The following is a 57,671-nucleotide window of genomic DNA, read 5'->3' as shown; positions in this document are numbered from 1 at the left end:
GAGTTTTTATCATGTATGAGTTCAAACTGGTTTTACTGTTGCTCCAGCAGATGTGCGTCTACCTGGTGATCGCCTATCTGCTCAGTAAAACGCCGCTGTTTATCCCGTTGATGCAGGTGACGGTTCGGTTGCCGCATAAGCTGTTGTGCTACGCCATGTTTTCCATGTTCTGCATCATGGGCACCTATTTCGGGCTGCATGTGCAGGACTCCATCGCCAATACGCGCGCGATCGGCGCGGTGCTGGGCGGCCTGCTCGGCGGGCCGGGCGTGGGCATGCTGGTGGGGATGACCGGCGGGCTACACCGTTATTCGCTCGGCGGCATGACCGCGTTCAGCTGTATGGTGTCGACCATCGTCGAAGGGTTGCTGGGCGGCATGGCGCACCGTTTGCTGATGCGTCGCGGGCGGGTCGACCGGCTGTTCAATCCCTTTACCGTGGCGGGGGTGACGTTTATCGCCGAATTGTTGCAAATGGCGATTATTCTGTCGCTGGCGCGGCCGTTTGATGATGCGCTGAAACTGGTCAAGGACATTGCCGCGCCGATGATTGTCACCAACAGCATTGGCGCGGCGATGTTCATGCGCATCCTGCTGGACCGGCGCGCCATGTTCGAAAAGTACACCTCGGCGTTTTCGGCCCGGGCGTTGAAAATCGCCGCCTGTACCGAAGGTATCCTGCACCAAGGGTTTAACGAAGAAAACAGTATGCGGGTGGCGCAGGTGATCTATCAGGAGATGGATATCGGCGCGGTGGCGATCACCGATCGTGACAAGCTGCTGGCCTTTATTGGCATCGGCGACGATCACCATCTGCCGGGAACGCCTATCGCCTCGGGTCATACCCGGCGCGCCATCGAGCACAACGAAGTGGTGTACGCCGACGGCAACGAAACGCCTTACCAGTGTTCGTTGCAGTCCACCTGCCGGTTGGGGTCGACGCTGGTGATCCCGCTGTGCGGCGAGAATCAGCAGGTGATCGGCACCATCAAACTGTATGAAGCCAAAAACCGGTTGTTCAGTTCGATCAACCGCACCTTCGGCGAAGGCATCGCCAGCCTGCTGGCCGCACAGATCCTGGCTGGTCAGTATGAGCGCAGCAAGCAGTTGCTGACGCAATCGGAAATCAAGCTGCTGCATGCCCAGGTCAACCCGCATTTCCTGTTTAACGCGCTCAACACGCTGCTGGCGGTGATCCGCCGCGACAGCGAACAGGCCGGTCAACTGGTGCAATCATTGTCGACGTTCTTTCGCAAAAACCTCAAACGCTCTGAAGAGATCGTCACGCTGGCCGATGAAATTGAGCATGTGAACGCCTATCTGCAAATCGAGAAAGCGCGTTTTCAGGAGCGGTTGCAGATCCGCTTCAATCTGCCGCAGGCGCTGATGTCGATGCGATTGCCGGCGTTCTCGTTACAGCCGCTGGTGGAAAACGCTATTAAGCACGGTACCGCGCATCTGCTGGGTACCGGCGTGATCACCATCAGCGCCAGCCAGCAGGGCGATCGTCTGTTGTTGAGCATTGAGGATAACGCCGGTCTGTACCAGCCGCGTACCAACTGCACCGGGCTGGGGATGAATCTGGTTGATAAGCGCATCCGCAGCCGTTACGGCAACGACTATGGCCTGAGCGTGGAATGCGAGCCCGATCGCTACACCCATATCCATCTAACCCTGCCTTGTGAGGAAAGCCACTCATGCTGAGCGTGCTGATTGTTGACGATGAACCGCTGGCGCGGGACAACCTGCGTTGCCTGCTGGAGCAGGATGACGGCCTTGAACTGGTGGGAGAGTGCGCGAATGCGGTGGAAGCGATCAGCGCCATCCACCGGTGGCATCCCGACGTGGTGTTTCTGGATATTCAGATGCCGCGTATCAGCGGGCTGGAGATGATCGGCATGATCGACCCAGACAACATGCCCTACATCGTGTTCATTACTGCTTATGATGAATATGCCATCAAGGCGTTTGAGGAACAGGCGTTCGACTACCTGCTCAAGCCCATTGATCCGCCGCGGCTGGCGAAAACCCTGCGCAATCTGCACCGGGAGCGCCCCGTGCAGAATATCGATAAACTGTCCGACCATCAGGCCGGTCTCGACTACATCCCTTGTACCGGGCACAGCCGTATTTATCTGATGAAAAGCAGCGAAGTGCAGTTTGCCAGTTCGCGGCAGAGCGGGGTGTATGTGACCGGCCCGCAAGGGGAGGAGTGCTTTACCGAACTGACCCTGAAAACGCTGGAAAGCCGCACCCCGTTGGTACGCTGTCATCGGCAGTATCTGGTCAATATGGACCATCTGCGCGAAATCCGGCTGGAGGAGAGCGGTCAGGCGGAAATTGTGCTGAAAAGCGGCCAGCTGTTGCCGGTCAGTCGCCGCTACCTGAAAACCCTCAAGCAACTGCTCGGCCTTAAAGGCTGAAAGCCGGGTCCGAATTGGTACGGGCCGGCTGACCTGCTGTTTTTCCGCTTTTCTGTCACCGTATTTTCGACCGACGCGTTGGCTGGCGTCGGCGTATCTCCTGTCCGGTTTTTCCTGCCCGTCGAAGCGTGAATTTTCGTCAGTTTAGGTAAAAATCCGTCACCGCTTATTCCGGTATGCGACCGGTCGTCGGCTTATCCGACCGCTAACCTAAATTCCGCTTTTACCCGACTTGTTGGCTGAATAAAGTCACGAAACGTTACTACTACATAAGAAGAGTAAAGAGATGAAAGATAAACTTCTCAAGCATCTTCCCTGGGTATTGCTGGGGTTCATCGGGGCCTGTTGTCTCGGCGTGGTCGCGCTGCGTCGCGGCGAGCACGTCAGCGCCATGTGGATCGTGGTGGCCTCGGTAGCGGTCTATCTGGTCGCTTACCGTTACTACAGCCTGTACATCGCCCGCAAGGTGATGGAGCTTGACGCCAACCGCGCCACACCGGCGGTGGTCAACAACGACGGGCTCAACTATGTGCCGACCAACCGCAATGTGTTGTTCGGCCACCACTTCGCGGCCATCGCCGGCGCCGGTCCGCTGGTAGGTCCGGTACTGGCGGCCCAGATGGGCTACCTGCCCGGCACGCTGTGGCTGCTGGCCGGGGTGGTGCTGGCTGGCGCGGTGCAGGACTTCATGGTGCTGTTCATGTCGACCCGCCGCAATGGCGTATCGTTGGGTGAAATGATCAAAGAGGAAATGGGGCCGGTGCCCGGCACCATCGCGCTGTTCGGCTGCTTCCTGATTATGATCATCATTCTGGCGGTATTGGCGCTGATCGTGGTGAAAGCGCTGGCGGAAAGCCCGTGGGGCGTATTCACCGTCTGCTCTACCGTGCCGATCGCGCTGTTTATGGGCATCTACATGCGCTTCCTGCGCCCCGGTCGGGTAGGGGAAGTGTCGGTGATCGGCATCGTGTTGCTGCTGCTGGCGATCTGGTTCGGCGGCGTTATCGCTCACGACCCGTACTGGGGCCCGGCGCTGACCTTCAAAGACACCACCATCACCTTCGCGCTGATCGGCTATGCCTTTATCTCCGCGCTGTTGCCGGTGTGGCTGATTCTGGCGCCGCGCGACTATCTGGCGACTTTCCTGAAAATCGGGGTGATTGTCGGTCTGGCTATCGGCATCGTGATCATCAACCCTGAGCTGAAAATGCCGTCCATGACGCAGTTTGTCGATGGCACCGGGCCGGTGTGGAAAGGCGCGCTGTTCCCATTCCTGTTTATTACCATCGCCTGCGGCGCGGTATCGGGTTTCCATGCGTTGATCGCTTCCGGCACTACGCCGAAGCTGCTGGCTAACGAAACCGACGCCCGCTTTATCGGCTACGGCGCGATGCTGATGGAGTCCTTTGTCGCCATCATGGCGCTGGTCGCCGCGTCGATCATCGAACCGGGTCTGTATTTCGCCATGAACACCCCGCCGGTGGGGCTGGGCATCACCATGCCTAACCTGCATGAGCTGGGCGGCGCCAACGCACCGGCCATCATGGCGCAACTGCAAGACGTCACCGTGCAGGCGGCGGCCACCGTCAGTTCCTGGGGCTTTGTGATTTCGCCGGAGCAGATTCTGCAGACCGCGAAAGACATCGGCGAACCGTCCGTGCTCAACCGCGCCGGCGGCGCACCGACGCTGGCGGTAGGTATCGCGCATGTGTTCCATCAGATTATCCCGAGCGCCAACATGGGCTTCTGGTACCACTTCGGTATCCTGTTCGAAGCGCTGTTCATCCTGACCGCGCTGGATGCGGGCACCCGTTCCGGCCGCTTTATGCTGCAGGACCTGCTGGGCAACTTCGCGCCGTTCCTGAAAAAGACCGATTCGCTGGTGGCGGGTATCGTCGGTACCGCCGGTTGCGTCGGCCTGTGGGGTTACCTGTTGTATCAGGGCGTGGTGGATCCGCTGGGCGGCGTCAAGAGCCTGTGGCCGCTGTTCGGCATCTCCAACCAGATGCTGGCTGCCGTGGCGCTGGTGCTGGGCACCGTAGTGCTGATCAAGATGAAACGCACCCGTTATATCTGGGTAACGCTGTTGCCGGCGGTCTGGCTGCTGATTTGCACCACCTGGGCGCTGGGTCTGAAGCTGTTCAGCAATGATCCGCAACTGGAAGGCTTCCTGTATCTGGCTCGCGCTTACAAACAGCGTATTGCCGAAGGCACCGACCTGAGCGCACAGCAGATCAGCAACATGCATCACATTGTCGTCAACAACTATACTAATGCTGCTCTGAGCGTTTTGTTCCTGGTGGTGGTGTATAGCATAATTTTCTATGGCATCCGCACCGCGATGAATGTGCGCAACTCGTCGGAACGTTCCGACCGGGAAACACCGTATGTGCCGGTGCCGGAAGGCGGCGTGAAGATCTCATCCCATCACTGATAGACTACGGGGATGACGTCGCCGGCAGGCGCCTGTACGGGCCTGCCGGCGTTCATGTCCTGCCGGCGCGCAGACCAGCGGATACAAAGAGAGGGCGATATGTTCGGAAACCTTGGGCAAGCGGGAAAATATCTGGGGCAGGCCGCCAGAATGCTGGTGGGCATCCCGGATTACGATAACTATGTGCAGCACATGCAGACCAACCACCCGGGCAAGGACATCATGAGCTATGAGGAGTTCTTCCGCGAACGCCAGCAGGCACGCTACGGCGGCAGCGGCAAAGGCGGTTTCCGGTGCTGTTAAGCGCACAGGCGCGACAAGGAGCTTTTTCCTATTATGACCAACGTATTACCCGCGACTATTCTCACCGGTTTTCTCGGCGCCGGTAAAACCACGCTGTTGCGGCATCTGCTGTATGCCGACCACGGTGAGAAAATCGCCGTCATTGAAAATGAATTCGGCGCGGTCGCCATTGACGACGCCTTGCTGGGCGACCGGGCGACCCGCATTACCACGCTGAGCAACGGCTGTATCTGCTGCAGCAGCGCCAACGAGCTGTCCGATGCGCTGCATGACCTGCTGGACGGTATTGACCGCGGCGAACTGCTCTTCGACCGGCTGGTGATCGAATGCACCGGTATGGCCGACCCGGGGCCGGTGATTCAGACCTTTTTTTCCGATGAACGCCTGAGCCAGCGTTTCCTGCTGGACGGCGTGATTGCGCTGGTGGACGCGGTGCACGCCGACGAGCAGTTGAGCCGGCATACCGTGGCGCAGGCTCAAGTGGGCTATGCCGACCGTTTGTTGCTGACCAAGACCGACCTGGCGGGCGATACGTCGGAACTGGAGGCGAGACTGACGCGCATCAATGCGCGCGCCGGCCTGCATCGGGTGGTCAACGGTCAGATCGACCACCGCCAGATCTTCGGCGTCGACGGTTTCATGCTCAACGATCGCCTGTCGGTGTCTCTGCCGCGTTTTCGGCCGTTGATCGAACAGGATAACGCTATCACCTCGCTGGTGGTGCGGCTGACGCGCCCGGTAGACATGGCGGCGGTATCGGCGGTGATGGAGCAGTTGTTGCTGAACTGCGCCGACAACCTGCTGCGTTATAAAGGCGTGCTGGCGATCGACGGCGATGACCGTCGCCTGCTGTTTCAGGGGGTGCAGCGGCTCTACAGCGCCGACTGGGACCGGGAATGGCGCGCCGATGAACCGCGCGAAAGCGTGATGGTGTTTATCGGCATCCGGCTGCCGGAAGACGACATTCGCCGCGCGTTTGATGCGCTGAGTGCGTGACCACGCTTGCCGGATGAAACGCGGCGGGAATATTTCAATCCGGCAAGGCTCTGCTTTCTGTTCAAAAAATAGTCGGATATTCTATTTTTGTGTTGACTTCCGATGTTGAATAAACGACTAACGGACTTCGTTGGTCGGTCCGAATAGTTGACCTTTTTATTCATATCCTCTGATTGGTCCTCGTCAGAATAACTGACCATGAATAACGTTCAGTGTTTTTGTCGTTGTTTTTATTATCGCGCATGGCGTGGTTGTCGTTTATCCGATAGGAGGTTTTATGCAGCTATTCAGTTATAAAATGACCCACGATACTGGATTCGCGCCAAATCCATTTGGCGAGACGTTAACACTGGCAACCTGTAAGCCTCATTTTCGGTTGAGAAAGCGGGTGGGGCAGTGGATTGCGGGGTTTACATCCGCTGCCTTGACTGGGGAGCCTGTGGGTGAAGAGCGTCTGGTTTATCTGATGCGGATTGGCGAAAAAATACCTATTCGTGATTACTATTACGATCCACGCTTTTTAAACAAACGCCCTGGTGAAACAACAGAAGGGCGATGCGGAGACAATATTTATTGCCCGGTGATACCAACGGCTACCGATGATGAGCATTTTGAGCTGATAGCCAATCCTCACCACGATGAAAGTGATAAAAAGATTGATATATCAGGAAGGTATGTTTTAATCGCCGATGAATTTTATTACTTCGGTAAAAACGCGTTGGTGATTCCTGCAGAACTGCGCCCTGCTATTCCCAGAGGCCAGTCGGCGCATGGTCGACTGACGACAGGCGAGCAGGTTGTCAAGTTTATCGACTATATCCGACACCATTACTTGCCAGGAAGGCAAAGCTGGCCGACGTGGTGGAAAGATGATGAGACATCATCACCGTGTGGAAAAGCATGTGCGATAAAAACACCGTCTTCATGGGATAAATACACCGGCGGAGCCGGAAAAAAGAAACGTTGTTGAATATATTACAGCATCGCTTTTCTCTGTTTACTCGTCGGTCGTCATGTAACGCAGAGCATCAACAATCAACATGTGTCATCAACAAGAATCTTATTTTGCCTTTTACCGAGATATGACAGGTGATTTTTATTACGCTATTAATCTATTTTGAAAATTAGTGTTATATTTATTACCTTTGGTGAAAACAATTTATAGATAACTATATTACGGCTGTTTACTTTATTCAGAAGGATATTGAATCATGAAAAAGGTTACCAAAATTTTAGTGGCTACGGCTTCGCTGCTGGCGTCTTACTCGGCGATGGCCGGCTGGCAGCCGTATAAAACCGTGACGTTGGATGGGTATAACAATACCGTTCCGGGAGGAAGCGCCTACAATGAAACCACGATTGCATCGGGGGTTTATCGTTTTCGCATCGACCCGACGTCGGCTGGGATTGACTATGCCACAGGGCAGGCCGGTAATACGCGTTCAAAATCGGCGGCGCTGATGGTGTATGACCGCACCAGCACCACTGACAAGACCGCCGCTGTCAGCTATTACGGCCTGAATGACGACGGGATGCATGCCGCCGCCATCATTCATGCGTTCCCGCAAACCGGGGGCTTCGACTTGTACCTCCAGGACTGGCAGCGCGTGGACAATTCGGGCACGGTGAAAGTCATCATTGAAAAATGGCAGGATTGATCGCCTGATAATCGCCTGAGATGACGAGCCGATTTCGGCCGGCTCGTTGTCATACACCGCCCGATACCTATGTCCTCCAGACCACCGCTTTCCCTTCTTTCTATCCTATCCGGCTAATCGTGCTTTTAGCGTTACCGATGGTTTTTCATCAAACAGCCGCTGGTAATCGCAGGCGAACTGGCTCAGATGCCAAAACCCCCACTGCATGGCGGCATCCTGCACGGTGCGGTGGTGGGAATAAGGGCTGACCAGCTCGCGGCGTACCGCGTTGAGGCGAATCATCTTCAGCCAGGCGTTAGGGCCGCACCCCATCACATCGCAGAACGCGTTTTGCAGCGTGCGGCGGCTGACGTGCAGGCGGCGGCACAGGTCGAGCACGGTGACCGGTTCCGACTGCTGGCTGAGGACGTATTCTCTGGCGCGGCCGATCAGGCTGCGGTAACCGATGCGTTTGTCGGTGTGCGCGCTGCTGGCGACGGCAGGCTGGGCGCTTTCCAGAAACGAGATCACCGTGGTCAGCAGGTTGTGCTTCAATACCTTGACCGCATTGCTATGGCGCAGGCGTTGCGGTTCATGACCGCCATACCAGAGCGCTTCGCGCACAAACGACCAGAAGATCTCGCGCCGGCGCGGCTCCACCAGCAGCGTGGCGCTTTGCGACAGCAGGCGGGTCAGGTGTTCCGGCTCTTCCAGTACGTCGGTGTATTGCAGCAGTTCGTCGCGGGAGACTACCACCCCCAGAATGGCGTAGTCATCCGGCGTGTTCAGTTCGAACTCTTTACCGCCGGGGCTGACGGCAATCGCGCTGTTGCTGATGGGATGGGAGCCGATGAACCCCGTCCCGACATGACGGGCCGGGATGCCGAACCAGAAGGAATCCGGCCACACCATGCAGGACTGGCGCAGCGCCAGACTGGTGTATTCGTGACAAAGCTGGATGCCGTCGAGCAGGATTTCTTGCAGTTCGCCGTTGAAATGCCCCGGCGAAACCTGATCGTAAATCTGCTGCCAGGCGGTAATGGTGCGGGACTGGGCGTAGACGTCCTGCGTCTGGCGTTGATGCACGTTATCGCCCGGCGACACCACTGCTGTTGCCGGAAGACGGCGCAACGCATCCAGATGATGCAGGTTGACCGGATTGTGTTTCATCGTCAGCTCCCCTCCGTGACAATATCGGGCGAGGTCCGCAAGGCATGATGGCCGGGCTTTGCCGGCGACAGGGCTTATGCAGACCTGCGCATTACCCGTTATACGGCATTCGGTTGGGGAGGAACAGGCGCTGCGGCACACTTTATTCCATCCCCTGTTTCCCCCTTGCTCCCTGTTGCTGTGTCGTGTCGCCGCCGGCTGTTGTCGGCGGCGAACGTGCGGTCAGGCGATACGGAACATGTCCACCAGTACGCAACGGCGCAGACGGACAAAGGTGCGCGCCGAGGTGACGCCTTCGCCGGTCGGGGTCGAGATGGTCATCGAAGTCCAGCCTTCGCCGCCCAGTCCCAGCCCGGCGATACAGGGGCCGTTTTTCACAAAGATGCTGGTATTGATGGCGTTAGCCATTCGGTTCAGGTTCCTGATGTTGGTGGAGTGCATCGCCGCGGTGTGGCGACAGCCGTTTTCCAGCGTAACCGCCAGCGCGATCGCGTCGTCCACGTTCTTCACCCGCACCACCGGCAGTACCGGCATCATCAGTTCGGTGACGGCGAACGGGTGGCTGGCATCGGTTTCCGCCAGCAACAGACGGGTATACTCGTTGACCTCCAGCCCGATGGCGGCGGCGAGTTTAGTGGCGTCGCGGCCGACATAGTCGCGGTTGACGCGGCCTTTACCCTGCGCGTCGATATCGCTTAGCAGCACCGGCAGCAAGCGTTCAGTCTGTTCGGGCGTGAGCAACACCGCATGGTTGCGCTGCATTTCCGCCAGCAGCGCATCGGCCACGCTGTCCACCACGATCAGCACCTTCTCGTCGGCACAGATGATGTTGTTGTCGAACGAGGCACCCTTGACGATAGCGCGGGCGGCTTTCGGGATATCGGCGGTTTCATCCACCACCACCGGCGGATTGCCCGCCCCGGCGGCGATCAGCCGTTTGTCGGTGTGCTTGCGCGCCGCTTCTACCACCGCTTCGCCGCCGGTAACCACCAGCAGGCCGATGCCGGGATAGCGGAACAGGCGTTGCGCGGTTTCGATATTCGGGTCGGCGACGCTGACCAGCAGGTTCTCCGGGCCGCCCGTCGCGACAATCGCTTTATTGAGCAGGCTGATGGTGCGCAGCGACACCTTTTTCGCCGACGGATGGGGCGCGAACACCACGCTGTTGCCCGCCGCGATCATACTGATGGCGTTATTGATCACCGTAGCCGCCGGGTTGGTGGACGGGGTAACCGAGGCGACGACGCCCCAGGGCGCGTTTTCGATTAGCGTCAGGCCGTTATCGCCGGTCAGCACTTCCGCCGACAGGCATTCGATTCCCGGTGTATGGCGCGCCTGAGACACGTTTTTGATGTATTTATCGACCACGCGGCCCATGCCGGTTTCGGCCACCGCCATTTCCGCAAGCACCTGCGCGTAGCGCTCGCCGGCGACGCGAATCGCCTTGATCACCTGCTGGCGCAGTTCAACGCTGGTCAACTGTTGCTGGGCCTGCGCCGCGGCCTGAACCGCATCGTCAAGCGAGTCGAAAATACCGCTCGGCGCGTCAAACATCACCGGGGTGGGCATCGGTACCATCGGTTCAATCACGGGGTATTCCATAGGGTCTATCCTCTTGTTATGTCACCTGTTTAAACCACGTCAGTCAAAAGTACGGATGAGGTAAAAGTGCTGATGCGGCAAAAGTACGGATGCGAATTCGGTGTCTGGTTCAGGTCGGACAGCGTCCGGTTCGGCAGCTGCAGACCACGCTTTACCGGCATGGAAAACGGGTGCCGATGGGCGGCCTGCGTCATTTCGCCGCGCTCGGGGGGAATCTCATCCCTGAGAGAACCCTTCCATTATTCAGGCCTGGCCCCTCTGACGGGCCGGTCTGATGTCTCCTGTGTTGACTTGTGGTCATTGTGGCAACGGCGCGCCAAAGCGAATAACAAAAATCGGCATCCGGCGGCAAAAGGTGAAAGGGATCACGAAAAAAGAAACGCCGGATGAGCAGATAAAGGAAGCGCTGGTGATGAGGTGGGGGCCCGGCCCGGGCAGCAGGTGACGGGAACGGCGCTGCTCCGGATAAACGGGCCCGGCCGCAGCCGGAGCCCGATGCGGGCGCTTATTGGCCTTGGTGATCCAACGCGGTGGCGATCACGCTGCCCAGCGGGGTGGGATTTTTATCGTTGCGGTGACGGGCGGCGTCGATGGCCCATTTTTCCAGCGCCACCCGATCTTTCTGGAAGATCATCATGTGGGTCGAACCGCCGAACTCGAAGTGACCGATTTCGACGCCGCGGGTGATGCTGACCGGCTCGGCGCTCTCTTCAACGATAAAGGTGCTGGGTTCGATTACGCAACTGGATACCTCCACCATGCCGATGCAGATCAGCGCCACGTAACCGCAGGTCTTGTGCCGGAAGATAAACACCGCGCGCGCGGCCACATGGCCGATATAAGGTTGCGACTCGGTGCCTTCCCAGGTGCCCTGATCTTCGCCCTGCCCCGGACGCTGGGCGAAGTAAGTGCCTGGTTCGACCCAGGAGCGCACCAGAAAACCGTCCAGCGGCGCGTTCCAGCGATGGTAGTGGGTGGCGGAGAGGAACCCCTGATAGAGCTGTCCTCCCTCGAACAGTTTGGCCCATTGCCGCTGCCCGCCGAACAGATCGAGCAGCGAATAGGGTATGTCTTTGACCCAGAATCGGCTCTCCAACTGTAGCTTGTCGGCATGGCGCCACGGCGTGGTTTCACAGCCGATGTCGATCTGCGTTTTCGGATCGCCCTGGAATGGGCGAGCGCCGGGCACGAACTGACGGATAAAGAAATCGTTCCAACTGGCGAAACCGTAGCCCGGCAGTTTGGGATCGTGCTGCATCTGGTGCCAGACGCCGGCCTGGTGCGCGGCTTTGGAGATCCAGGAACCCGCTTTTTCCGGCTGTGCGATATCGAGTTTGTCGAGCGAGGCGCTGCTTTTCAGGAAGCTGTTCCAGGCGTCCAGCACCTGGCGGAACTGCTGATTGAAGGTGGCGTCGTGGAACAGCGCCACGCCCGCTTCCGTTCCCATCGCCACCGCCAGAAACGCATTCATCGGCGTCCCGACCTGCGCGGTGGTGTTGAATGACGGCGAGGTGGTGATGATTTCGTTGAGGATCTCGAAGAAGCTGTCATAGCTGTCGATCCAGGTGGCGTCGCCGTCGTCGCTGATTTCCTTACGGGTGGATTCGGGCAGGGAGGCGACATAGGCGTTGGACTGTTCGATCATGCTATTGAGCCACATGCGGTAGACGCTGTGGTTAGTCACCCAGTTTTTAAAGTTCTGGAGCACCGGCTGCATCGGCGTCAGGGTATTGTCCTGTTTTCTTTTGGCGATATGTTCGCGCAGCGGCGTCAAAAATCTGGCTGTGGCCCATACCCGATTGGGTACCCAAAATCCCATCTGGATCGGCCCGGCGTTATCAAGGGTCAGCAGGTTGTGTCCGCTGCTTTCGTAATGCGGCTGCTGTTCTGCTGCAGATGTACTTGCTGTGTGGCTTTTGGCGCGAGTCATGGCATTTCCTCTCGATAGAACGTGTCAGTGTCGAAAATGAACGTGCGTCGAAAAATGAACGTACAGCCACCCGAAAAAATCGTTACGCAGGCCAACCGCCGGGCTGACGGCAGCCTATCGTTATGTTTTAACCGCGTACGACCTGGTGGGGTGAAGAAAGGAAAGTGAAGGGTGGCAAGGGCGAAAAGCGCTATGGCTATATATGCCGGGTCGTTGCCCGGTGGCCACATGCGCTATCTCTGTATTCAAGCATAGGCGGACTCCGGGCGATGGCAAGTTTGCCGCCGGCGTGGACATTGGCTGAAAACATGGGCGACCTGCTGTGGGGGATTAATGCAGAGCGCGCAAACGTAGGGTGAGGTCTGGGAAGATGAATCTCACACCTACGTTTGGGGCGGGATTACCGGGTCTGCCGTCATCAGTGCGGGGCTATACGGCGCACCGGTGCGTTTTGGCGGTTTTCCCACAGCGCGGTCAGCCCGCGTTGCAGGGCGATGAACACAAACAGCAGCACGCCGATGGCGATCTTGGTCCACCAGGAGCTCAGGGTGCCGTCGAAATTGATATAGGTTTGAATCAACCCCTGAATCGCCACGCCGAACAGCGTGCCGAGCACGGTGCCGACGCCGCCGCTCAGCAGGGTGCCGCCGATCACCACCGAGGCGATGGCGTCCAGTTCGACGCCGACCCCGGCCAGCGCATAACCCGCCGAAGTGTAAATGGAAAACACGATGCCGGCGAGGGTCGCCAGCCCGGTGGACAGCATGTAAATGCGGATGGTGGTGCTGCGGGTGGAGATGCCCATCAGGTTAGCGGAGGTGCTGTTGCCGCCGATAGCGTAGACCTCGTTACCAAAGCGAGTATGGCGGGCCAGCACGATGCCGACGGCGACCACCAGCAGCATCAACAACCCCATCGCGCTGAGTCGTCCGCCGCCGGGAATGACCCACGCCAGACTGGAGAGCGTCTCATAGATCGGGTGGTTGATCGGCAGGGATTCTTTCGACACCAGATAGCTGGCGCCGCGCAGAAAGAACATCCCGGCGAGGGTGATAATGAACGCCGGGATTTTCAGCGCGTCGATAAGCAGGCCCATGAACGCGCCGAAGGCGCAGCCCATCAGTAGAATCAGCGGGAACGCCGCCAGCGGCGACAGCCCCCAGACGCCGATGGCTTTGGCGAGAAACACGCCGGTAAAAGCGATCACCGACCCGACGGACAAGTCGATACCGCCGGAGAGAATCACAAAGGTCATGCCGACGGCGATGATGCCGAGAAAGGCGTTGTCGGTAAGAATGTTGCAGATCACCCGGGTGGAGGCGAAGCCGGGAAACTGGGTCAGGCAGTACAGGTAACCCAGCACGAATACCGCCAGGGTGATCATCAACGGCAGATTACGCTTTATCATGATGGCCAGCTCCTTTCAGCAAGGTCATGAAACGGGGCGACTGGACGATCAACACGCACAGCACCACGATGGCTTTCACCACCTGATTCAGTTCCGGCGGAAAGCCGGACAGCAGAATGCCGGTGTTCATGCCCTGAATGATCAGCGCGCCCACCACCGAGAGCGCCAGATTGAAGCGCCCGCCCATCAGCGAGCCGCCGCCGATGACGACCGCGAGAATGGCGTCCAGCTCCAGCCACAGGCCGGCGTTGTTGGCGTCGGCGCCGCGGATGTCGGCGGTGACGATCACCCCGGCGATGGCGGCGCACAGCCCGCTCAGCATGTACGTCATCGTGACCATCGCGCGGGTGCTGACCCCGGCGTTTTTCGCCGCCCGGATGTTGATCCCCACCGATTCAATGAACAGCCCCAGCGCGGTTCGCCGCACCAGCAGCCAGAACAGCATCAATGTGACCAGCGCGATGATCACCGGCGTCGGGAACCAGAACAGCGCGCCGCTGCCGAGCCACGCCAGCGGCGGCGAGTTGAAGGTGACGATCTGCCCGGCGGTGATCAACTGGGCGATGCCGCGCCCGGCCACCATCAGGATCAGGGTGGCGACGAACGGCTGGATCTTCAGCACCGCGACCAGAATCCCGTTCCACAGCCCGGCCAGCATGCCGACGCCGAGCGCCGCCAGCAGCACCACCGGCAGGCTGTAGCCCTGCACGGTAAGCGACGCGGCCACCGCGCCGGCGATCGCCATGATGGCGCCGACCGACAGGTCGATGCCGCCGGTGGCGATCACCAGCGTCATGCCGATAGCCAGCAGCGCCACCGGCGCCGCCCGGTTGAGAATATCGATCGGGCTGCCGAACAGGCGGCCATCCTGTACTACGATCTGGAAAAAGTGGCTGGCGACCAGGCTGTCCACCAGCAGCACCAGCGCCAGCGCGACGATCTGCGGCATACCTTGCGGCAACCGTAACGGCGGCCAGCGAAACGGGCGTTTGTCGGAGCCCGGTGTGAGCAGTGATCGAGGCATCACCATGCCCTCCTTATGCCGCGATGGCATTCATGATGGCGGAAACGGACAGCTGGTCGAGCGGGATTTCCGCCACCTGCCGCCGGTCGCGCATAATCAGTACCCGATCGGCGTATCCCACCAGTTCCTCCAGCTCGGATGAGATCACCAGCAGCGCCAGCCCGTTGGCGCACAGACTTTCGATCAGACGGATGATCTCGGCGTGGGCGCCGACGTCGATACCGCGCGTCGGTTCATCGAGGATCAGGAATTGCGGCTTGGTCAACAGCCAGCGGGACAGCAACACTTTCTGTTGATTGCCGCCGGACAGCAATTCGATGGGCTGTTCGGCGCTCGGCGTGCGAATGCCAAGCTGGCGGATGAAGCGCTCGGCGATGGCCTGCTGCTCCTTGCGGGGGATCGGGCGTAGCCAGCCACGCTGGGCTTGCAGCGCCAGAATGATATTTTCCCGCACCGAGGCGGCGGCGATGATGCCGTCGGTTTTGCGATCTTCCGGGCAAAAGCCGATGCCAAGGCAGGAGGCCTGATGCGGCGAGCGCAGCGTCTGCGGCTTGCCTTTGATCACCGCGTCGCCGCGATCGGCCGGTTTGATGCCGAAAATCACTTCGGCGGTTTCCGTACGACCGGAGCCCAGCAGCCCGGCAAGGCCGACGATTTCGCCGGGGCGCACCGCCAGTTCGAACGGCTCAATAACGCCTTTTTTGCCGTAGCCTTTGAATTCCACCACCGGCTTGTCGCTCAGCAGCGTGCGGCCGGCGCGTTGCAGCGCGTTCTGCTCCAGCTCGCGTCCCAGCATCATCTTCACCAGTTCTATCTGCGGCAGCGAGGCGGTGTCGCGGGTGCCGACGAACGCGCCGTTGCGCAGCACCGTGATGCGGTCGGTTACCTGATACACTTGGTCGAGAAAATGCGTGACGAAAATCAGGCTGACGCCCTGATCGCGTAGCTGGCGCATCAGGGTGAACAGCATCTCCACTTCCTGAGTGTCGAGGCTGGCGGTGGGTTCGTCGAGGATCAATACCTTGGCGGAAAGGTCGATCGCGCGGCAGATGGCGACGATTTGCTGCATCGCCACTGAAAAGCGGTTCAGCGGTTCGCGGACATCCAGTTCGAAACCGTAGGAGGACATCAGCGCGGCGGCGCGTGTTTCCATCTCTTTGCGCTGCAGTAATCCAAAGCGCCTGGGTTCGCGGCCGATAAACAGGTTATCCGCCACCGACAGGTTGGGCAGCAGGTTCACCTCCTGATACACCGTGCCGATTCCCAACTGCTGGGCGTGAGCGGTGTTTTTGGGCGAGATGGGCTGGCCTTCGAGGTAGATGGCGCCCGCATCGCGCTGGTACACCCCGGTGAGGGTTTTAATCAGCGTGGATTTCCCGGCGCCGTTTTCCCCCAGCAACGCCATGATTTCCCCGCGCCGCAGGCTGAAGTCCACCTTATCCAGCGCTTTTACCCCGGGAAAGTGTTTGCTCAGCCCTTCCGTACGCAGGATGTCCTGATTGTCGAAACCGTTCATGCGATTCTCCCTCACAAAACAGGCGATGTCCTGCCACGGCGGCGGCAGGACGGGGATGACGATAAACGATCAATATCCCATGTTCTTTTTCTTATCGAGCTCGGCCTGAGCGCTGTCGGGTTTGAACAACGTGGACGGCGTCAGAATCAATTTGGGCGGCAGCGTGCCATCCTTTTTATATTTTTCCAGCGCGTCAAACGCCGGTCCGGCCATATTCGGCGTCAGTTCGACCGAGACATTGGCTTCGCCTGCCAGCATGGCGCGGAAAATATCCGGTACGCCGTCAATCGAGCCGGTCAGAATATCTTTGCCCGGCTTTAATCCGGCTTCCTTAATAGCCTGAATGGCGCCAATGACCATATCGTCGTTATGGGCGAAGACCATGCAGATATTTTTGCCGTTGTTTTCCGACTTGATAAAACTTTCCATCACCTGCTTGCCGCCGCTACGAGTGAAATCGCCGGACTGAGAACGGATGATTTTAATCGTCGGCGTTTTGGCGATGGCCTCTTCAAATCCTTTTTTACGGTCAATGGCGACGCTGGCGCCGACGGTGCCTTCCAGTTGAACCACATTACAGGTTTTGCCGTTTTCGTTTTTAATCAACCAGTCGCCAATCAATGCCCCTTCTTTGATATTGTCGGCGCGTACGGTGGTGAGATAGAGCGACTCGTCTTTGACGTCAATGCCGCGGTCCAGCAGGATCACCGGAATCTTGGCTTCTTTGGCTTCTTTCAGCACCGGTTCCCAGCCGGTCGCCACCACTGGCGCGATGAAAATGGCGTCCACCCCTTGCGCGATGAAGGAACGTACCGCCTTGATCTGGTTTTCCTGTTTTTGCTGGGCATCGGCAATTTTCAGGTTAATGCCGCGTGTTTTCGCCTGTTCTTTTGCGACGGTGGTTTCAGCCGCGCGCCAGCCTGATTCCGAGCCGACTTGAGAAAACCCCACCGTTAATGGCGCTGCCAGCGCGACGGATGACAGGGACGCACACACAGCTGAAGCTAAAATGACGCGTTTCCACATAAAAGTGTCCTCTCTGGTAATCATTGGCTATCGGTCTTCGTTCTTGGGGACAGCGGTATTATTCGGTATTCAGAATTGTCGCCCGTATTCGGGATGCGTCAGGCGGCGTTATTTTTCCTCCGTCAAACCGTCATGACAAAACAGTAGTTTTTGCCACGAGGAGAGGGTCAGGGCGTATTCGCTGATCTTATGGATAAAATAGCCATCAGCGGGGAATCTGTGACTCCACGCAAATATTGTTTTAGGTCATTTTTTCGGTATTGAACGGATGAGCGCCATATTCTGCTAGCGACGTCATGTTTTTTTTAAATAGCGGTATTTATCACGCCGGGTGATGTGTTGTGGACAGCCGGCGTATTTCCCGTCGACCTGATTTTTTTAACATGTCTGGGGCCGGCATATGGATATTTGGGGCATTCTGCCTTTTGGCTTGTTGCCGGCGCATGGCACAACATGAACCATGCGAACATCGGGTGATTTTTCTTTATTATAACCATCGAAACGACGCGGTGTTTCATTCATGGCTCAACTTTTTTAACGGCTGCTTGCCGATAAAAAAGTTTTGCGATAGGCGTATCTTAAAATAAGGCTGACAGAAATGACTGAAGAAGATATTTACCCGCTGCTGGGGAAACTGGCTGATGGTCGAGTTTATTCCTATGCCGTACCTTGTTGTTCATACCATTCGCCTCATCAGCAATGTGCATTCATTCTTTTTTCCCTGAGTCAGGAAAATAATTATGACAGCGTGCAGCAACTGGCGAACCAGCAAATTACCGTCAGTGTTGATTGCTATGCCCACACCGTGGCGGCGGCCCGCGCTTTGCGTGAGCAGGTACGCACGGCGCTGGCTGTATTGAAACCGCATAAAACGGTTGAATATAACGACTTTGACGTGGAGTACGAGCAGTTTCGTATGACGCTGGAGGTTAATATTTCCCGTTAGGTTTAATTCTCCTTTTACTTGATTTTTTATTGCTGAATATTCTGTGAAATAAAATTCATGGTGAAAGTTGTTTTATTTTTTTCTGAAAATAAAGGAAATCTTTATGTGGTATAAAACGGGAACCTTGTCTCTTTTTTCCGGCAGTAAAGTGGTACTGGGAAATAACACCGCCTGGGCGGATAAAAATAACGGCGTGGCCGCGGGCGGCATGCTGCTGATCTTTGCCGACTGCAAAATCCGGATTTATGAAATCGAGTCGGTGGTTTCGGATACCGAACTGGTGCTGGCCAGCGAATATATCGGTTGTACCGAAAATCACGTGGGTTATGCCATCCCGGTATTCGGCAGCGGCGATACCTTTGATCACGCCGCTTATGTGGCCCAGATTGCGGCGATGCTGGCCGGTTATCAGGCGCAACTGGCGCAATGGAAAACGGTGCTGACCGAGCGTGGTCAGGTGACCCTGACGGACAGCAACGGCCAGAGCGTGGTGGTGAAAACCCTGCCGGATCTGACCGATGCGATCGGCCGGATGATGGACAAAACGCTGAACGGCGCGGATATTCCGGATAAGGCGAAGTTTGTGGCGAACCTGGGGCTGAGCGATGTGGTGCGTCAGTCGGACCTGGTCAATCACACCCATACCGCCACCCAAATTACCGATTTTACCGATGCGGTGCGCAAAGTGTTGGTGAGTACGCTGGCGGCTGGTCAGGGCGTTTCTCTGGCGTATGACAACAGCAGCAACCACCTGACTATCAGCGCTACAGGGGCAGGCGGTTCCGGCTCTGGCAGCCATTACACGGTCGTTACCCGTATTGGTGCGACAGCAAACCAGATTCATTCGTTTCCTTTTACGGCTACTGGTCAGATGGACTATGGCTTTGATGCCTATGCGCTGAAGGAAGAAACCGGGCTGACCAGCCAGTCCGTCACGCTGGACTCTTTCGATGCTGTCAGCAAATCCAAATATGCTCAAACGGCATCTTTGGTTTGGGACGGGACGGTAAAACCTTATACTGGCGGCCAGTTTTCACTGGCTCAGGACGGGACGCTGTATTCCAGTGTGGTGGCGACGGAAGCTGGCGCGTTGTCAGTCAATTTACTGCCGACTTTACTGGTGCCCAAGCTGACATCCAATACATCGGCGTCGGGTGTGACGGTATCTCAAAGCAGTGTGTTCAATAATGATCCCAACTGGTTCGGTTGGAAGGCGTTTGACCGTAATGTGACGGGTGATAACACTCGATGGTCATCGCAAGGTGCTGCTCCGCAGTGGTTGTCGGTAGCGTTCGGCGACGCTAAAACCATCGATTCGTATTTTATTATTACGCATCAGAATATTGCTGCGGGTGGTGTGCCGAAAGACTGGGTCTTGCAGGGCAGCGATGATGGCGCCACTTGGGTAACTCTGGACTCCCGTAGCGGCATGACGTTTACCGCTAATGAAAAGAAAATTTTCAGCATTGCGCCGGCGACCTATAAAACGTTTCGGGTCAATGTAACTGCGGTGAACAGTTCCAACTTTGTGTCAATTACCGAGCTGGGATTGATGATTCGTACTCAGAAGGTGTTGCTACGTGCAGGCAATGATTACTACACCAGCGTCAATGGCGTGCTGAGTGCGGTAAATGCGCCGGTTCAGGCTGGAGATATTACTGCTCAGGGCTTTATCGACTCAGGAAAAATCAGTGCGACCGCTCTGGTTGGTAAACTTCCGCTCAGTGTAGTGGCTGAACAAGGCGGGGACGTGGACGTACTGTTTTCACCGGCGCCGCAGATTATTTTGCCGCAATCGCTGATTAACGGTACATCCTGGCAAAGCATCAATTCGGCACAGCTGTCGACGGTTTTATCAGGCAAAGGAGCGGTGTCCGTTGCGGTTTCACGTGATTTGAATGATTGGGTGATCTGGAACGGTAGCGCCTGGGTATCGATTGGTGCGTTGTCTTCAGATGCGGTTGGCGCAAGTAAGTTGGCTGCAAATGGGATGTCTTCGTCGGTGCTGAATCAGATTACGGCCGCACAATGGGCTCTGCTGTATCCCGCCACCAACGGCGCGCCGGATAATCTGGCGTTTGCACTGGCGCTGAATGTGCCTGATCCATCAGTGGACAGCGTGGCGATTGATTCGCTGGTCTTGAATGTAAACAACATTTCAGCCTGGAAGAAGCAGACCGAGGCTGAAGTGGAAATCCGCTGGTATCCCGACAAAGTGACGTTCAAAACCGTCGCTGCGGGTAACTACAAGCTGGCCTATCAGCAACCGTAACGGCGTATCGTTTTCGTCGACGCCGGTTGTCGCATGCGGGCTGCCAGAGCAGCCCGCGTTTTCAATGCCCGCATTCTCATGGCGGCAGGGCGGTTTCGCCGCACATCACCACAGGGCGTAGCTGTTGTATCCGGCAATCCTTATTTTCACCGGTCTTCTCCCTGCAATTGCGGTGCGGCAGGTTATATATCCTTCATACTTCAAGTGACAGGTGCTGTCGTATGTCAGCCTGACTTATAACTGTTTTTTTAAGGTTGGTATTTTTATTCGATTTTTTGTAATGACAGGCTGTCGGTCAGCGTTTTCAAAAAGCATTACATTTTTTCTGTGTTTTATTGTGTTGCTGACAATAAATGGTGTTGCTGACAATAAATATAGGTTTTTATTATTATCAATAAGCTGCATTACAATTAAATATATATTTAGGCGTATAGTTTTATCCGTGAGCAATGCCTGGTGGATGACTGATAACTGCTTTTGAAATAAGTAGTTACGGTGAGAGTTATTGGGTGAGTCGGCGGCGGTGAGTCCGACATGACGCTGGCAAAAGAGAGTGAGGACCTGTTGTTTGGCGTTTTTCGTCCTGCTCTGATTTTTTATCAATAAACGAGATATTAATGTTTGCTTAACTTTCGGCCGATAAAATCATCGTGTAGTGAGTGAAAGCGTAGTTAAACCATGAGGTCGTTTTACATGCAGATGTAGGAGGTTGTTATGATTGAACAGGTCACTGTTTATTTAGCGATACTGGCCGTTATCGTTGTTCCGGGATTTCTGGCCGCTTTTCTGAGCCCCAAATGGGATGACTGAATAATGCTAACCCAGCCTGATATCACACGCCCCGCCTGAAGGTTATTGATTCATGCGGGGCGTGCTATTTTAGGTGACGCACTTCGCTTATTGCCCTTTTACTTCCCCTTTTCCCAACGCCTGCACGCTATTGCCCATCGCGTCGGTGGCATTCATATCCGCACCCTGTTCCTGTAACGCCTTGAGAATTTCCGCACGCTGAAATAACGATGCATACATCGCGGCGGTCTGCCCGGCGTTGTTGCGGGTATCCGGATTGCATTTGGCCGCCAGCAGCAGATGGGCAATTTTCAGCTCACCTTTGAACGCCGCGCCCATCAGGGCGGTATTGCCGCGATTATCCTGCTGGCAAGGGTCTGCGCCGTGGTCGAGCAGCAGCGAAACCGTGTCGTAATGGCCGTGGTAAGCAGCCAGAATGACCGCGCTGTAGCCCTTTTCATCACGCGTATTGAGGTTATAACCGGCGCTGATGAATTCCCGGATCACGGCGTCGTTGCCAGTGCGGGCGGCATCCCACAAATACTGATTAAGCTGATTCTGAACCTGGCGCTCGTTTAGCGCCGGCGCAGCGGGCGCGCTGGAGACTGATGCCGGTGGGGTGACCGGCGCCGCGGGTTGCTGCGCCTGTGCCGTTGTCAGCGTCAACGCCAGCAGGCAGAGCAAGGGACGAAATGGTTTCATGATGACGGTTCCCTGGTCGTTGTCGCCGCCTGGATGAGACGTCCGGGCGGCGACGTTCAGTTAGTCAGCCAGTTTGCTGGCCAGTGACTGCACTTTGCTCAGGTCGCCTTTGGCGACGCCGGTCAGACGGGTGCCGTAGGTCGCGTCAGCCTTGTAGAAATAGGAAAGCATGATGGTTTTGCTTTCGGTATCGGCCATCGCCAGCGCGGAACCCAGGCTTTGCACCAGATCGTCCTGATCTTTCTTGCTGTAGGAGCGATACAGTTCGCCGGTCTGCTTGAAGTTCTGCTCCTTCTGGATCTTGCGCTGCTGGGTGGTGCCGTTGAGCGGCGTCTGGCTATAGCGCGCGGAGGCCAGTTCTTCACGCGGATACAGACGGCTCGGCTGGTAGTTCACCCCTTTATCTTGCGTGTGACCGCTGTTCAGGCTGCCATCCTGATTGATGTTGTTGGCTTTTTTCAGCGGGGCATTGATCGGCAGGCTCAGGCCGTTAGCGCCCAGCCGGTACATCTGGGTATCGGCATAGGAGAACAGGCGGCCCTGCAGCAGTCGGTCTTCAGACGGTTCGATTCCCGGCACCAGATTCGCGGGCGCCATGGCGACCTGCTCGGTTTCCTGGAAGAAGTTGTCCGGGTTCTTGTTCAGCACCATCTGACCGATTTTACGTTCGGGCACGCCCGGCCAGATTTTGGTGGCGTCCAGCGGGTTGAAATCGAACTTAGCCAAATCTTCCGGCGTCAGTACCTGAATGTAGAGATCCCATTTCGGATAATCGCCGCGGTTGATGGCTGCCACCAGATCGTTGGTCATGTGGCTGTAATCCTTACCCTGAACGTCCTCTACCTGTTTCGGGTCGAGATTTTTCACGCCCTGCAGGGTCTTCCAGTGGAATTTGACGTAATGCACTTCGCCTTTGGCGTTAACCAGCTTGTAGGCATGGACGCCGTTGCCGTCCATATTGCGATAGCTTGCCGGCGTGCCTTCGTTGGAGTAGAGCAGGGTCAGGGTACGGATGGATTCCGGAACGTGAGAGAAGAAATCGAACCGGCGTCCGTCATTATCCTGATTGGTGCGAGGGTCGGGTTTGAACGCATGCACCATGTCCGGGAATTTGATGGCGTCGCGGATAAAGAAGGTGGGGAAGTTGTTGCCGACCAGATCCCAGTTGCCTTGCGTGGTATAGAACTTGGTGGCGAAGCCGCGCGGGTCGCGCAGGGTTTCCGGAGAATGGTTGCCGTGTACTACGCTGGAGAAACGTACGAATACCGGCGTTTCGCTACCTTTTTTGAACACCTCGGCGATGGTCAGGTCCGAAATATCTTCGGTAGCGGTGAACTCCCCGTGTGCGCCGGTGCCGCGTGCGTGTACCACGCGTTCCGGAATGCGTTCACGATCAAAACGTTGCAGTTTTTGCAGCAGCTGAACATCCTGCAACAGAACCGGACCGTTGGGGCCGGCGACCTGTGAGTTCTGGTTGTCGCCGACCGGCGCGCCGTTGTCACGAGTCAGGGTATCGGCCATCGCCGGATAGGTCATTAACAGTGAAGACACGATCACCAGCGGCTTTTTCCAGCTGGGGACACGATGTGTGGCGGTGTGATTGCTCATAACTTTCCTCATCTTCCGTATGATTATTATCAACAATAGGGTTTGGTTATTGCTGTGAGTCCATTGCACTGCTCGAAGCTATAAGCAGAGAAAATTCACCATCAGGAACGCGGAAACAAAGTGGTGAATGTGGTTTACCTGTCGTCATGACGGGCAACGGTTTTTCGCTTATGGGCGGCGGCGTGGTTGCCACCGGTGTTACTGGAGAGTCGCAAAGGCCCACAGCAACAGCAGGTACTTTACCGTTTTTGACACAACGGATAACGGCAGTTGTTTCTATCGAATTAATAGGCATGCCCTGAATAGGGAATAGGAAAAACGGTGAAGACAACCACGGACAACGCAGGAAAAGGGAATTGCGCATGGGGATGAAGGAGGTGAGTAAAGCGTCATACCGGAAAGCCCGCGGTGCTGCTGGAAACGGGCTTTCCGGTACGGTGGTTTAGTCGAACGATTCTGTTTGCGAACTGAAGCGCTTGATCGGCACGCTGCCACGATGGTTGTTGCCTTCAACCAACGTTTTCATCATCTGAATAAAGGTCTTTCTTGACGCCGGCGGTAACGGCGCCAGTAATTTCATCTGCGCCTGATGCATGTCGGCGGCGGTTTTGTTCAGAATTTTTTTACCCCTGAGCGTGATTTCCACCGTTTTGCGACGGCGATCGGAATAGTGGATTTCGCGCCGGACATAACCCTTGAGCTCCAGCTGTTCAATCGTGCCGGCCAGCGTGGTGCGGTCGGTCCCCAGCTCGGCGCCGAGCGTGGTCTGGTCCAGGCCGCCGCGGGCGCCGACTACCGTCAGCAGGCCGTATTGCAGCGGGGTGATGTCGCCCCTGAGCGCTTCAAAGAATACCGTATGGTGAATCTGGTTTAGGCGACGAATAAGGAAACCGGGGCGTTCCCACAAATCGTCGGTGTTGATTTCATCGTCTTGCATCATCCTGACTCCTTTGTATGACGGCGGCTGCATGATGGAGACGGTATGACGGCGACCGTCAGCCTACATCAATGTCCCTGTGCGCACGATGCCATGCGTTCTTATTCGGGGTGATCTGGATATTCAGGGGCATAGATACATGTGGCGTCGTGCACGACGTTGCCAGCATGAGGCGACGCTCTGGTCATAGCCTGCCAACCGGGTTGCCACCATAACACAACTCTGGTTAATTTTTCTTCTGTGTATCGGAACAGGATTCAGACAGGAAACATCCTCAGCGCACGTTAAGACGCGTGAGGATGTAAGAGGGCGCGACATGCAGATATGCAAGGTCGCGCAATCGTGCAGATTCAGTTGAATAACATATCAACTGAATACGGTATCAGTTGAATACCATACCGCCGTCGATCAGCAGGGCCTGACCGGTCATGTAGTCGGAATCCGGGCCGGCGAGGTAGGAAACGCAGGCGGCGACGTCTTCCGGTTCGGACAGCCGGCCCAGCGTGATGCGTTTGGCGAATTCCGCCGTACCGTAGCCGAGCGGTTTGCCGGCGGCTTCGGAAATCTGGCGGTCAATCTCTTCCCACATCGGGGTTTTGACGATGCCGGGGCAATAGGCGTTGACGGTAATGCCTAGCGGCGCCAAATCGCGGGCGGCGGTCTGGGTCAGGCCGCGCACGGCGAATTTGCTGGAGCTGTAAACCGCCAGTTCCGGGTTGCCGACGTGACCGGCCTGAGACGCGGCATTGATGATCTTACCGCCCTGACCCTGAGCCTTGAAGGCTTCCACCGCGGCCTGGATTCCCCAGATAACGCCTTTTACGTTGATGTTGTAAACCTTATCGACGATTTCCGGCGTAATATCTTCAATCAGTGTGGTGGGGGCGATACCGGCGTTATTGACGATGACGTGGAAACCGCCCAGTTGTTTGTGCGCGGTGCGTACCGCATCGAACACCTGATCGCGGTTTGAGACATCCGCGGTAAGCGCGATGGCGTTACCGCCGTGGTGTCTGATTTCCTGCGCCACCTGACCTGCGGTATCGCTGTTGTAGTCCACGACCGCTACGGCAAAACCGTCTTTCGCCAGACGAAGAGCGATGGCCTTACCGATTCCCTGGCCTGCGCCAGTGACCAATGCTACCTTCTGTTTCATGGTCTTTTCCTGTGTTGTGAATGAAAGAATAGCCACTGCAGGCAGGCTAGCGCGCGATAACAGGAATGAAAACTTATAGTAAATATCGAAAACTATCATTTTAATGGATTAACTTTTTTTATTTGAAAATAAACCTGTTAATTACCACTATTACCTGTTGGTCTTTATGCAGCTTTATTCTGAGCGATGAGCCAGAAGCTGAAGGAACGATTTGTCTCGCGCGGTAAAGCGTGGTCTGGAAAAGATTGGTCTGGAGAAGGCGGAGCACACAGTGTACCCTGCGAAGAACATCATCCGGGTCATGTCCCGCCGATATCTGTCTTGATGACTGTTTAAAAGCCGGTAACCATGAGCTACATCGATACCATCAAACACGAACTGGTTGGTTTCCTTAACGGATTGCCAATCTATCATCCGCTTGAAGAGGTGACGGATTCGCCCTGGGGCGCGGATGACTTTTCCTGTACGCCAGACAATCTGATTATCGGTGGCGGCGCAGGCGAGCATCCGGCGCTGGTCATCCACCAGTTGGGGGCGCTGGTGGCATCTTATCTGTTGCTGTGTCTGCAAAAACACAATGAATTTTTTCCCGAACAGCCTGATCCGCTGCCGGCAATCTCGGTAGATCGGCTGTACGAAATGGCGGAGCGGCAGCGCTCGCTGGAGTTTTGCGGCTGGTCGATGAACCATGTTAAGGAGTTTGTCGATCTGGCTCGTTCGCCGCTGCATCCCAACCCGTTATCGGAATTGGGGGTTGCCGAGGAGTGGGTGGAGCACTCTATCGGCGAATTCGTTTATTATTCGTTACCGGAGCTTAACCCGCTCGATGCCAAAATAGCGCGGCTGCCCGGCATGGGAAGCTGGTTTCCCGGTTACTGGATGTGCAATGTTACCTGTCCGCCGCCAAACTATGTCAAAACACGAAAGCAGTCGTTACTGTCTGGCTCATTTCAGGATCACGGTTTTTTCCGCTGGGATTACCGCTATCCGCCGGAAGAGTAATCGGCGGCGCCGGTGGGGCGTGATGGCGGCCGGCACGAAATGAGATTGAGGCGGCTTCCAAAAACAGTTACATCTGAGGATTGTCTGCTGTTTGCCGAGGTTTGATGATGGTCAGTTCGTCCCAGTTGTTACCGTTTGCCGCCATTGCGTTAGGGCTGGTGTTGACGCCCGGTCCGAATATGATTTACCTGCTCTCGCGTACCGTCTGTCAGGGGCGGCGAGCCGGTCTGGTGTCGCTGTCTGGCGTTGCGTTGGGGTTCTTGATTTATATGAGCGCTGCGGCGCTCGGTATTACCGCTATCATGATGGCCGTACCGCTGGCCTACGATGTGCTGCGAATCGCCGGCGCGTGCTATTTGCTGTGGCTGGCCTGGCAGGCTGTGCGCGGCGGCGCATCGCCTTTTCAACTGCGCGAACTGAAGCCGGACAGCAATCGCCGCCTGTTTGTCATGGGGCTTGTCACTAACTTGCTGAATCCTAAAGCCGCAATACTTTATCTTTCGCTGCTGCCGCAATTTATTCGCCCGGAGCAGGGGAGCGTACTGGGGCAGTCGCTGACGCTGGGCATCACCCAGATAGCTATCAGCATGACGGTCAATGCGTCGCTGGTGATGGCGGCGGGGTATATCGCCGCCTTTCTGGCGGAGCGCCCGTTGTGGCAACGCGTACAGCGCTGGCTGATGGGAACGGTGTTGGCCGGGCTGGCGGTAAGAATGCTGGTGGATAGCCGGCGCTGATCGGTGCGATGGCGGTCAGCGTTGACCGCCCTCTCTGTATGCACGGGCGCGCTTTTTACCGTTTCTTTCCCTATCCGATAGCCCTCGTTCGACAATGTTATCCCTGTCAAATTCGACTTACATCCTGCCAACCAACCTTACCGACAGATGACAGTTCTATACACTGCAACTGGTAATGTTTGTCTCAACCCTTGTTGATGTTGTGTTATTCATCCCTGTCAGAGAGTAGTCATTTTCCCGCCTTCCCATTAAGGCGGGATTTTTTTGTCCAAAAGAACGTTTCGCTGCTGTCAGCCAAAAACTAATGCTAGCTTAATAAAGTGAAGCTAGGCTGTATGCGTTTTATACTCACACAGATTGTATGCTCATACAGAGAAGGAATTCCATGAAGACCAAGTACCATTCATCTCAGATTGTGTTGCACTGGCTGGTATTGCTACTGGTGATCGTCACTTATGCCGCTATGGAGCTGCGTGGTTTCGCTCCGCGCGGGAGTAGTGCGCGAGCGCTGATGTCGACTATTCATTACAGCTGCGGCGTGTCCGTGTGGGTGCTGATGATCCTGCGGGTTGTGCAACGCTTTCGTTATCCTACTCCGCCTATCACCCCACAGCCGGGGCGGCTACTGGTGATTGCGTCCCATTCCGTGCATGGTTTTATTTATCTGATGTTTTTGGCGTTGCCGGTGCTGGGCGTGCTGGGCATGTACTATCGCGGCGCCGACTGGTCGGTGTTCGGTATTGCGATGCCGTTCGCTGCCGAATCGGATGAAGATATCAAACAGACATTGCTGAACATTCACGAACTGATTGCCAACGCCGGGTATTTCCTGGTGGGGCTCCATGCGTTAGCCGCCCTGTATCATCACTATGTGGTACGCGACGATACGCTGCTGCGGATGATGCCCGACAAGAAATAATACCGAGGGTTGTTAATACGACAGACGGCGGGTTTTCCCGCCGTCTGTTTTTTTATGAATGTCTGGATAATAAATGTGGGGCTTAATGCCCATCAGGCGGCATGGCGCCGGAGCCAGGCTGTTCCGCCATCTGTTTGAAGCGCAACAGCGTTTTGTGCAACATCTCTTTAGGCAGCAGTTGAAACACCTGGCTGAGGGTGCGTCCCAAAAAACCGCCCGGAGGATCGAAACGAATGCTGAGGGTTACTTCGGTGCCGTCACTGTGCGGAGCGGGACGAAACGAGAGGCGTCCTTCATTCGGGATTCTGGCGCCCGGCAGCGAGCGCCAGTGAATAAACTGGCCGGGTTGCTCATCCACGATACGCGCCTGCCATTCGATATACTGGCCGAGCGGCGCTTTCATCCGCCACAGAGAATCCGTGCGGTTGATGATATCGATGTGGGCGACATGGTTCATCAGCACCGGTAGCGTTTTGGGATCGCGCCACAAATCGAACAGCACATCCGCCGGGCGGCAAATGACCAATGAACTACTGAGTCGATCGGCGTGATTATCCGTTATGCCAGATCGACGTAAGAATGTGGATGGCACGTTGTCTTCCCCTCCTGATTTGCCTGAGACAGACTCTGTTCTGCTATTGCTATAAGCGCTTATTGTCATAACCGCTCGAAATAGGCGAGTGAACCCTGTCTTGTACCGGACGTAGTCGTGTCTTCTGGCGAGTGTACGTGATGCCTGGGGAAACCTGCAAACCTACAGGAAGTAAAAGCCTGCTTTAGCTGATTGCCAGACCGCCGTTACCGATATCGGGCTGGGGAGGATGCGCATTCTCACAAAAACAGAAGAATAATGACCGCTGCCAGAGCAGGTTGGCGGATATCTGTTACACTTTTACTTAGTGTTAATTGACTGCCGTGCCATGTTATAGAGTAAGGAATTTTTTTTCGATTTTCATTTTTATTTGGCCCATCTTTTGATGGGCTTTTTGTTTTCTGATGATAATGACGATAGGGATTATTTTCGTGTGTTTGGTTTTCTGTTTTTTTCTGCTGTGATGGTCACGAAAATAAATGAGATAAATTGTTTTTTTAAGGTTGGTTTAATCTCTCTGGTGTAATTTTATCAGCAGGTAATGATTTTACCGCGCCACAACACCAGGTTTTTTATAATTATTAGATAGTATTCGCCCACCTCTCGGTGGGCTTTGTTTTTTGTCTTTTTTGATTTTTAGTGAACGGCTACGTTAAAAGTTGTTTTTTCTTTTTCCTAATGTTGGCTTAATATTCATATCATAGAATTCTTATCAGGCAGCGGAACGCTGCCAACCTGTGTCTTCAGGATGCTTCATGCCAGAGAATAGTGTCATTTTCGCCCACCTTTTGGTGGGCTTTTTTTTGCTTTTAGTACAGTGGTTTATTTTGATTTTTATGGTGGATTTTTTTATCAATATTATGAGTGGTGAGATAAAACTAAGGTTGTTTTAAGGAATGGCTGGTAAATTCATTTTCAGACAGTGGATAACTGTCGTGCCAGTACTACCAAATCTTTGCTGTTGAAAAACCCAATAGCTTTGCCCACCTTTTGGTGGGCTTTTTTTTATGTCTGTCAGCTGTCGCCGTATTCCAACATGACAATAGTTCAGCAGGGGATAATCATATCGTAAAATAAAAAATATTTTCTTTATGGGATAAGGTTATTGATTTCCCCGCCGATAAATAAAAGAGAAAAAGAGCACTCCAGAAAATAAGATATCATTGCAAAACGCACTTAAAGCAGAACAAGATGCGAAAACTAAATGGGAGAGTGTCGCGCTAATGACCCGCCAGGGATGAAACACCGATAACAAGGCTTTTATACCCAGGGAATTTCGAGTTTGCAGGACGCAGGCGAACAACTGAACCCTCAGTCGCTTGGCAAACAGTGACGGGGAAACGAAGCAGCCAATGCGTCAGCAGCTTGAAAGATAACAGGTATGTCGTGAAGTCGATTCGCCTGATGTGTTAATCCACCATGTAGCCAGTGGTATTTCGCAACACGGCGCCACGCCTTTCTTGGGTTTCCTACCCAACTGGCCTGTCAACCGGCAGGCCAGCATTATTTCAGGTCCAGAAACCACGTCTGCCGGGATTCATCGGCCGTGTCTTGTTACGCCAATAAAAAAAGCCCCGAGGCGGGGCATGCATGTCTTAAAAACGCTATCGCCGTTATTATTGTGTGTCAATCATATACAGGCTGGTTGACAATAATAAGACAAAGGGCCGCGCTATGTTGCGTGCCGTCTCGCATTCCTGTTAAGCAACGGGGCTGCACGAGGAAAAGTGCTACCCTGAGGGAGAATGTGTTCATTACTATTGAGCCGCAATGGATAAAACAGGGTGCTGCGATGACAGAAACTGAAATCTTGCGACTGAGCGCGCTGGTGGGAGAACGTCTGAAGGCGCGTCAGGCGAAAATGACCTGTGCCGAGTCCTGTACCGGCGGATGGCTGGCCAAGGCGATTACGGATGTGCCCGGTAGTTCGGCATGGTTTGACTACGGCTTTGTAACTTACAGCAATCAGGCCAAGCAGGCGCTGATCGGCGTGCAGGAAAATACACTGACGCAGTTTGGCGCGGTTAGCCGCGACGTCGTGAACGAAATGGCGACAGGGGCGCTGAGCCGCTCCGGTGCGGATATCGCCGTATCGATCAGCGGTATTGCCGGGCCGGACGGTGGAACGCCAGACAAACCGGTGGGCACCGTATGGTTTGGTTTTAGCGATAAAAACGGCAACAGCGTGGCCCAAAGAATGCAGTTTGACGGCGATCGCCATGATGTTCGTTTGCAGGCGGTGGCGTTTGCCCTGCAGACGCTGCTGGAGAGATTTTTATAAAATAGGCTTGATGCTGTATGAGTATACAGTATAATGCGGCCATCGGTTCGGTGAATCATGAATAAGCAACAGCGTAGAGGCAGCGGCAGGCTGCGCGACAGGAGCAGAAATGGCTATTGATGAGAACAAACAAAAGGCACTGGCGGCGGCGCTGGGCCAGATCGAAAAGCAATTCGGTAAAGGTTCTATCATGCGTTTGGGCGAAGATCGCTCAATGGATGTTGAAACGATCTCCACGGGCTCCCTGTCGCTCGATATCGCACTGGGTGTCGGTGGTTTGCCGATGGGGCGTATTGTCGAAATCTACGGTCCGGAATCCTCCGGTAAAACCACGCTGACGCTGCAGGTTATTGCGGCCGCACAGCGCGGAGGCAAAACCTGTGCGTTCATCGATGCTGAGCACGCGCTGGACCCGATCTACGCAAAGAAACTGGGCGTTGATATCGATAATCTGCTGTGTTCCCAGCCGGACACCGGTGAGCAGGCGCTGGAGATCTGTGATGCGCTGGCTCGCTCCGGTGCGGTGGACGTGATTATCGTTGACTCCGTGGCGGCGTTGACGCCGAAAGCAGAGATTGAAGGGGAAATCGGTGATTCGCATATGGGACTGGCGGCGCGTATGATGAGCCAGGCCATGCGCAAACTGGCCGGTAACCTGAAACAATCCAATACGCTGCTGATTTTTATCAACCAGATTCGTATGAAGATTGGCGTCATGTTCGGTAACCCGGAAACCACGACCGGTGGTAACGCGCTGAAATTCTATGCTTCCGTCCGTCTGGATATCCGCCGCATCGGCTCGATTAAAGAAGGCGAAGAAGTTGTTGGGAGCGAAACCCGCGTCAAAGTTGTGAAGAACAAGGTTGCCGCACCGTTCAAACAGGCCGAATTCCAGATTCTGTATGGCGAAGGGATCAACACCTACGGTGAGCTGGTTGATCTGGGCGTGAAATACAAACTGATTGAGAAAGCAGGCGCCTGGTACAGTTACAACGGCGACAAAATCGGTCAAGGCAAGGCTAACGCTTGCAATTTCCTGAAGGAAAATCCGGCTATCTCCGCTGAACTCGACAAGAAACTGCGCGAAATGTTGCTGCATAAGGATAATGAAGCCGTGCCGAGTGTTAGCGGTGAAAGCGCCGAGTACGATGCAGAAGCCGCTGGCGAACTCAACGACGATTTTTAATGAAACGTCGTAGCATGAGCAGCACATTCTCGGGATGACAGGTATGTCGAAAGTACTCCGTTATGCGATGAATGTGCTGGCTGTGCGAGATCATAGCGAGATGGAATTGCGCCGCAAAATTGCGGCGTATTTGCAGACAAACCGCGAATGCGACAATGCAGACGACTGCTCTGTGTTGTCCGAGCTCAATACCCAAATCGAGCAGGCGGTGGACAGTTGTCGGCAACAGGGCTGGTTGGATGATGCACGCTATGCCCTGCGTTATATTAGTAGTCGCTGCCGTAAAGGGTACGGTACTCAGCGTATTTGTGCCGAGCTCAGCCAGCGGGGCATCGATAAGTCTACCCAGCGCATGGCGCTACAATCTTGCGACATTGACTGGTATCTACAGGCGGAAGCAGTGGCGATCCGTAAATTCGGCTCACCGTTGCCAATGAACTGGCAGGAACGTGCCAAAGTTCAGCGTTACTTGCTTTACCGCGGTTTTTCCCACGACGAAATTCAGTCGGTATATATGAATTTTTCCGATTGAACGCATACGGGATTTTACTTCCCCCCTAAGAAAATTTATCTTATTCCCACTTTTTTGTTCGCGTTTGGCTCGGTCACATCAGCATGCTGCATCTACCTTGCCCGCGACTGTTCTTTTAGCTTGATTTCAGGACAATTATGAGCAAGAGCACCGCTGAGATCCGTCAAGCGTTTCTCGACTTTTTCCATAGTAAAGGACATCAGGTTGTCGCCAGTAGTTCCCTGGTGCCAAACAATGATCCTACGTTGCTGTTTACCAATGCCGGGATGAACCAGTTCAAGGATGTTTTCCTGGGGCTGGACAAACGTAATTATGTGCGAGCCACAACCTCTCAGCGTTGCGTGCGCGCCGGCGGCAAGCATAACGATCTGGAAAACGTGGGTTACACTGCGCGTCACCATACCTTCTTCGAAATGCTGGGTAACTTCAGCTTCGGTGATTATTTCAAACGCGACGCCATCACTTATGCCTGGGAACTGTTGACCAGCCCGCAGTGGTTTGGTCTGCCCAAGGAAAAACTGTGGGTTACGGTTTACGCCACTGATGATGAAGCCTATGACATTTGGGCGAATGAGGTTGGCGTACCTCGCGAGCGCATCATCCGTATCGGCGACAACAAAGGCGCGCCGTACGCGTCGGATAACTTCTGGCAGATGGGCGATACCGGTCCTTGCGGCCCTTGCTCTGAAATTTTCTACGATCATGGCGATCACATCTGGGGTGGACCGCCGGGAAGCCCGGAAGAAGATGGCGATCGCTATATCGAGATCTGGAACCTGGTATTCATGCAGTTCAACCGTCAGGCCGATGGCACCATGCTGCCGTTGCCGAAACCATCGGTTGATACCGGTATGGGACTGGAGCGTGTTTCCGCCGTCCTGCAGCATGTGAATTCCAACTACGAGATCGATCTGTTCAAGACACTGATCGCGGAAGCCGCCAGCGTGGTGGGAACCGATGATCTGAACAACAAGTCGCTGCGCGTTATTGCCGACCACATTCGTTCCTGTGCATTCCTGATTGCCGATGGCGTCATGCCGTCGAATGAAAACCGCGGCTATGTGCTGCGTCGAATCATTCGTCGTGCTATCCGCCACGGTAATATGCTGGGTGCGAAGGAGACCTTCTTCTATAAGCTGGTTGGTACCCTGATTAAGGTGATGGGGCCGGCTGCTGAAGAGCTTAAACGCCAGCAGAGCCTGGTGGAGCAGGCACTTAAGAATGAAGAAGAGCAGTTTGCCCGTACGCTGGAGCGCGGGTTGTTGCTGCTGGACGAAGAAATCAAACAGCTTAAGGGCGATACCCTGAGCGGCGAAGCGGCTTTCCGTCTTTATGACACTTATGGCTTCCCGGTCGATTTGACCGCGGATGTTTGCCGTGAGCGTAATCTGAAGGTGGATGAGGCGGGTTTTGAACGTGCAATGGAAGCGCAACGTCAGCGCGCGCGCGACGCCAGCGGCTTCGGTGCCGATTACAACAGTCTGATCCGTGTGGATGAGTCTACAACGTTCTGCGGTTACGAACGTACTGAACAGCAGTCGAAGGTTGTGGCGATTTATCGTCAGGGCGAGTCTGTGCCGGAAATTCAGGCGGGTGACGAGGCGGTCGTGGTTCTGAGCGAAACCCCGTTCTACGGTGAATCCGGCGGTCAGGTTGGCGATCAGGGTGATTTGACGTCGGCGACGGCCCGCTTCTCTGTCACTGATGCCCAGAAATATGGTCAGGCTATTGGCCATATCGGCAAACTGACTCAGGGCTCTCTGCGGGTGAGCGATAAGGTGGATGCCGTGGTGGATCATGTCCGCCGTGACCGTATTCGTCTGAACCACTCAGCGACCCACTTGCTGCATGCGGCCTTGCGTCAGGTATTGGGCGAACATGTTGCTCAGAAAGGTTCGCTGGTCAATGACAGCTACCTGCGTTTTGACTTCTCTCATCCGGAAGCGATGAAACCAGAGCAGATTCGTCAGGTGGAAGATATCGTCAATACCCAGATTCGTCGTAATCTGCCGGTAGAAACGGACGTGATGGCGCTGGATGCGGCCAGAGCGAAAGGCGCGATGGCGCTCTTTGGTGAAAAGTACGAAGAGAATGTCCGCGTGCTGTCGATGGGGGATTTTTCCATCGAACTGTGTGGTGGTACCCATGCTCGCCGCACCGGTGATATCGGCTTGTTCCGGATCGTATCTGAATCGGGTACGGCTGCGGGTATTCGCCGTATTGAAGCGGTTACTGGCGAGAATGCAATTGTCGCTCTGCACCATCAGAATGATTTGCTGCATGAAGTAACGCAACTGGTGAAAGGCGACAGCAACAATCTGGCAGACAAAGTGCGTTCTTTGCTGGAACGTACCCGCGGGCTGGAAAAAGAATTGCAGCAGTTGAAAGAGCAGCAAGCCGCGCAGGAGAGCTCTTCGCTGTCCAGCAAGGCGAAAGATATCAACGGCGTGAAGCTGCTGGTGACGCAGTTAAACAATGTTGAGCCCAAGCTGTTGCGGACGATGGTCGATGATCTGAAGAACCAGTTGGGTTCTGCGGTGATTGTGCTGTCGACGGTGGCGGATGGCAAAGTCAGCCTGATCGCCGGCGTGACCAAAGAATTGACCGATCGCGTTAAAGCGGGCGAGTTGATTGGCTTTGTGGCAAACCAGGTCGGCGGTAAGGGTGGTGGTCGTCCGGATATGGCGCAAGCAGGCGGAAATGATGTCGATGCGTTGCCATCGGCGTTGACCAGCATTGAAGCCTGGGTGGTTGATAAGCTATAAATATTAAATACGTGTTATCCCGGCAAAAACGCCATGACTATGAGTGGTTTTGGCGTTTTTAGCTTGCGGTAAGGATGGCCGTAAACAAGACTGTTCATAGGTCGTCTGTGGGGCTCCAGAGACGGTCTATGAGGTGAGGCCTGGTTGTGATAACAAAAAGCGCAAGCTGTCTTATATCGACTAAACTGAACATTAGTAACAGACAATGAGTGAGATGATGAGACATTTTCGTCATCCAGGTTTACGTTTTCCCCAACCATGATGGATAATGACGGGAGAACGGAGAGACCTGACTCTTTATAATCTTTCAAGGAGCAAAGAATGCTTATTTTAACTCGTCGAGTTGGCGAAACCCTCATGATCGGCGATGAGGTTACGGTTACCGTACTAGGAGTAAAGGGCAATCAGGTTCGTATCGGTGTTAACGCGCCGAAAGAAGTCTCTGTACACCGAGAAGAGATTTACCAGCGTATTCAGGCAGAGAAGTCTCAGCCTACCTCCTATTGATTGAATAGCGTCTCGTGTTGGCGAGGCGCTGTTGTTCACGTGTTTCTGTTTGCTCCCTGTATTTTCCTTTTTTGCCAATGAATAGTCCCCCAGACATTTGCAGTTGTGAATGCAAATAACTGGTTGTTTTATTGGCGATAAAGCATGCTTTTTGTCGTTAATCTGTTCTTGTTGGGTGCGAAGTGTTCAAACGGAACTGATATCGGAAAAATTGTTTGACTTATAAGTCCGGGAAAGTAATATGTGCGCCACGCAGACAGGTGAGCGCTGAATGAAAACGAAATTCAGTGATTACCAGTCGGTACGGTGAGGTGGCCGAGAGGCTGAAGGCGCTCCCCTGCTAAGGGAGTATGCGGTCAAAAGCTGCATCGAGGGTTCGAATCCCTCCCTCACCGCCATTAAGATGCATCCGTAGCTCAGCTGGATAGAGTACTCGGCTACGAACCGAGCGGTCGGAGGTTCGAATCCTCCCGGATGCACCATTTAATGTGACGCGTTACCTGACAAAAGCACTGTCAGTTATACAATTTAAGAGAAGTTTGCAGTAAGTCTTGAAATGCATCCGTAGCTCAGCTGGATAGAGTACTCGGCTACGAACCGAGCGGTCGGAGGTTCGAATCCTCCCGGATGCACCATTCTCCTGATGCTGTTTCCTCTTGTTGTAAAATCATAGTCAGAAAGATTTCTAAAATGCATCCGTAGCTCAGCTGGATAGAGTACTCGGCTACGAACCGAGCGGTCGGAGGTTCGAATCCTCCCGGATGCACCATCTTCTTCAAATCCATCCCGGCTTACTTCCAAGGTCATCGTTTTTCTTTTATCGAATCTCCTGGTATTTTTCCTGTCTGATATATCTATTTCACTGTTTTTACTAAGGTTATTGAGTAAGCGACAATGTTTTGACTTTGCGTTAAAGTAATCGTCTCTTTTCGGTGGGTACGGAGTCATGATGTACGATCGCTATCAGGGCCTCATCTTTGACATGGATGGCACCATCCTCGATACGGAGCCAACCCATTGCCGTGCATGGCAACAAGTACTGGCAAAGCATGGTATGAGCTATGACAACGATGCCATGACAGCGCTGAACGGCGCGCCGACATGGCGTATTGCCGAGGTGATTATCAACCAGCATCAGTCGGATCTTGATCCGCATAAGCTGGCGGCGGAGAAAGCGTCCCTGACCGAAACCATGCTGATGGACACCGTACAGCCACTGCCGTTGATTGACGTCGTCAAAGCGTATCATGGCCGTCGCCCGATGGCTGTTGGCACCGGGAGTACGCATGGTTTGGCCGATCGTCTGCTGCGCCATCTTGGCCTGCGGGATTATTTTTCTGCGCTGGTCGGTGCTGATGATGTGCAGCGGCATAAACCGTTCCCGGATACCTTCCTGCGTTGCGCAACATTAATCCAGGTTGCCCCTGAGCACTGCGTCGTGTTTGAAGATGCCGATTTTGGTCTTCAGGCTGCCGCCAGTGCAGGTATGGATGTGATTGACGTAAGAACGCTGTGAGCGAGTTTTGGGCGGCCTTTTCCCTGTTCTGGAGCAGTTTCCTGAGCGCGACGCTGTTGCCGGGCAGTTCGGAAGTCGTACTGGTCTCGTTGTTGTTAACTCACAGCACCAGCCCATTGCTGCTGATTGTTATCGCTTCCATTGGTAATACCTTGGGCGGGATCACCAATATTGTTGTCGGGCGCCTGGTACCCGAACTTAAGCCGCAAAAAGGATTGAATACCGCCCGACGCTGGTTGCAGCGTTACGGCACCGCAGCATTATTATTTAGCTGGGTGCCGGTAGTCGGCGATATATTGTGCGTATTGTCAGGGTGGCTAAGGATGCCCTGGGGAAGTTCCGTAATATGTATTTTTATCGGAAAAACGTTGCGCTATCTGGTAGTGGCCGGCGTGACGCTGAAATGGACGATGGGAACCGGGTGAGTTGTAATCACGATTGTTGTCCCCATATACCATCCATTATTCTTATTAACATGACTAAATCTTCATAGCGGGAGGTCAATTTGATCCCGGACGTATCAAAAGCGCTGTCCTGGCTGGAAAAACATCCTCAGTCGATAAAAGGGATCCAGCGTGGTATTGAGCGTGAAACACTGCGCGTGATGGCAAATGGACATCTGGCGAAAACAGGACATCCGGAGAAGCTGGGGGCGGCGCTGACTCACCCCTGGATTACCACGGATTTTGCTGAAGCATTGCTGGAATTCATTACGCCGGTTGACAAGGATATTGATCACCTTCTCGCCTTTTTGCGTGATATTCATCGTTATGTGGCGCGTCATCTGGGTGATGAGCGCATGTGGCCGTTAAGTATGCCTTGCTTTATTGAAGCAGGGCAGGATATCGAACTGGCACAGTATGGTTCCTCGAATATTGGTCGTTTCAAAACGCTATATCGTGAAGGACTGAAAAACCGGTATGGCGCGTTGATGCAGACCATTTCCGGCGTGCATTATAATTTTTCGCTGCCGTTGGCATTCTGGCAGGCTCGTGATGGCATTACCGACGCCATCAGCGGCAAGGAAGCGATTTCCGCCGGGTATTTTCAACTGATTCGCAATTACTACCGTTTCGGCTGGGTAATTCCGTATCTGTTTGGCGCCTCGCCGGCGATTTGCTCCTCTTTCCTGCAGGGCAAAGAAACCCACCTGCCGTTTGAGCGTTCGGAAAAAGGAATGCTCTATTTGCCGTATGCTACATCGTTGCGTTTAAGCGATTTGGGCTATACCAACAAATCGCAGAGCAACCTTGGTATTACCTTCAACAGCCTGGAAACCTATGTTTCAGCGCTGAAAAAGGCGATTCACACGCCGTCTGAAGAGTATGCGGGGATTGGTCTCAAAAAAAGAGGGGCGTTATCTGCAACTGAATACCAATGTGTTGCAGATTGAAAACGAATTGTATGCGCCGATCCGGCCTAAACGCGTCACCCGTCCGGGCGAGTCGCCTTCCGATGCGCTGCTGCGCGGCGGGATCGAGTATATCGAAGTGCGTTCGCTGGACATTAATCCGTTCTCGGCAACCGGCGTCAGCGCCGAACAGGCTCGATTCCTCGACCTGTTCCTGATTTGGTGCGCGCTGGCGGATGCGCCGGAAATGAGCGAAGCGGAACTGCTCTGCACACGTAAAAACTGGAACCAGGTGATTCTGGAAGGCCGTAAGCCAGGGCAGACGGTAGGCATGGGCTGCGATACGACGCGTCAGACGATTGCTGAGGTTGGGCGCTCGCTGTTTGCGGATCTGCGGCGTGTTGCGGAATTGTTGGATCAAGGACACGCTAAGCCGTACTATCGACAGGTCTGCGACCAACTGGTGGAAGGGTTCGACGACCCGGACAAAACGTTCTCCGCACGGATTCTGGCGATGATGCTGGAAAATGGCAGCGGCGGCGTTGGTCTTCAACTAGCCGGACAATACCGCGAGCAACTGTTGCAGGAGCCGCTGGAGATTTTGTCTGAAGCCCAGTTTACTTCGGAGTGCGAGCGTTCATGGCAGCACCAGCGTCAACTGGAGTCGGAAGATACGCTGAGCTTTGATGCATATCTGTCCAGACAGTAACGCCGGTAGCCGGTGACGTAGCCGGTAAAAGAAAAGGCCACTCGATTGTCATCGGGTGGCCAAAGAAACATCTCTGATAATAGGGATGATGATAATAAATGCGCGTCTTTCATTTGTTATGACCGGTACCGGTAAGAAAAGTTTCCTGGAAACGAGAAATAAATTTTTCATGAGGAGGTGGCAACATGCCATTACTGGATAGTTTTACTGTCGATCATACTCGTATGGCTGCGCCAGCCGTTCGGGTGGCCAAAACCATGACAACCCCTCATGGTGATACGATTACCGTGTTTGATCTGCGTTTCTGTCGTCCTAACCAGGAGATCATGCCGGAGCGCGGTATCCATACTCTGGAGCACCTGTTCGCTGGTTTCATGCGCGATCACCTTAACGGCGACGGCGTGGAAATCATCGATATCTCTCCTATGGGTTGCCGTACCGGCTTCTACATGAGCTTGATTGGTACGCCGGAAGAGCAGCGCGTGGCTGACGCCTGGAAAGCGGCCATGACTGATGTGCTTAAGGTCACCGATCAGCGTAAGATTCCGGAACTGAACGAATATCAGTGCGGCACCTATGAAATGCATTCCCTGACCGAAGCGCAGGACATTGCACGCCACATTCTGGATCACGACGTGCTCGTCAACAAAAACGACGATCTGGCATTGCCGAAAGACAAACTGGCGGAATTGCACATCTGATTGCGTTCAGCGTATGTGCAGCAAAAAGAGAGCCGCGGCTCTCTTTTTTTATGTGCTGGATAAAGTCAGCCGCGGAAGCGGTCAATGCGCCAGGAAGTTCTGGATTACCCGGCTGCCGAAGTAGGAGAGCGTCAGCAACAGTGCGCCGATCAGGTTGAACCACACTACCCGGCGCCCACGCCAGCCTTCGTGATAGTGCCCCCAGAGCAGCAGAATGTAGACAAACCATGCCAGCAGGGAGAACAGCGCCTTATGCAGGTTCTCTTTGTTGCTGAGCAAATCGTTCATGTAGATAAGGCCGGTGCATAACGTCAGCGTCAGCAGAATGACGCCAATCTGGGTAATGTGGAACATCTTGCGCTCGATGCCCAGCAGCGGCGGCATGTCGGCGGTAAATCCCAGTTTCTTGGTTTTCAGCATGTAATCCAGCAACGCCAGTTGCAGCGCATACAACGCGGCAATCATCAGCGTAGCGTAGGCAAACAGCGCCAGACCGATGTGCACCATCAGACCAGGCATCGCTTCGAGGTGGGTAATAAACTCACCCGGCATGAAACTGGCGAACGCCAGATTAATGAACGCAAAGGTATAGACGATGGGCAGCAGAAACCAGCCGCGATTACGTGACGCCACAATGGTCATCACCGTACAGATAATCAGGCTGATGAGGGACCCGATGTTCAACAGACTCAGGTTTTGCCCAACCTGGACATCGAAAATACGCTGATACAAGGCCACTGCATGGCAGACCAGGGCGATCGTAGCGGATACCACTGCCAGACGGCGGTAGGTTCCGTTTTTTCGCACCAGACTGGGAATAATCAGCCCCAGACTGAGGAAATAGGCCGCTAAAGCTACAATGGCGAAGACAGACATAACGATAGGTTATTCATTATCAACTGAGTAAAATGAAAGGTCAGTATAGCCTTAGTCGCCACCGCCACCAACCAGTTATCCGTGCCGGCGCACGCAGATTGGTCTGGCTTTCGTGTTATACTCCCCGCTGTTCGCGTCGCGGTAGCGGCCAGTTTCACATTGAGCATGAGATATGTTTGAAAATTTAACCGATCGACTATCGCGCACTCTGCGCAATATCAGCGGCCGTGGGCGGCTGACGGAAGACAATATCAAGGATACGCTGCGTGAAGTCCGTATGGCGCTGCTGGAAGCGGACGTGGCGTTGCCGGTGGTGCGTGACTTCATCAACCGTGTAAAAGAGCAGGCGGTTGGTCACGAAGTCAACAAGAGCCTGACGCCGGGACAAGAGTTCGTCAAGATTGTTCAGAACGAGCTGGTGACCGCCATGGGCGAGGTCAACCAGGCGCTCAATCTGGCTGCTCAGCCGCCGGCGGTGGTGCTGATGGCGGGTCTGCAAGGGGCGGGTAAAACTACCAGCGTTGGTAAGCTGGGCAAATTCCTGCGTGAAAAACAGAAGAAGAAAGTGCTGGTGGTGTCGGCGGACGTGTACCGTCCGGCGGCGATCAAGCAGTTGGAAACGCTGGCGCAGACCGTCGGCGTCGATTTCTTCCCCTCGGAAGCGCATGAAAAACCTATCGACATCGTTAACCGTGCGCTGCAGCACGCCAAACTGAAATTCTACGATGTTCTGCTGGTGGATACCGCCGGTCGTCTGCATGTCGATGACGCCATGATGGATGAAATCAAGCAGGTGCATGCGTCGATTAATCCGGTGGAAACGCTGTTTGTGGTTGACGCCATGACCGGTCAGGATGCGGCGAATACCGCCAAAGCCTTTAACGAGGCGCTGCCGTTGACCGGGGTGATTCTGACCAAGATTGATGGTGATGCCCGTGGCGGTGCGGCGCTGTCTATCCGCCATATTACCGGTAAACCAATCAAATTCCTGGGCGTCGGCGAAAAAACCGACGCGCTGGAGCCGTTCTACCCGGACCGTATCGCTTCGCGCATTCTCGGTATGGGCGATGTGCTCTCGCTGATTGAGGAACTGGAAAGCAAGGTCGACCGTTCTCAGGCCGAGAAACTGGCTAAAAAGCTGAAGAAAGGCGATGGGTTTGATCTGACCGATTTCCTGGATCAGCTAAAGCAGATGCGCAATATGGGCGGTATGGCCAGCATGATGAGCAAGCTGCCGGGTATGGGGCAGATTCCGGATAACGTGAAATCGCAGATGGATGACAAGGTATTGGTGCGAATGGAGGCGATCATCAATTCCATGACGCAACAGGAGCGCGCCAAGCCGGAGATCATCAAAGGTTCGCGTAAGCGACGTATCGCGATGGGGTCCGGCATGCAGGTGCAGGATGTCAACCGACTGCTGAAACAGTTTGATGATATGCAGCGCATGATGAAAAAGATGAAGAATGGTGGCCTGGCCAAGATGATGCGCGGCATGAAAGGGATGATGCCGCCAGGTTTTCCAGGCCGCTAAGTCGGGGAAATGTGACCCCAACAGAAAAGTCGGTGGTGTGAATGCATGGTTTTAGATTGCTTTTTGCACCAAAATGAGTAAAATCTTCGGGCTTTTTATATGACACTGGGCCCCGTTCCTCGATGGGGCCCGGTTGTTTTATTAACTAAAGAGGATGTTATGGTAACAATTCGTTTGGCACGTGGCGGCGCTAAAAAACGCCCGTTCTATCAAGTCGTTGTGACCGATAGCCGCAATGCGCGCGACGGTCGTTTCATTGAGCGCGTAGGCTTCTTCAACCCGATCGCTACCGGTAAAGCTGAAGGCCTGCGCCTGGATCTTGACCGTATCGAGCACTGGGTTGGTCAGGGCGCAACCGTTTCTGATCGCGTTTCCGCGCTGATCAAAGACGCGAAAAAAGCAGCGTAATCTGTTGCGGTGGTGGTAATGAGCAAGCAACTCAGCCCGAAAGCCCCGGTCAACCCGATTACATTGGGGAAAATGGGGTCGACGTACGGCATCAAAGGTTGGCTCAGGGTATTTTCATCCACCGAAGACGCCGAAAGCATTTTTGATTATCAACCCTGGTTCATCCGGAATAAAGGGCTGTGGCAACCGATCGAAATCGAGAGCTGGCGGCACCATAATCAGGACCTGGTCATCAAGATCAAAGATATTGACGATCGGGATGCGGCGAATTTACTGACCAATTGCGAAATTGTCGTGGATTCTGCCCAACTGCCTGAGCTGGGTGAGGGTGATTATTACTGGAAAGATCTTATTGGCTGCGACGTCGTCACCGTAGGTGGCTATGAACTGGGAAAAGTCATCGACATGATGGAAACCGGTTCTAATGACGTTCTGGTGGTAAGAGCTAATCTGAAAGATGCTTACGGAGTCAAGGAACGGTTGATTCCGTTTCTGACTGAACAGGTTATCAAGCACGTTGACCTGTCTACGCATCGTATTGAAGTAGACTGGGATCCTGGTTTTTGAACTCTGTAGAGTCTGCAGTCAATGAGTGGAACGGCGCTATGTGGATTGGGGTGATTAGCCTGTTTCCTGAGATGTTCCGCGCCATTACTGATTATGGAGTCACAGGCCGGGCAGTTAAAAATGGCCTGCTGAGCGTACAGTACTGGAGTCCTCGCGACTTCACTTACGATCGGCATCGCACGGTGGACGATCGCCCTTACGGCGGCGGTCCCGGTATGCTGATGATGGTGCAACCCTTGCGGGATGCTATCCATGCAGCAAAAGCAGCGGCAGGCGAAGGGGCTCGGGTGATTTATCTGTCACCGCAGGGTCGCAAACTGGATCAGCAAGGCGTACGTCAACTCGCCGCACATCAGAAGATGATTCTGGTTTGTGGAAGGTACGAGGGCATTGATGAGCGTGTCATCAAAACCGAAATTGACGAAGAATGGTCAATCGGCGATTACGTTCTCAGTGGTGGCGAACTACCAGCAATGACGCTGATTGATTCTGTCGCCCGGTTTATTCCCGGCGTACTGGGTCATGAAGCTTCGGCACAAGAAGACTCTTTTGCCGATGGGTTGCTGGATTGTCCTCACTATACCCGGCCTGAAGTGTTGGAAGGTATGGATGTGCCGGCGGTATTGCTGTCGGGCAACCATGCGGAAATACGCCGCTGGCGTTTGAAGCAGTCGCTGGGCCGAACCTGGCTTAGAAGACCTGAACTTCTGAAAAGCCTAGCTCTGACTGACGAGCAAGCAGCGTTGTTGGCTGAATTCCAACAGGAATATCAGTCCGAACAACATGAGTATTAGGGGGCCGTTGCGGCAGCGCCGGACGAACCCATATATCAGTTTACCTAGGGTAAGAGACATATTATGAGCAATATTATCAAGCAGCTTGAACAAGAGCAGATGAAGCAAGACGTACCTGCGTTCCGTCCGGGTGACTCCGTGGAAGTTAAGGTATGGGTCGTTGAAGGTTCCAAAAAACGTCTGCAGGCATTCGAGGGCGTGGTTATCGCAATTCGTAACCGCGGTCTGCACTCTGCATTCACTGTTCGCAAGATTTCCAACGGCGAAGGCGTAGAGCGCGTATTCCAGACGCACTCTCCGGTAGTGGACAGCATTACCGTTAAGCGCCGTGGTGCTGTGCGTAAAGCCAAACTGTACTACCTGCGTGAGCGTGCTGGTAAGTCTGCTCGTATCAAAGAGCGTCTTAACTAAGCATACGCTTTCGCAACATCCGAAAGCGATAAGGGGTGGCATTTGCCACCCCTTTTTCTTTGGCGCCTTACTTGCGTTATGCGGCGTTTTCCATTTTCCGGGCGATCACGGTAGGGTACATCCGCATGCGGTCATCAATAAAATGTATGTCGCTGAATCCTGCTTGCTCCAACTGGCGCTGTGTCTGAGCATAGGTGCGGAATGCGGTCCATCTGGCTTCCAGAATACGTGAGAACAGCAAATGCTGTAAGGGGAGTAAGCGCTGCTCTTCCTCGGTGACCTGCCAGGTCGATTCTGCCGATAGCACCGGGGGCGGCGTCAGAAAACTGGTGATCAGCGTACCCCCGGGTTTTAGTGCCTGATTAAATGCCCGATAGAGGTCCGTCACTTTTTCATCATCGTGTTCATAAACGTTGAGCCCATTACTGGTCAGGACATCCACGGGTTCAGGCAATTGTAATGACCAGGCATCGCACTGCAGCAACGTGATGCGATCGTCGCAATGCTGTTGTTTAGCCAGCGAATTCGCGGCTTCCAGCGCCTGCAGATCCAGGTCTACGCCGATTAACCGCACATCTTGATGATGCGAGTAATCCAGCAACAGCAAATCTCCCATCAGCCCGCAGGGAACAGAGGCAAATACCATTCCGTCGCGTAGGCGTGATTGTAACTGCTGGCGGAAAATACCAAACCGCTCACGGGTGGCAAGCACGGCGGGTAATCGCTCGTAAATCAATTTTTCCAGATCACTGTAGGATGACCGCGTCGCGAAAGCGGAAGGATTAGTGACCAGGTGGTGGGTCCAATAGGCATTCAACCCCCGGTGTACCAGAAGGAATTTCCCGAGGTCGAATGTCGCCAGTTCTTCGGCAATCGCGATTTGCTCTTCCACCGTCGCTCCGGGGAGATCGCCGGCCTGGCGAATTCTTGATCTGACAGCATCGAGAGTAGCGTAATGATCATCAGGTGAACTTGGGTGATGAGACAGTAGTTGTCCTTGTCCGGAATGCGATGACGTACTTTTCATAATGAAGTCCTGTTTGCCAGCTTATTGCGTGGATAGATGAGGTGAATGTCTGACCAGGGCAATGATGGCAATGCAAAACGAATGTGTGCGTTCAATTCCATTTGGCGCCAGTGGTTTGTTGCGGATTGTTATGATTTAGTTAGGTTATTATAAGTTTGATTTATCACCAACGGTAGATGATTTATCCGAAAGCCATCTCAGCAGGTAACAAAACAGGCTGGATACTCAGACCGACTGCCGATGGGCGCGCCTGAAATGGCTGGCGAGCGTGAGTATGATGGATGCCTGCCAGCGACACGCTGGCCGGTTCATACAGATCTACCCAGGAGCTTAATAGAGGTCATTTGCAGGGAGAGGGGCAAAGAGTGGGGGGCGAAACAGCAGGCTGGCCTGTTATGACCAGTCTATTTATCCACCGTGTTTTGCCATACTTTTTTCAACTTTTCTGCGTCATTGACGCCATCACAGCCAGCCGGGAAGGATTTTCCCGCTCGCCCCCAGGCTGCGACATTATCGGGGTGGCACCATTCCGTCTGTCCGGCTCGATACCCATTCAGATAGGCATGACGATATACATCCGGATTGCCAAACCATTCCGACAGTGTCTCGTTATCCCTGACAACCATACCGCTGGTGGCGTCCTTATATCCCGCGTCATACCAGAAATCGGACTCGCCTTTAGTCGGCGATACCGACGGAACGGACTGGCAGCCGGTGAGGAGCAACAACCCTATCAACACTATACCGTTTCTCATGATTGAACCTGTTTTTACAGCATCAGAATGAAGAGATACGGCCTAATATTACGCAATTTCCTGTTTTTCCTTTAATGATTTCAGTGCCCTGTGCTTGATTGGCGTTCTTCACTCAGTTCAGCGACGATACGTTTCCGCTTTCCCGAACACAACAACATACGGTGATAGCTGCGGCTGGGACGTGCTGGCATGATGCTGAATAATACGGTGTATAATTTTGTTTACGGTTGTAGCGTCACCGATGGTCGGCATTTTCGTCAGTCACGTGGTTTACCGCGGTTTAAACCGGTCGCCAGCATCTGTCCTGTGAAGGCCCGTAATCAGCATTCGCCAAATATCACCAGTAACATCATCAGGCTGTGAAATCATTTCAGATCTGCTGATTCTCTGCCTCTGAATACCTGAGAAACGGCGGCAGGTTGATAACGTCCAGCGCTTTCAATGAATTACTGTATTCGATGGTGAGACGCGCCCGATAGGCGTTAGCCAGTTTTGTGATTTCTAACCGGTTTTACGGGAGTAATTTTAACTTTACACCTATGGCTTGAAAAATTTACGACCTGTGTGTTAAGGTGTGAACCTGTTACTGACAATGACGAAATCGCTCCCCTTATACCAAAGGAACACACAGGATCATCATCATGCAAAAAGACACGCTCAATAATATTAATATCAGCGCCGAACAGGTTCTTATTACTCCCGACGAACTGAAAGCCAAATTCCCGCTCAATGAGCCGGAGCAGCAGGCGATTGCTTTGTCGCGTAAAACCATTGCTGACATTATTCATGGCAACGACAAACGTCTGCTGGTGGTGTGTGGTCCCTGTTCCATTCATGATACGGATGCCGCGCTGGATTACGCGCGTCGTCTGCAATCCCTGTCAGCCGAATTGAGCGATCGGCTGTATATCGTCATGCGTGTCTATTTTGAGAAACCCCGTACCACTGTCGGCTGGAAAGGGTTGATCAATGATCCCTACATGGATGGTTCCTTTGATATGGAGGCGGGGCTGCATATCGCCCGCGATTTGCTGCTTAAGCTGGTAAACATGGGGTTGCCGCTGGCGACCGAAGCGCTGGACCCGAATAGCCCGCAGTACCTGGGGGACTTGTTCAGCTGGTCGGCGATTGGCGCCAGAACCACCGAATCCCAGACTCACCGCGAGATGGCTTCCGGGTTATCAATGCCGGTGGGTTTCAAGAACGGCACTGACGGTAGTCTCGGCACCGCCATTAATGCCATGAAAGCCGCATCAATGCCGCATCGTTTTGTCGGTATCAATCAGAGCGGTCAGGTTTGCTTATTGCAGACGCAGGGAAATCCGGATGGACACGTGATCCTGCGTGGCGGCAAAAAGCCGAATTACAGCGCGGAAGACGTGGCTGAGTGTGAAAAACAGATGCGCGATGCAGGACTGAATCCGGCGCTGATGATAGATTGTAGCCACGGTAACTCCAGCAAAGACTACCGTCGGCAGCCGCTGGTGGTGGAGTCGGTGATCGAGCAGATCAAATCCGGTAACCGTTCTATTATCGGGCTGATGCTGGAGAGCCATATCCACGAAGGCAATCAGTCTTCCGAGCAACCGCGCGCCGACATGCGTTACGGGGTATCGGTGACGGATGCCTGCATCAGTTGGGAAAGTACAGAGACATTGTTGCGCTCGGTTCATAAAGAGCTGAGTGCGCGAAGCGCCAATCAGTAAGGAGAAGAACAGATGGTCGCTGAACTGACCGCATTGCGTGATCAGATAGATGAGGTAGATAAAGCATTATTGGCGTTGTTGTCGCGTCGGCTGCGTCTGGTGGCGGAAGTCGGCGAGGTAAAGAGCCGTTATGGTTTGCCAATTTATGCGCCTGATCGGGAAGCAGCGATGCTGAGTTCACGACGTAAGGAAGCGGAAACGCTGGGTGTTCCCCCGGATTTGATTGAGGATGTTCTGCGTCGGGTGATGCGGGAGTCCTACGCCAGCGAGAATGACAAAGGGTTTAAAACGTTGTCTCCGTCGCTGCGCCCGATTGTGATCGTTGGAGGGCGTGGTCAGATGGGGCGCCTGTTTGACAGAATGCTGACGCTGTCCGGCTATCAGGTACGTATCCTGGAGCAGGAGGACTGGCCGCAGGCGGAGACGCTGCTGGCGGATGCCGGCATGGTGATCGTCAGTGTGCCAATCCATGTCACCGAACAGGTTATTGCCCGTCTGCCCCAACTGCCGGATGACTGTATTTTGGTGGATTTGGCGTCGGTTAAGAATGGTCCGCTGCAGGCGATGCTGGCGGCGCATCAGGGGCCGGTGCTGGGGCTGCACCCGATGTTCGGCCCGGATATCGGCAGCCTGGCCAAACAGGTTGTCGTGTATTGTGACGGACGCCAGCCGGAGGCCTATCAGTGGTTGCTGGAGCAGATCCAGGTGTGGGGCGCCCGGCTTCATCGCACCAGTGCGGTGGAACACGACCAAAACATGGCGTTCATTCAGGCGTTGCGCCATTTCGCGACATTTGCCTATGGCGTGCATCTGGCGGAAGAAAATGTGCAGCTGGAACAATTGCTGGCGCTTTCTTCGCCGATATACCGGCTTGAACTGGCGATGGTGGGGCGGTTGTTCGCGCAGGATCCGCAACTCTATGCCGACATCATCATGTCTTCCGGCAACAATCTGGCATTGATAAAACGTTACTACCAGCGTTTTGGTGAGGCGATTTCATTGCTGGAAGCGGGAGATAAAGCTGCGTTTGTCAGCAGCTTCAAGAAAGTCGAACACTGGTTCGGTGATTATTCGCGGCGATTCATGGCCGAAAGCCGTACTCTGCTGCGTCAGGCGAACGATATCCGCCAGTAGCGCAAAGGGCCTTGATGGTTTCCTGAAAAACCACCCTCGTTGAGAGGGTGGTTTTTTTATTGACGGGGTAGTCCATAGCTCCTGGCGGATACTGATGCGAAGTGGGTTATGCCGGTTCCACCGGCACCACATTTTCGCTGGGATAGCAGCCCAAAACCTTGAGCGAGCGGGTAATCGCGGCCAGCCCCTGCAGCGCTTTACGGGTATTGTCGTTGCGCAGATTGGCCTGCACATCAATATAAAACATCTCTTCCCACGGATTGCCGTTTATCGGCCGCGATTCCAGTTTTGTCATCACGATGCCGTGTTCGCGCAGCACCAGCAGCGCTTCCACCAGTGCGCCGGATTGCTGTCCGGTAGCCATGATTAAGGTGGTTTTAGCCGGCACTTGTTCGGTGACGTCGATCGGCTTGCGGGCCAGTACGATGAATCGGGTGATGTTTTGCACCTGATTGGCCAGATTCTGCTCCAGCGCCTGTAACTGATAAAGCATTCCACCGGCTTCGCTGCCCAGCGCGGCGGCATGCGGGGAATTGAGCTCGGCGACTTTCGCCATCGCGGCGGCGGTGCTTTCGCAGTACTCGATTTTCCAGTGCGGAAAACGGTTGATGAAATGGCTGCACTGCTGGAAAGGCTGCGGGTGGCTGTAAACGGTCTGGATCTGGTCCAATTGCGTATCCACCGCAACCAGCACGCAATGGTCGATAGGCGTGGTCAGCTCACCGACGATGGATAACCCGGTGTGCTGCAGCAGGTCGTAGACATCGTTGATTGAACCTGAGCTGGTGTTTTCTATCGGCAGCACGGCGTAATCGGCCTGGCCGGTTTCAACCAGGCTGATGATGTCCTGAAAACGCTGGCAGCCGCATTCAATAATCTGGTCAAAATGGCGCGCGGCATACTGACGGGCGGCTAAATGAGAGTAAGAGCCTTTGGGGCCGAGAAAAGCGACGCGGGCGGAATGCGACGCGCCAGAGTTGAGGTGCTGTTGCAGCAGCGCCTGCTGGGTCAGTACCGAATCTTCAATAATCAACTGGAACAGACGGGTAATGTAGTGACCGTCGAGCTGCCGCTTTTTACCTTCTTCTGCCAGCCGGGACAGTAAATCCCGCTCACGCTCTTTATCGCGAATAGGGCGATGAGAGTGCTGTTTGGCTCGCGCTACATCCAGCGCCAGCTCCCTTCGTTGTGCCAACAGTTCGAGCAGTTGCATATCCAGCGCGGTAATACGCTCGCGCAGCGCCAGTAATGGATTATCGGTCATGGTGTGTACCTGTTTGCTGTCCAATAAAAAAGCCTCCTGATTCAGGAGGCTTTTTTTGTTCGTCTTCGTATTCTTACTCACACGACAAATCGCCCCCCCGGATCGGGGAGAGTAAAGAAGAATACGAAGAAAAACGGTTGTGGCGTCATGTCACCAAATCCTTGTTGGGAATGTTGATTAAGGTAACTGTTGCCTTTTCATCCTGTCAATACAAAATCTCCGGGAGCGATGCGCTCGCGTAGCGTTGTTCCATCAGGGAAGAGGAAACGTGAACCGTAAAAAACGCGCCTTGCGGCGCGTTTCAGGCAACGGACAGGATCTGTCATTAAAAATGGAGACGCGGTGGGCGCGTCATCAGGTACTGCTATTCTGCCGGGGCCTGCTGATTGACATCTTTGATGCAGCTGTCCGCACGGCGGGCTTCGCCTTTGTGCTGGACCTTGTTCAGCTGTCGTTCCAGTTTTGTGATGAGTTCATTGACAGCGGTATACATATCTTCGTGTTTGGCGCTGGCCACCAACGGGCCATTGGGCGTACTGATGGTGGCGTCGACCACAAAACCCTGCGGCTCTTTAGACAGGATAATGTGCGGATTGATCAGGTGAGTCTGCCATTTATCCAGTTTGCTGAGACGGTCTTCGACATGCTGACGTATTGCGGGGGTAATATCCATCTGCTTGCTGGTAATGTTGATAGTCATAAAAACTTACCTCTCTGCCTTTTCCGTCTTGGGTGATTTCAGCATACCCCTAGTCGATGCAAAGTGGGTGATTTTGATCACCTTTTCTGGTCACTTTTCCGTCATGTGAATTGATTTGTGAGCGGCTTTGGGGAACCGGTGCGGCGCGCTTGTCGCCTTGCCAGGGCTGTGCCATTATCTATTAGATGTATTGGCGGGATTATCCGGTTACATTCAGGATGGCTGGCCATAGATCGAAAAAACAGGGCGAAAAAAACGGCAACCGAAGTTGCCGTGGTAATAGGGTTTCAGGCGTCTCTTCAGGCAGAAGGGTTGGCGGCGATGATTTTAGCCACCTTGTCGGCCTGCGCAGTCAATCGCAGTTCCCGATAGGCATTTTCCATCAGCGGCAGCGCGGTGCGCGTTGCCTGCGTATCCGGATAGTCCTTCAGCATTTGCTCTACGCGGTTAACCACTGCGACATAAGCGCCGCGTTTCGTGTAATACTGTGCGACAGAAAGCTCATATTTGGCCAGACGTTCTTTCAGGAATGCCAGGCGCTTGCTGCCGTCTGTGGCGTATTGGCTGTTCGGGTAGCCCTGAAGCAACTGGCTGAAAGCTTTAAACGCTGAACGAGCATACTGAGGATCGCGGTCTGAACGGTCGACGCCGAAGAAGCCTTGCAACATGCTGTCATCCTGCGCCATGTTGGTCAGCCCGCGCATATAGAGGACATAGTCCACGTTCGGGTGCGTCGGGTTCAGGCGGATGAAGCGATCAATCGACGCCTGAGCCAACGGCAACTCGGCGGATTTGTAATAGGCGTAAATCAGGTCCAGTTGGACCTGCTGGGAGTAAGGGCCGAATGGATAACGGTTATCCAGCGCTTCCAACTGCGTGATGGCGGCTTTAAAGTTGCCGTCCTGCAGTTTCTCCTGGGCGGTGGCATACAGTTCTGAAGGTGGACGGTCGGGAACCGCATCTTTGGAATTGGAGCAACCAGCCAGCGTCAGGCTCAACGTGGCAGCAGCCACCAGGTATTTCATACGCGTCATGACGATTTGATTATCCTCAGAGTGTTTTTCCGGGAAACTGTCCGTTAAGCTCCCGATTAAGACCAGCTACAATGGTACATTATTTTAAACGGCATCGCCGTTAAAACCCAACGTTAATAAGAAGCAGCATACTATGTCCCAACAAGTACAACTCACCGCGACGGTGGCCGAATCCCAACTTGGACAACGTTTAGATCAGGCTTTGGCCGAATTGTTCCCTGATTATTCACGTTCCCGCATAAAAACGTGGATTCTGGAACAGCGAGTACAGATTAACGGCAAGATGGTGGATAAACCAAAAGAGAAAGTGCTTGGCGGGGAATCTGTCGCTATTGATGCTTTGATCGAGGAAGACGCCCGCTGGGAAGCGCAGCCGATCTCGCTGGATATCGTCTATGAAGACGAAGACATTCTGGTGATCAATAAACCGCGCGATCTGGTGGTACACCCTGGCGCCGGTAATCCTGACGGCACCGTGCTGAACGCGCTGTTGCATCACTATCCGGAGATTGTCGATGTGCCGCGTGCGGGGATTGTCCATCGCCTGGATAAGGACACCACCGGCTTGATGGTGGTGGCCAAGACTGTACCGGCCCAGACCCGGTTGGTGGAATCATTGCAGGCGCGTGAAATCACCCGCGAATATGAAGCGGTGGCGATCGGCACGATGACGGCGGGCGGCACGGTAGAGGAGCCGATTGCCCGCCATTCCACCAAACGCACGCACATGGCGGTACACCCGATGGGGAAACCGGCCGTGACGCACTATCGCATCATGGAACATTTCCGTGCACATACCCGGCTGCGGCTGCGGCTGGAAACGGGCCGGACCCACCAGATTCGCGTCCACATGGCGCACATCAACCATCCGCTGATAGGCGACCCGTTGTATGGCGGTCGTCCGCGTCTGCCCAAAGGGGCTTCCGAGGCATTTATCGAGACGCTGCGCAATTTTGATCGTCAGGCACTGCACGCCACCATGTTGCGCCTTTATCATCCTATCAGCGGTATCGAGATGGAGTGGCATGCTCCCTTGCCGCAGGATATGGTGGATCTGATTGCCGCGTTGAAAGCGGATACCGATGCGTTTAAAGATCAACTTGACTGGTGATGGCATGGCGTCTGACAACATGATGTTAATACCCGACTGGCCTGCTCCGGCGACGGTACGGGCCTGTAGCACCACTCGTCTTGGCGGCGTCAGCGGCGCGCCGTATGACTCGCTCAATCTGGGTAATCATGTGGGAGACGATCCGCTGCATGTGCAGGATAACCGGCAACGTCTGGTTGCCGCGGCCGGATTGCCGGTCATGCCGCACTGGCTGGAACAGGTGCATGGCACAGAGGTGATTAACCTTGATCAGACATCGCCTGCGTCACTGACGGGCGATGCCGCTTATACCACCCGTAAGGATCGGGTATGCGCGGTAATGACCGCCGATTGTCTGCCGGTTCTGTTCTGCTCTGTTGATGGACGCGAAGTGGCGGCGGCGCATGCCGGCTGGCGTGGCTTGCAGGCCGGCGTGTTGGAACAGACGCTGCGTCATTTTCGTGCTCGCCCGGCCGACATTCTGGCATGGATGGGGCCGGCGATCGGTCCGCAGCAATTTGAAGTCGGGGGTGAGGTCCGTGAGGCTTTTATGCAGGGCGACCCCGCCGCCGATTGCGCTTTTATCCCCCGTAATGGTAAATTCCTCGCCGATATTTACCAACTGGCCCGTTTACGTTTACAGGCCGCTGGCGTCAGCCAGGTGTTCGGCGGCGACGACTGTACGGTCAGCGACGCCGGCCGGTTTTTCTCCTATCGACGCGATGGAACAACCGGACGTATGGCAACTTTGATTTGGCTGATATAACCTATTGAATTAAGACGATCCGGAGGATTAACGTTTTTCCTTCTATTATTACTGGCAAAATCATCTTGAATTTTTGAGGGATGACCTCACTTAATCTCCAGTAGCAATTTTGACCAGTATGTATGGGAGGAGTTATGCGTCTGGATCGTCTTACCAATAAGTTCCAGCTTGCCCTCGCTGATGCCCAATCTCTCGCCCTCGGACGAGATCATCAATTCATTGAGCCGCTGCATTTGATGAGTGCCCTTCTGAATCAGGAAGGGGGCACCGTCGGCCCGTTATTGACAGCAGCTGGGGCAAATGTGAGCCGTCTTAAAAGTGAAATTGAACAGGCAATCAGCCGATTACCACAGGTGGAAGGCACCGGTGGCGATGTTCAACCGTCCAGCGAGCTGGTACGGACGCTCAATATCTGCGACAAGCTGGCGCAGAAAAAGGGCGACACATTCATTTCTTCAGAATTATTCGTGCTGGCGGTGTTTGAATCGCGCAGCGCATTGGGTGATCTGCTAAAAAATGCAGGCGCCACTCAACAGAATGTCACTCAGGCTATCGAGCAGGTTCGCGGCGGGCAGCAGGTCAACGAGCAGAGCGCCGAAGATCAGCGTCAGGCACTGAAAAAATTCACGATTGATCTCACGGAGCGTGCCGAACAGGGCAAGCTGGACCCGGTGATTGGCCGTGATGAGGAAATTCGACGCACTATCCAGGTGCTGCAGCGCAGAACCAAAAACAACCCGGTTTTGATCGGCGAGCCTGGCGTCGGGAAAACCGCCATTGTTGAAGGGTTGGCGCAGCGTATCGTCAATGGCGAAGTCCCTGAGGGGCTGAAGAATAAACGCGTGCTGGCGCTTGATATGGGTGCGCTGGTGGCGGGAGCCAAATATCGCGGTGAGTTCGAGGAACGTCTGAAAGGCGTGCTGAACGACCTGTCCAAACAGGAAGGTAACGTCATCCTCTTTATCGACGAGCTGCACACCATGGTCGGTGCCGGCAAGGCTGACGGCGCGATGGATGCCGGCAACATGCTCAAGCCGGCGCTGGCGCGCGGCGAGTTGCACTGCGTAGGGGCGACGACGCTGGATGAATACCGGCAATACATTGAAAAAGACGCCGCCCTTGAGCGCCGTTTCCAGAAAGTGTTTGTCGCCGAACCGACTGTTGAAGACACCATCGCCATTCTGCGCGGTCTGAAAGAGCGCTATGAGCTGCATCATCACGTGCAAATCACCGATCCGGCGATTGTCGCGGCGGCCATGTTATCGCACCGATACATTTCCGATCGGAAATTGCCGGATAAAGCGATCGATCTTATTGATGAAGCCGCATCCAGTATTCGTATGCAGATCGATTCCAAACCGGAGCCGCTGGATCGCCTTGATCGCCGAATTATCCAGCTGAAGCTGGAACAACAGGCGCTGAAGAAAGAGTCTGATGAAGCCAGCCTGAAACGTCTGGAGATTCTGAATGCCGAGCTGGAGCAGAAAGAGCGCGAATACTCAAAACTGGAAGAAGAGTGGAAAGCCGAGAAAGCATCGCTGACGGGCACGCAAAATATTAAGGCGGCGCTGGAGCAGGCAAAAATTTCTCTGGAACAGGCAAGACGCCAGGGGGATTTAGGCCAGATGTCGGAATTGCAGTACGGCAAAATTCCTGAATTGGAAAAACAGCTGGCCGCAGCCACACAGGTTGAAGGCAAAACCATGCGCTTGCTTCGTAATCGGGTAACGGATGCCGAGATTGCCGAAGTGCTTGCCCGCTGGACCGGTATTCCGGTTTCACGGATGCTGGAAAGCGAGCGGGAAAAACTGTTGCGCATGGAGCAGGAGTTGCACCAGCGGGTGATTGGACAGAACGAAGCGGTGGAAGCCGTCGCCAATTCTATTCGCCGCAGCCGTGCCGGATTGTCGGATCCCAACCGTCCCATCGGTTCGTTTCTGTTCCTCGGGCCGACCGGCGTGGGTAAAACCGAATTATGCAAGACGCTGGCGTCGTTCCTGTTCGATAGCGATGACGCCATGGTCCGTATTGATATGTCCGAGTTCATGGAGAAGCATTCGGTTTCCCGTCTGGTGGGCGCTCCTCCGGGATATGTCGGTTATGAAGAAGGTGGGTATCTGACTGAAGCGGTACGCCGCCGGCCTTATTCCGTCATCCTGCTGGATGAAGTGGAAAAAGCGCACCCTGACGTGTTCAACATTCTATTGCAAGTGCTGGATGACGGCCGACTGACTGATGGACAAGGCCGCACGGTGGATTTCCGCAACACGGTGGTGATCATGACCTCCAACCTGGGTTCGGATCTGATCCAGGAACGGTTCGGTGAGATGAATTACAACCAGATGCGTGACATGGTGTTGAGTGTCGTCAGCCATCATTTCCGTCCGGAGTTCATCAACCGTATTGATGAGGTTGTGGTATTTCATCCGCTGGGTAAAAACCATATTACTTCAATTGCGCAGATTCAGTTGCAGCGGCTCTACAAACGGATGGAGGAGCGCGGCTATACCGTCACAATATCCGATGCGGCGCTGGAATTGCTCGGTAACTCAGGTTTTGACCCGGTGTACGGCGCCCGGCCGTTGAAACGCGCCATCCAGCAGATGATTGAGAATCCGCTGGCGCAGCAGATATTGTCAGGGGCTTTAGTTCCCGGTAAACCGGTTACCCTGGATGCAGATGACGAGGCGATTGTTATTCGCCAGTAATCGTTATTCTTATGATGAAGCCCGGCTAATGCCGGGCTTTTGTTTTATTTATCGCCTAATGGAGTGGTAAATCGCCATTAATTGTGGTTTTGGTTCAAAATGTGAGCGGTTGAGTTTTTTTTTGAAAATTAGTCTTGTCAGGCCAGAAGAACTCCCTATAATGCGCCTCCACTGACACGGCAACGGCGATGAGCCGGCGCGGTGTGAGGCAGAGAAAACGG

The 57,671-nt window shown here is 54.5% G+C and carries 49 protein-coding genes, 4 tRNA genes, 1 pseudogene and 1 other annotated feature; of the genes and pseudogenes, 36 read left to right on the top strand and 18 right to left on the bottom strand.

Features of this window, described 5'->3' with window-relative positions:
- Positions 1 to 11 precede the first annotated feature (11 nt).
- From DXXMK7_RS16200 to DXXMK7_RS16175, 7 genes are all read left to right on the top strand, one after another.
- Positions 12 to 1,703: a sensor histidine kinase gene (locus DXXMK7_RS16200; RefSeq protein ID WP_038919971.1), complete on the top strand. Its 1,692-nt coding sequence runs from the start codon at positions 12 to 14 to the stop codon at positions 1,701 to 1,703.
- Positions 1,697 to 2,422, top strand: a complete 726-nt coding sequence (gene btsR, locus DXXMK7_RS16195; protein ID WP_038919970.1) for a two-component system response regulator BtsR — start codon at positions 1,697 to 1,699, stop codon at positions 2,420 to 2,422. Before DXXMK7_RS16200 ends, btsR begins: the two co-directional genes overlap by 7 nt.
- 286 nt (positions 2,423 to 2,708) lie before the next feature.
- On the top strand, positions 2,709 to 4,856 hold the full coding sequence (locus DXXMK7_RS16190) for a carbon starvation CstA family protein (protein ID WP_038919969.1): 2,148 nt from the start codon (positions 2,709 to 2,711) through the stop codon (positions 4,854 to 4,856).
- Positions 4,857 to 4,955: 99 nt separating this feature from the next.
- Complete coding sequence (locus tag DXXMK7_RS16185) at positions 4,956 to 5,159, top strand: YbdD/YjiX family protein (RefSeq protein ID WP_024106984.1); 204 nt, start codon at positions 4,956 to 4,958, stop codon at positions 5,157 to 5,159.
- Between the two features lie 33 nt (positions 5,160 to 5,192).
- Entirely contained in the window at positions 5,193 to 6,155 is a 963-nt protein-coding gene (gene yjiA, locus DXXMK7_RS16180) for a GTPase (protein WP_038919968.1), read from the top strand.
- 277 nt (positions 6,156 to 6,432) lie between these two features.
- Positions 6,433 to 7,125: a hypothetical protein gene (locus DXXMK7_RS22040; protein WP_071605225.1), complete on the top strand. Its 693-nt coding sequence runs from the start codon at positions 6,433 to 6,435 to the stop codon at positions 7,123 to 7,125.
- A 241-nt stretch (positions 7,126 to 7,366) separates the two neighbouring features.
- The gene (locus DXXMK7_RS16175) at positions 7,367 to 7,813 is read left to right on the top strand and encodes a hypothetical protein (protein ID WP_038666446.1); all 447 of its coding nucleotides are present in this window, start codon (positions 7,367 to 7,369) and stop codon (positions 7,811 to 7,813) included.
- Positions 7,814 to 7,918: 105 nt separating this feature from the next.
- Here DXXMK7_RS16175 and eutR read toward each other — a convergent pair whose 3' ends face one another.
- The 7 genes from eutR to ytfQ all read right to left on the bottom strand — a co-directional run bounded on the left by eutR (position 7,919) and on the right by ytfQ (position 17,468).
- Positions 7,919 to 8,962 carry an HTH-type transcriptional regulator EutR gene (gene eutR, locus DXXMK7_RS16170; RefSeq protein WP_038919967.1) on the bottom strand — a complete coding sequence of 348 codons (1,044 nt, stop codon included), beginning with the start codon at positions 8,960 to 8,962 and terminating at the stop codon, positions 7,919 to 7,921.
- Positions 8,963 to 9,184: 222 nt separating this feature from the next.
- Positions 9,185 to 10,540, bottom strand: coding sequence for an aldehyde dehydrogenase family protein (locus DXXMK7_RS16165; RefSeq protein WP_049842449.1), 1,356 nt, complete (start codon positions 10,538 to 10,540; stop codon positions 9,185 to 9,187).
- Between the two features lie 529 nt (positions 10,541 to 11,069).
- A complete protein-coding gene (locus tag DXXMK7_RS16160) occupies positions 11,070 to 12,494 on the bottom strand; it encodes a phosphatidylserine decarboxylase family protein (protein ID WP_038919965.1) in 1,425 nt (474 codons plus the stop codon).
- 418 nt (positions 12,495 to 12,912) lie between these two features.
- Positions 12,913 to 13,902 carry a galactofuranose ABC transporter, permease protein YjfF gene (gene yjfF, locus DXXMK7_RS16155; protein ID WP_038919964.1) on the bottom strand — a complete coding sequence of 330 codons (990 nt, stop codon included), beginning with the start codon at positions 13,900 to 13,902 and terminating at the stop codon, positions 12,913 to 12,915.
- Complete coding sequence (gene ytfT / locus DXXMK7_RS16150) at positions 13,889 to 14,926, bottom strand: galactofuranose ABC transporter, ATP-binding protein YtfT (RefSeq protein WP_038921093.1); 1,038 nt, start codon at positions 14,924 to 14,926, stop codon at positions 13,889 to 13,891. The genes yjfF and ytfT overlap by 14 nt, the downstream gene beginning before the upstream one ends.
- A gap of 13 nt (positions 14,927 to 14,939) precedes the next feature.
- On the bottom strand, positions 14,940 to 16,442 hold the full coding sequence (gene ytfR / locus DXXMK7_RS16145; protein WP_038919963.1) for a galactofuranose ABC transporter, ATP-binding protein YtfR: 1,503 nt from the start codon (positions 16,440 to 16,442) through the stop codon (positions 14,940 to 14,942).
- A 69-nt stretch (positions 16,443 to 16,511) separates the two neighbouring features.
- Positions 16,512 to 17,468, bottom strand: a complete 957-nt coding sequence (ytfQ, locus tag DXXMK7_RS16140; RefSeq protein ID WP_038919962.1) for a galactofuranose ABC transporter, galactofuranose-binding protein YtfQ — start codon at positions 17,466 to 17,468, stop codon at positions 16,512 to 16,514.
- 598 nt (positions 17,469 to 18,066) lie between these two features.
- Between ytfQ and DXXMK7_RS16135 the strand changes: the two genes are divergently transcribed.
- The 3 genes from DXXMK7_RS16135 (at position 18,067) to mgtS (ending at position 21,496) form a co-directional block, all read left to right on the top strand.
- Positions 18,067 to 18,414, top strand: coding sequence for a DUF3168 domain-containing protein (locus DXXMK7_RS16135; protein WP_038919961.1), 348 nt, complete (start codon positions 18,067 to 18,069; stop codon positions 18,412 to 18,414).
- Between the two features lie 103 nt (positions 18,415 to 18,517).
- Complete coding sequence (locus tag DXXMK7_RS16130) at positions 18,518 to 20,686, top strand: discoidin domain-containing protein (RefSeq protein WP_038919960.1); 2,169 nt, start codon at positions 18,518 to 18,520, stop codon at positions 20,684 to 20,686.
- A 714-nt stretch (positions 20,687 to 21,400) separates the two neighbouring features.
- Positions 21,401 to 21,496, top strand: coding sequence for a protein MgtS (gene mgtS / locus DXXMK7_RS22710; protein ID WP_022634566.1), 96 nt, complete (start codon positions 21,401 to 21,403; stop codon positions 21,494 to 21,496).
- An 87-nt stretch (positions 21,497 to 21,583) separates the two neighbouring features.
- Here the strand turns inward: mgtS and DXXMK7_RS16125 are convergent, their stop codons facing one another.
- From DXXMK7_RS16125 to DXXMK7_RS16110, 4 genes are all read right to left on the bottom strand, one after another.
- Positions 21,584 to 22,177, bottom strand: coding sequence for an ankyrin repeat domain-containing protein (locus tag DXXMK7_RS16125; protein ID WP_038919959.1), 594 nt, complete (start codon positions 22,175 to 22,177; stop codon positions 21,584 to 21,586).
- 60 nt (positions 22,178 to 22,237) lie between these two features.
- Entirely contained in the window at positions 22,238 to 23,713 is a 1,476-nt protein-coding gene (katB, locus tag DXXMK7_RS16120; protein ID WP_236883973.1) for a catalase KatB, read from the bottom strand.
- 514 nt (positions 23,714 to 24,227) lie between these two features.
- The gene (locus DXXMK7_RS16115) at positions 24,228 to 24,725 is read right to left on the bottom strand and encodes a MarR family winged helix-turn-helix transcriptional regulator (RefSeq protein WP_197724572.1); all 498 of its coding nucleotides are present in this window, start codon (positions 24,723 to 24,725) and stop codon (positions 24,228 to 24,230) included.
- Between the two features lie 379 nt (positions 24,726 to 25,104).
- Entirely contained in the window at positions 25,105 to 25,878 is a 774-nt protein-coding gene (locus DXXMK7_RS16110; RefSeq protein WP_038666476.1) for a (S)-acetoin forming diacetyl reductase, read from the bottom strand.
- Positions 25,879 to 26,226: 348 nt separating this feature from the next.
- Here DXXMK7_RS16110 and DXXMK7_RS16105 point away from each other — a divergent pair, with 348 nt between their 5' ends.
- The 3 genes from DXXMK7_RS16105 (at position 26,227) to cybB (ending at position 28,536) form a co-directional block, all read left to right on the top strand.
- On the top strand, positions 26,227 to 26,880 hold the full coding sequence (locus DXXMK7_RS16105; protein WP_038666480.1) for a hypothetical protein: 654 nt from the start codon (positions 26,227 to 26,229) through the stop codon (positions 26,878 to 26,880).
- Between the two features lie 107 nt (positions 26,881 to 26,987).
- Entirely contained in the window at positions 26,988 to 27,617 is a 630-nt protein-coding gene (locus DXXMK7_RS16100) for a LysE family translocator (protein WP_038921090.1), read from the top strand.
- A gap of 385 nt (positions 27,618 to 28,002) precedes the next feature.
- Entirely contained in the window at positions 28,003 to 28,536 is a 534-nt protein-coding gene (cybB, locus tag DXXMK7_RS16095; RefSeq protein ID WP_038919957.1) for a cytochrome b561, read from the top strand.
- An 82-nt stretch (positions 28,537 to 28,618) separates the two neighbouring features.
- Here cybB and DXXMK7_RS16090 read toward each other — a convergent pair whose 3' ends face one another.
- Positions 28,619 to 29,128 (bottom strand): SRPBCC family protein, encoded by a 510-nt coding sequence (locus tag DXXMK7_RS16090; RefSeq protein WP_038919956.1) that lies wholly within the window; start codon positions 29,126 to 29,128, stop codon positions 28,619 to 28,621.
- A gap of 1,792 nt (positions 29,129 to 30,920) precedes the next feature.
- On the opposite strand from DXXMK7_RS16090, the gene pncC reads away from it, so the two are divergent.
- From pncC to luxS, 13 genes and pseudogenes are all read left to right on the top strand, one after another.
- A complete protein-coding gene (gene pncC, locus DXXMK7_RS16085) occupies positions 30,921 to 31,409 on the top strand; it encodes a nicotinamide-nucleotide amidase (protein WP_038919955.1) in 489 nt (162 codons plus the stop codon).
- A gap of 109 nt (positions 31,410 to 31,518) precedes the next feature.
- The gene (recA, locus tag DXXMK7_RS16080) at positions 31,519 to 32,595 is read left to right on the top strand and encodes a recombinase RecA (RefSeq protein ID WP_038919954.1); all 1,077 of its coding nucleotides are present in this window, start codon (positions 31,519 to 31,521) and stop codon (positions 32,593 to 32,595) included.
- Positions 32,596 to 32,638: 43 nt separating this feature from the next.
- On the top strand, positions 32,639 to 33,127 hold the full coding sequence (gene recX / locus DXXMK7_RS16075; protein WP_038919953.1) for a recombination regulator RecX: 489 nt from the start codon (positions 32,639 to 32,641) through the stop codon (positions 33,125 to 33,127).
- A 137-nt stretch (positions 33,128 to 33,264) separates the two neighbouring features.
- Complete coding sequence (gene alaS / locus DXXMK7_RS16070) at positions 33,265 to 35,892, top strand: alanine--tRNA ligase (RefSeq protein ID WP_038919952.1); 2,628 nt, start codon at positions 33,265 to 33,267, stop codon at positions 35,890 to 35,892.
- Between the two features lie 321 nt (positions 35,893 to 36,213).
- Entirely contained in the window at positions 36,214 to 36,399 is a 186-nt protein-coding gene (csrA, locus tag DXXMK7_RS16065; RefSeq protein WP_005972168.1) for a carbon storage regulator CsrA, read from the top strand.
- A 305-nt stretch (positions 36,400 to 36,704) separates the two neighbouring features.
- Positions 36,705 to 36,797: transfer RNA gene (locus DXXMK7_RS16060), tRNA-Ser, on the top strand.
- 7 nt (positions 36,798 to 36,804) lie between these two features.
- Positions 36,805 to 36,881 (top strand) — tRNA-Arg (locus DXXMK7_RS16055).
- Between the two features lie 76 nt (positions 36,882 to 36,957).
- A tRNA-Arg gene (locus tag DXXMK7_RS16050) sits at positions 36,958 to 37,034 on the top strand.
- A gap of 57 nt (positions 37,035 to 37,091) precedes the next feature.
- Positions 37,092 to 37,168, top strand: a tRNA-Arg gene (locus tag DXXMK7_RS16045).
- Between the two features lie 180 nt (positions 37,169 to 37,348).
- Complete coding sequence (yqaB, locus tag DXXMK7_RS16040) at positions 37,349 to 37,915, top strand: fructose-1-phosphate/6-phosphogluconate phosphatase (protein WP_038919951.1); 567 nt, start codon at positions 37,349 to 37,351, stop codon at positions 37,913 to 37,915.
- Positions 37,912 to 38,340, top strand: a complete 429-nt coding sequence (locus DXXMK7_RS16035; RefSeq protein ID WP_038919950.1) for a YqaA family protein — start codon at positions 37,912 to 37,914, stop codon at positions 38,338 to 38,340. The genes yqaB and DXXMK7_RS16035 overlap by 4 nt, the downstream gene beginning before the upstream one ends.
- A gap of 80 nt (positions 38,341 to 38,420) precedes the next feature.
- A pseudogene (gshA, locus tag DXXMK7_RS16030) lies at positions 38,421 to 39,975 on the top strand (glutamate--cysteine ligase).
- A 185-nt stretch (positions 39,976 to 40,160) separates the two neighbouring features.
- Positions 40,161 to 40,676: an S-ribosylhomocysteine lyase gene (luxS, locus tag DXXMK7_RS16025; RefSeq protein WP_013319092.1), complete on the top strand. Its 516-nt coding sequence runs from the start codon at positions 40,161 to 40,163 to the stop codon at positions 40,674 to 40,676.
- Positions 40,677 to 40,757: 81 nt separating this feature from the next.
- Here luxS and DXXMK7_RS16020 read toward each other — a convergent pair whose 3' ends face one another.
- Positions 40,758 to 41,552: an inner membrane protein YpjD gene (locus DXXMK7_RS16020; protein ID WP_038666514.1), complete on the bottom strand. Its 795-nt coding sequence runs from the start codon at positions 41,550 to 41,552 to the stop codon at positions 40,758 to 40,760.
- Positions 41,553 to 41,724: 172 nt separating this feature from the next.
- On the opposite strand from DXXMK7_RS16020, the gene ffh reads away from it, so the two are divergent.
- From ffh to rplS, 5 genes are all read left to right on the top strand, one after another.
- Positions 41,725 to 43,086, top strand: coding sequence for a signal recognition particle protein (gene ffh / locus DXXMK7_RS16015; protein ID WP_038919949.1), 1,362 nt, complete (start codon positions 41,725 to 41,727; stop codon positions 43,084 to 43,086).
- A 159-nt stretch (positions 43,087 to 43,245) separates the two neighbouring features.
- Positions 43,246 to 43,494, top strand: a complete 249-nt coding sequence (rpsP, locus tag DXXMK7_RS16010; protein WP_012768742.1) for a 30S ribosomal protein S16 — start codon at positions 43,246 to 43,248, stop codon at positions 43,492 to 43,494.
- An 18-nt stretch (positions 43,495 to 43,512) separates the two neighbouring features.
- On the top strand, positions 43,513 to 44,061 hold the full coding sequence (gene rimM / locus DXXMK7_RS16005; RefSeq protein ID WP_033570517.1) for a ribosome maturation factor RimM: 549 nt from the start codon (positions 43,513 to 43,515) through the stop codon (positions 44,059 to 44,061).
- Positions 44,062 to 44,099: 38 nt separating this feature from the next.
- Positions 44,100 to 44,855 (top strand): tRNA (guanosine(37)-N1)-methyltransferase TrmD, encoded by a 756-nt coding sequence (trmD, locus tag DXXMK7_RS16000; protein ID WP_038919947.1) that lies wholly within the window; start codon positions 44,100 to 44,102, stop codon positions 44,853 to 44,855.
- Between the two features lie 63 nt (positions 44,856 to 44,918).
- Complete coding sequence (gene rplS / locus DXXMK7_RS15995) at positions 44,919 to 45,266, top strand: 50S ribosomal protein L19 (RefSeq protein WP_022634545.1); 348 nt, start codon at positions 44,919 to 44,921, stop codon at positions 45,264 to 45,266.
- Positions 45,267 to 45,342: 76 nt separating this feature from the next.
- Here rplS and DXXMK7_RS15990 read toward each other — a convergent pair whose 3' ends face one another.
- Entirely contained in the window at positions 45,343 to 46,293 is a 951-nt protein-coding gene (locus tag DXXMK7_RS15990) for a cyclopropane-fatty-acyl-phospholipid synthase family protein (protein ID WP_038919946.1), read from the bottom strand.
- 404 nt (positions 46,294 to 46,697) lie between these two features.
- Entirely contained in the window at positions 46,698 to 47,048 is a 351-nt protein-coding gene (locus DXXMK7_RS15985; protein ID WP_038919945.1) for a DUF2799 domain-containing protein, read from the bottom strand.
- A gap of 641 nt (positions 47,049 to 47,689) precedes the next feature.
- On the opposite strand from DXXMK7_RS15985, the gene DXXMK7_RS15980 reads away from it, so the two are divergent.
- Positions 47,690 to 48,754: a 3-deoxy-7-phosphoheptulonate synthase gene (locus tag DXXMK7_RS15980; RefSeq protein ID WP_038919944.1), complete on the top strand. Its 1,065-nt coding sequence runs from the start codon at positions 47,690 to 47,692 to the stop codon at positions 48,752 to 48,754.
- A gap of 12 nt (positions 48,755 to 48,766) precedes the next feature.
- Complete coding sequence (gene tyrA / locus DXXMK7_RS15975; RefSeq protein WP_038919943.1) at positions 48,767 to 49,888, top strand: bifunctional chorismate mutase/prephenate dehydrogenase; 1,122 nt, start codon at positions 48,767 to 48,769, stop codon at positions 49,886 to 49,888.
- Between the two features lie 106 nt (positions 49,889 to 49,994).
- Here the strand turns inward: tyrA and pheA are convergent, their stop codons facing one another.
- The 3 genes from pheA to bamD all read right to left on the bottom strand — a co-directional run bounded on the left by pheA (position 49,995) and on the right by bamD (position 52,886).
- Positions 49,995 to 51,152 carry a bifunctional chorismate mutase/prephenate dehydratase gene (gene pheA, locus DXXMK7_RS15970; RefSeq protein WP_038921088.1) on the bottom strand — a complete coding sequence of 386 codons (1,158 nt, stop codon included), beginning with the start codon at positions 51,150 to 51,152 and terminating at the stop codon, positions 49,995 to 49,997.
- Between the two features lie 22 nt (positions 51,153 to 51,174).
- Positions 51,175 to 51,302, bottom strand: a sequence feature (Phe leader region).
- A 214-nt stretch (positions 51,303 to 51,516) separates the two neighbouring features.
- Complete coding sequence (raiA, locus tag DXXMK7_RS15965) at positions 51,517 to 51,852, bottom strand: ribosome-associated translation inhibitor RaiA (RefSeq protein WP_038919942.1); 336 nt, start codon at positions 51,850 to 51,852, stop codon at positions 51,517 to 51,519.
- A 299-nt stretch (positions 51,853 to 52,151) separates the two neighbouring features.
- Positions 52,152 to 52,886: an outer membrane protein assembly factor BamD gene (gene bamD / locus DXXMK7_RS15960; protein WP_038919941.1), complete on the bottom strand. Its 735-nt coding sequence runs from the start codon at positions 52,884 to 52,886 to the stop codon at positions 52,152 to 52,154.
- A gap of 133 nt (positions 52,887 to 53,019) precedes the next feature.
- Between bamD and rluD the strand changes: the two genes are divergently transcribed.
- From rluD to clpB, 3 genes are all read left to right on the top strand, one after another.
- A complete protein-coding gene (gene rluD / locus DXXMK7_RS15955) occupies positions 53,020 to 53,997 on the top strand; it encodes a 23S rRNA pseudouridine(1911/1915/1917) synthase RluD (protein WP_038919940.1) in 978 nt (325 codons plus the stop codon).
- A 19-nt stretch (positions 53,998 to 54,016) separates the two neighbouring features.
- Entirely contained in the window at positions 54,017 to 54,742 is a 726-nt protein-coding gene (gene yfiH / locus DXXMK7_RS15950; protein WP_038921087.1) for a purine nucleoside phosphorylase YfiH, read from the top strand.
- A gap of 134 nt (positions 54,743 to 54,876) precedes the next feature.
- Positions 54,877 to 57,450 (top strand): ATP-dependent chaperone ClpB, encoded by a 2,574-nt coding sequence (gene clpB / locus DXXMK7_RS15945; protein WP_038919939.1) that lies wholly within the window; start codon positions 54,877 to 54,879, stop codon positions 57,448 to 57,450.
- Positions 57,451 to 57,671 lie beyond the last annotated feature (221 nt).

The organism is Dickeya sp. MK7, from assembly GCF_000406305.1.
GTDB classification, from domain to species: domain Bacteria; phylum Pseudomonadota; class Gammaproteobacteria; order Enterobacterales; family Enterobacteriaceae; genus Dickeya; species Dickeya fangzhongdai.
Note: the sequence above shows the minus strand (reverse complement) of the source record. Positions and strands in the feature narration are given on the sequence as shown.

Excerpts from the sequence above, each read along its gene's own strand:
- yjiA (WP_038919968.1), top strand. The coding sequence starts at position 5,193 with ATGACCAACGTATTACCCGCGACTATTCTCACCGGTTTTCTCGGCGCC.
- DXXMK7_RS16165 (WP_049842449.1), bottom strand. The coding sequence starts at position 10,540 with ATGGTACCGATGCCCACCCCGGTGATGTTTGACGCGCCGAGCGGTATT.
- mgtS (WP_022634566.1), top strand. The coding sequence starts at position 21,401 with ATGATTGAACAGGTCACTGTTTATTTAGCGATACTGGCCGTTATCGTT.
- eutR (WP_038919967.1), bottom strand. The coding sequence starts at position 8,962 with ATGAAACACAATCCGGTCAACCTGCATCATCTGGATGCGTTGCGCCGT.
- DXXMK7_RS16175 (WP_038666446.1), top strand. The coding sequence starts at position 7,367 with ATGAAAAAGGTTACCAAAATTTTAGTGGCTACGGCTTCGCTGCTGGCG.
- DXXMK7_RS16105 (WP_038666480.1), top strand. The coding sequence starts at position 26,227 with ATGAGCTACATCGATACCATCAAACACGAACTGGTTGGTTTCCTTAAC.
- pncC (WP_038919955.1), top strand. The coding sequence starts at position 30,921 with ATGACAGAAACTGAAATCTTGCGACTGAGCGCGCTGGTGGGAGAACGT.
- DXXMK7_RS15980 (WP_038919944.1), top strand. The coding sequence starts at position 47,690 with ATGCAAAAAGACACGCTCAATAATATTAATATCAGCGCCGAACAGGTT.
- rluD (WP_038919940.1), top strand. The coding sequence starts at position 53,020 with ATGTCCCAACAAGTACAACTCACCGCGACGGTGGCCGAATCCCAACTT.
- trmD (WP_038919947.1), top strand. The coding sequence starts at position 44,100 with ATGTGGATTGGGGTGATTAGCCTGTTTCCTGAGATGTTCCGCGCCATT.
- DXXMK7_RS16110 (WP_038666476.1), bottom strand. The coding sequence starts at position 25,878 with ATGAAACAGAAGGTAGCATTGGTCACTGGCGCAGGCCAGGGAATCGGT.
- DXXMK7_RS16125 (WP_038919959.1), bottom strand. The coding sequence starts at position 22,177 with ATGAAACCATTTCGTCCCTTGCTCTGCCTGCTGGCGTTGACGCTGACA.
- rpsP (WP_012768742.1), top strand. The coding sequence starts at position 43,246 with ATGGTAACAATTCGTTTGGCACGTGGCGGCGCTAAAAAACGCCCGTTC.
- clpB (WP_038919939.1), top strand. The coding sequence starts at position 54,877 with ATGCGTCTGGATCGTCTTACCAATAAGTTCCAGCTTGCCCTCGCTGAT.
- yjfF (WP_038919964.1), bottom strand. The coding sequence starts at position 13,902 with ATGATAAAGCGTAATCTGCCGTTGATGATCACCCTGGCGGTATTCGTG.
- DXXMK7_RS16130 (WP_038919960.1), top strand. The coding sequence starts at position 18,518 with ATGTGGTATAAAACGGGAACCTTGTCTCTTTTTTCCGGCAGTAAAGTG.
- luxS (WP_013319092.1), top strand. The coding sequence starts at position 40,161 with ATGCCATTACTGGATAGTTTTACTGTCGATCATACTCGTATGGCTGCG.
- cybB (WP_038919957.1), top strand. The coding sequence starts at position 28,003 with ATGAAGACCAAGTACCATTCATCTCAGATTGTGTTGCACTGGCTGGTA.
- DXXMK7_RS15990 (WP_038919946.1), bottom strand. The coding sequence starts at position 46,293 with ATGAAAAGTACGTCATCGCATTCCGGACAAGGACAACTACTGTCTCAT.
- recA (WP_038919954.1), top strand. The coding sequence starts at position 31,519 with ATGGCTATTGATGAGAACAAACAAAAGGCACTGGCGGCGGCGCTGGGC.
- yfiH (WP_038921087.1), top strand. The coding sequence starts at position 54,017 with ATGATGTTAATACCCGACTGGCCTGCTCCGGCGACGGTACGGGCCTGT.
- DXXMK7_RS16020 (WP_038666514.1), bottom strand. The coding sequence starts at position 41,552 with ATGTCTGTCTTCGCCATTGTAGCTTTAGCGGCCTATTTCCTCAGTCTG.
- DXXMK7_RS16100 (WP_038921090.1), top strand. The coding sequence starts at position 26,988 with ATGGTCAGTTCGTCCCAGTTGTTACCGTTTGCCGCCATTGCGTTAGGG.
- ytfT (WP_038921093.1), bottom strand. The coding sequence starts at position 14,926 with ATGCCTCGATCACTGCTCACACCGGGCTCCGACAAACGCCCGTTTCGC.
- DXXMK7_RS16200 (WP_038919971.1), top strand. The coding sequence starts at position 12 with ATGTATGAGTTCAAACTGGTTTTACTGTTGCTCCAGCAGATGTGCGTC.
- DXXMK7_RS16185 (WP_024106984.1), top strand. The coding sequence starts at position 4,956 with ATGTTCGGAAACCTTGGGCAAGCGGGAAAATATCTGGGGCAGGCCGCC.
- rplS (WP_022634545.1), top strand. The coding sequence starts at position 44,919 with ATGAGCAATATTATCAAGCAGCTTGAACAAGAGCAGATGAAGCAAGAC.
- raiA (WP_038919942.1), bottom strand. The coding sequence starts at position 51,852 with ATGACTATCAACATTACCAGCAAGCAGATGGATATTACCCCCGCAATA.
- recX (WP_038919953.1), top strand. The coding sequence starts at position 32,639 with ATGTCGAAAGTACTCCGTTATGCGATGAATGTGCTGGCTGTGCGAGAT.
- DXXMK7_RS22040 (WP_071605225.1), top strand. The coding sequence starts at position 6,433 with ATGCAGCTATTCAGTTATAAAATGACCCACGATACTGGATTCGCGCCA.
- tyrA (WP_038919943.1), top strand. The coding sequence starts at position 48,767 with ATGGTCGCTGAACTGACCGCATTGCGTGATCAGATAGATGAGGTAGAT.
- rimM (WP_033570517.1), top strand. The coding sequence starts at position 43,513 with ATGAGCAAGCAACTCAGCCCGAAAGCCCCGGTCAACCCGATTACATTG.
- DXXMK7_RS15985 (WP_038919945.1), bottom strand. The coding sequence starts at position 47,048 with ATGAGAAACGGTATAGTGTTGATAGGGTTGTTGCTCCTCACCGGCTGC.
- yqaB (WP_038919951.1), top strand. The coding sequence starts at position 37,349 with ATGTACGATCGCTATCAGGGCCTCATCTTTGACATGGATGGCACCATC.
- DXXMK7_RS16115 (WP_197724572.1), bottom strand. The coding sequence starts at position 24,725 with ATGATGCAAGACGATGAAATCAACACCGACGATTTGTGGGAACGCCCC.
- pheA (WP_038921088.1), bottom strand. The coding sequence starts at position 51,152 with ATGACCGATAATCCATTACTGGCGCTGCGCGAGCGTATTACCGCGCTG.
- katB (WP_236883973.1), bottom strand. The coding sequence starts at position 23,713 with ATGACCTATCCGGCGATGGCCGATACCCTGACTCGTGACAACGGCGCG.
- DXXMK7_RS16135 (WP_038919961.1), top strand. The coding sequence starts at position 18,067 with ATGACTGAAGAAGATATTTACCCGCTGCTGGGGAAACTGGCTGATGGT.
- DXXMK7_RS16190 (WP_038919969.1), top strand. The coding sequence starts at position 2,709 with ATGAAAGATAAACTTCTCAAGCATCTTCCCTGGGTATTGCTGGGGTTC.
- ffh (WP_038919949.1), top strand. The coding sequence starts at position 41,725 with ATGTTTGAAAATTTAACCGATCGACTATCGCGCACTCTGCGCAATATC.
- bamD (WP_038919941.1), bottom strand. The coding sequence starts at position 52,886 with ATGACGCGTATGAAATACCTGGTGGCTGCTGCCACGTTGAGCCTGACG.
- alaS (WP_038919952.1), top strand. The coding sequence starts at position 33,265 with ATGAGCAAGAGCACCGCTGAGATCCGTCAAGCGTTTCTCGACTTTTTC.
- DXXMK7_RS16160 (WP_038919965.1), bottom strand. The coding sequence starts at position 12,494 with ATGACTCGCGCCAAAAGCCACACAGCAAGTACATCTGCAGCAGAACAG.
- ytfQ (WP_038919962.1), bottom strand. The coding sequence starts at position 17,468 with ATGTGGAAACGCGTCATTTTAGCTTCAGCTGTGTGTGCGTCCCTGTCA.
- btsR (WP_038919970.1), top strand. The coding sequence starts at position 1,697 with ATGCTGAGCGTGCTGATTGTTGACGATGAACCGCTGGCGCGGGACAAC.
- ytfR (WP_038919963.1), bottom strand. The coding sequence starts at position 16,442 with ATGAACGGTTTCGACAATCAGGACATCCTGCGTACGGAAGGGCTGAGC.
- csrA (WP_005972168.1), top strand. The coding sequence starts at position 36,214 with ATGCTTATTTTAACTCGTCGAGTTGGCGAAACCCTCATGATCGGCGAT.